At 62.4% G+C, this 55,706-nt stretch carries 56 protein-coding genes and 3 tRNA genes (2 of these 59 cut by a window edge); 24 read left to right on the forward strand and 35 right to left on the reverse strand.

Going from position 1 to position 55,706, the window contains the following annotated elements:
* Both X741_RS163270 and tuf read right to left on the reverse strand, forming a co-directional pair.
* A protein-coding gene (locus X741_RS163270) for a hypothetical protein (RefSeq protein ID WP_023776158.1) crosses the window boundary here: on the reverse strand, positions 1-710 show its 5' portion. 976 nt of this gene lie to the left of the window's left edge; 710 of the gene's 1,686 nt are visible here — the first part of the coding sequence; its start codon is at positions 708-710; its stop codon lies off the left edge, out of view.
* A gap of 162 nt (positions 711-872) precedes the next feature.
* Positions 873-1,952, reverse strand: a complete 1,080-nt coding sequence (gene tuf / locus X741_RS163265; protein WP_023776159.1) for an elongation factor Tu — start codon at positions 1,950-1,952, stop codon at positions 873-875.
* Positions 1,953-2,245: 293 nt separating this feature from the next.
* On the opposite strand from tuf, the gene X741_RS163260 reads away from it, so the two are divergent.
* Positions 2,246-3,133: a DMT family transporter gene (locus X741_RS163260; protein WP_023776160.1), complete on the forward strand. Its 888-nt coding sequence runs from the start codon at positions 2,246-2,248 to the stop codon at positions 3,131-3,133.
* A gap of 85 nt (positions 3,134-3,218) precedes the next feature.
* On the opposite strand, the gene X741_RS163255 is transcribed toward X741_RS163260, so the two are convergent.
* The gene (locus X741_RS163255; RefSeq protein WP_013895719.1) at positions 3,219-3,476 is read right to left on the reverse strand and encodes a GlsB/YeaQ/YmgE family stress response membrane protein; all 258 of its coding nucleotides are present in this window, start codon (positions 3,474-3,476) and stop codon (positions 3,219-3,221) included.
* A 129-nt stretch (positions 3,477-3,605) separates the two neighbouring features.
* On the opposite strand from X741_RS163255, the gene X741_RS163250 reads away from it, so the two are divergent.
* Complete coding sequence (locus X741_RS163250) at positions 3,606-4,070, forward strand: YidB family protein (protein WP_013895720.1); 465 nt, start codon at positions 3,606-3,608, stop codon at positions 4,068-4,070.
* Between the two features lie 79 nt (positions 4,071-4,149).
* On the opposite strand, the gene X741_RS163245 is transcribed toward X741_RS163250, so the two are convergent.
* The 3 genes from X741_RS163245 to X741_RS163235 all read right to left on the reverse strand — a co-directional run bounded on the left by X741_RS163245 (position 4,150) and on the right by X741_RS163235 (position 4,994).
* Positions 4,150-4,662, reverse strand: a complete 513-nt coding sequence (locus X741_RS163245) for a hypothetical protein (RefSeq protein WP_023776161.1) — start codon at positions 4,660-4,662, stop codon at positions 4,150-4,152.
* Between the two features lie 82 nt (positions 4,663-4,744).
* Positions 4,745-4,818, reverse strand: a tRNA-Gly gene (locus tag X741_RS163240).
* A gap of 91 nt (positions 4,819-4,909) precedes the next feature.
* A tRNA-Tyr gene (locus tag X741_RS163235) sits at positions 4,910-4,994 on the reverse strand.
* A gap of 200 nt (positions 4,995-5,194) precedes the next feature.
* On the opposite strand from X741_RS163235, the gene X741_RS163230 reads away from it, so the two are divergent.
* Positions 5,195-6,043 (forward strand): RNA methyltransferase, encoded by an 849-nt coding sequence (locus X741_RS163230; RefSeq protein WP_023776162.1) that lies wholly within the window; start codon positions 5,195-5,197, stop codon positions 6,041-6,043.
* Between the two features lie 125 nt (positions 6,044-6,168).
* Here the strand turns inward: X741_RS163230 and X741_RS163225 are convergent, their stop codons facing one another.
* The 3 genes from X741_RS163225 to gcl form a co-directional block, all read right to left on the reverse strand.
* The gene (locus tag X741_RS163225; protein WP_023776163.1) at positions 6,169-7,086 is read right to left on the reverse strand and encodes a 2-hydroxy-3-oxopropionate reductase; all 918 of its coding nucleotides are present in this window, start codon (positions 7,084-7,086) and stop codon (positions 6,169-6,171) included.
* Positions 7,087-7,306: 220 nt separating this feature from the next.
* Positions 7,307-8,104 carry a 2-oxo-tetronate isomerase gene (otnI, locus tag X741_RS163220; RefSeq protein ID WP_023776164.1) on the reverse strand — a complete coding sequence of 266 codons (798 nt, stop codon included), beginning with the start codon at positions 8,102-8,104 and terminating at the stop codon, positions 7,307-7,309.
* Positions 8,105-8,114: 10 nt separating this feature from the next.
* Entirely contained in the window at positions 8,115-9,905 is a 1,791-nt protein-coding gene (gene gcl / locus X741_RS163215) for a glyoxylate carboligase (RefSeq protein WP_023776165.1), read from the reverse strand.
* A 213-nt stretch (positions 9,906-10,118) separates the two neighbouring features.
* Here gcl and bhcR point away from each other — a divergent pair, with 213 nt between their 5' ends.
* Positions 10,119-10,940 (forward strand): HTH-type transcriptional regulator BhcR, encoded by an 822-nt coding sequence (gene bhcR, locus X741_RS163210; RefSeq protein ID WP_023776166.1) that lies wholly within the window; start codon positions 10,119-10,121, stop codon positions 10,938-10,940.
* On the opposite strand, the gene X741_RS163205 is transcribed toward bhcR, so the two are convergent.
* Complete coding sequence (locus X741_RS163205; protein ID WP_023776167.1) at positions 10,941-11,300, reverse strand: hypothetical protein; 360 nt, start codon at positions 11,298-11,300, stop codon at positions 10,941-10,943.
* 116 nt (positions 11,301-11,416) lie between these two features.
* On the opposite strand from X741_RS163205, the gene X741_RS163200 reads away from it, so the two are divergent.
* Positions 11,417-11,875 carry a hypothetical protein gene (locus tag X741_RS163200; protein WP_023776168.1) on the forward strand — a complete coding sequence of 153 codons (459 nt, stop codon included), beginning with the start codon at positions 11,417-11,419 and terminating at the stop codon, positions 11,873-11,875.
* A 69-nt stretch (positions 11,876-11,944) separates the two neighbouring features.
* On the opposite strand, the gene X741_RS163195 is transcribed toward X741_RS163200, so the two are convergent.
* The 3 genes from X741_RS163195 to X741_RS1000000167885 form a co-directional block, all read right to left on the reverse strand.
* Positions 11,945-12,250, reverse strand: a complete 306-nt coding sequence (locus tag X741_RS163195) for a BA14K family protein (RefSeq protein WP_023776169.1) — start codon at positions 12,248-12,250, stop codon at positions 11,945-11,947.
* A 221-nt stretch (positions 12,251-12,471) separates the two neighbouring features.
* Positions 12,472-12,666 (reverse strand): hypothetical protein, encoded by a 195-nt coding sequence (locus X741_RS163190; protein ID WP_023776170.1) that lies wholly within the window; start codon positions 12,664-12,666, stop codon positions 12,472-12,474.
* A gap of 244 nt (positions 12,667-12,910) precedes the next feature.
* On the reverse strand, positions 12,911-13,078 hold the full coding sequence (locus X741_RS1000000167885) for a hypothetical protein (protein ID WP_023768610.1): 168 nt from the start codon (positions 13,076-13,078) through the stop codon (positions 12,911-12,913).
* 158 nt (positions 13,079-13,236) lie between these two features.
* On the opposite strand from X741_RS1000000167885, the gene X741_RS163185 reads away from it, so the two are divergent.
* Positions 13,237-13,312, forward strand: a tRNA-Thr gene (locus tag X741_RS163185).
* A gap of 63 nt (positions 13,313-13,375) precedes the next feature.
* Here X741_RS163185 and X741_RS163180 read toward each other — a convergent pair.
* Together X741_RS163180 and X741_RS163175 are read right to left on the reverse strand one after the other, a co-directional pair.
* A complete protein-coding gene (locus tag X741_RS163180) occupies positions 13,376-13,945 on the reverse strand; it encodes a DUF2569 family protein (protein ID WP_023776171.1) in 570 nt (189 codons plus the stop codon).
* 116 nt (positions 13,946-14,061) lie between these two features.
* Entirely contained in the window at positions 14,062-14,676 is a 615-nt protein-coding gene (locus X741_RS163175; protein ID WP_023776172.1) for a TetR/AcrR family transcriptional regulator, read from the reverse strand.
* Between the two features lie 90 nt (positions 14,677-14,766).
* On the opposite strand from X741_RS163175, the gene X741_RS163170 reads away from it, so the two are divergent.
* From X741_RS163170 to X741_RS163150, 5 genes are read left to right on the forward strand one after another with little or no spacing between them, the layout of a single operon-like run.
* Positions 14,767-15,858 (forward strand): spermidine/putrescine ABC transporter substrate-binding protein, encoded by a 1,092-nt coding sequence (locus tag X741_RS163170; RefSeq protein WP_023776173.1) that lies wholly within the window; start codon positions 14,767-14,769, stop codon positions 15,856-15,858.
* A 13-nt stretch (positions 15,859-15,871) separates the two neighbouring features.
* The gene (locus X741_RS163165) at positions 15,872-16,759 is read left to right on the forward strand and encodes an ABC transporter permease (protein ID WP_023776174.1); all 888 of its coding nucleotides are present in this window, start codon (positions 15,872-15,874) and stop codon (positions 16,757-16,759) included.
* Positions 16,760-16,761: 2 nt separating this feature from the next.
* Positions 16,762-17,544 carry an ABC transporter permease gene (locus tag X741_RS163160; RefSeq protein ID WP_023776175.1) on the forward strand — a complete coding sequence of 261 codons (783 nt, stop codon included), beginning with the start codon at positions 16,762-16,764 and terminating at the stop codon, positions 17,542-17,544.
* A complete protein-coding gene (locus tag X741_RS163155; RefSeq protein WP_023776176.1) occupies positions 17,541-18,605 on the forward strand; it encodes an ABC transporter ATP-binding protein in 1,065 nt (354 codons plus the stop codon). The genes X741_RS163160 and X741_RS163155 overlap by 4 nt, the downstream gene beginning before the upstream one ends.
* 2 nt (positions 18,606-18,607) lie before the next feature.
* On the forward strand, positions 18,608-19,369 hold the full coding sequence (locus X741_RS163150) for an MBL fold metallo-hydrolase (RefSeq protein WP_023776177.1): 762 nt from the start codon (positions 18,608-18,610) through the stop codon (positions 19,367-19,369).
* An 18-nt stretch (positions 19,370-19,387) separates the two neighbouring features.
* On the opposite strand, the gene X741_RS163145 is transcribed toward X741_RS163150, so the two are convergent.
* The 4 genes from X741_RS163145 to X741_RS163130 all read right to left on the reverse strand — a co-directional run bounded on the left by X741_RS163145 (position 19,388) and on the right by X741_RS163130 (position 24,182).
* Entirely contained in the window at positions 19,388-20,104 is a 717-nt protein-coding gene (locus tag X741_RS163145) for a TetR/AcrR family transcriptional regulator (RefSeq protein ID WP_023776178.1), read from the reverse strand.
* A gap of 46 nt (positions 20,105-20,150) precedes the next feature.
* Positions 20,151-21,578: an amidase gene (locus tag X741_RS163140; RefSeq protein ID WP_023776179.1), complete on the reverse strand. Its 1,428-nt coding sequence runs from the start codon at positions 21,576-21,578 to the stop codon at positions 20,151-20,153.
* 111 nt (positions 21,579-21,689) lie between these two features.
* A complete protein-coding gene (locus X741_RS163135; protein WP_023776180.1) occupies positions 21,690-22,724 on the reverse strand; it encodes an extracellular solute-binding protein in 1,035 nt (344 codons plus the stop codon).
* Between the two features lie 402 nt (positions 22,725-23,126).
* The gene (locus tag X741_RS163130) at positions 23,127-24,182 is read right to left on the reverse strand and encodes a hypothetical protein (protein WP_245272635.1); all 1,056 of its coding nucleotides are present in this window, start codon (positions 24,180-24,182) and stop codon (positions 23,127-23,129) included.
* A 116-nt stretch (positions 24,183-24,298) separates the two neighbouring features.
* Between X741_RS163130 and glf the strand changes: the two genes are divergently transcribed.
* From glf to X741_RS163110, 3 genes are all read left to right on the forward strand, one after another.
* A complete protein-coding gene (gene glf, locus X741_RS163125; protein ID WP_031249697.1) occupies positions 24,299-25,483 on the forward strand; it encodes a UDP-galactopyranose mutase in 1,185 nt (394 codons plus the stop codon).
* A gap of 598 nt (positions 25,484-26,081) precedes the next feature.
* Positions 26,082-26,855: an NAD kinase gene (locus X741_RS163115; RefSeq protein WP_023776185.1), complete on the forward strand. Its 774-nt coding sequence runs from the start codon at positions 26,082-26,084 to the stop codon at positions 26,853-26,855.
* Between the two features lie 192 nt (positions 26,856-27,047).
* The gene (locus tag X741_RS163110; protein ID WP_031249699.1) at positions 27,048-28,658 is read left to right on the forward strand and encodes a DEAD/DEAH box helicase; all 1,611 of its coding nucleotides are present in this window, start codon (positions 27,048-27,050) and stop codon (positions 28,656-28,658) included.
* A gap of 84 nt (positions 28,659-28,742) precedes the next feature.
* Here the strand turns inward: X741_RS163110 and X741_RS163105 are convergent, their stop codons facing one another.
* From X741_RS163105 to X741_RS163090, 4 genes are all read right to left on the reverse strand, one after another.
* Positions 28,743-29,348, reverse strand: a complete 606-nt coding sequence (locus tag X741_RS163105; protein WP_023776187.1) for a hypothetical protein — start codon at positions 29,346-29,348, stop codon at positions 28,743-28,745.
* A gap of 246 nt (positions 29,349-29,594) precedes the next feature.
* Positions 29,595-30,245 (reverse strand): OmpA family protein, encoded by a 651-nt coding sequence (locus X741_RS163100; RefSeq protein ID WP_023764311.1) that lies wholly within the window; start codon positions 30,243-30,245, stop codon positions 29,595-29,597.
* Between the two features lie 152 nt (positions 30,246-30,397).
* A complete protein-coding gene (locus tag X741_RS163095; protein WP_023776188.1) occupies positions 30,398-30,766 on the reverse strand; it encodes a GFA family protein in 369 nt (122 codons plus the stop codon).
* 203 nt (positions 30,767-30,969) lie between these two features.
* Positions 30,970-31,860, reverse strand: a complete 891-nt coding sequence (locus X741_RS163090) for a LysR family transcriptional regulator (protein WP_023776189.1) — start codon at positions 31,858-31,860, stop codon at positions 30,970-30,972.
* Positions 31,861-31,964: 104 nt separating this feature from the next.
* Here X741_RS163090 and X741_RS163085 point away from each other — a divergent pair, with 104 nt between their 5' ends.
* Positions 31,965-32,834 carry an NmrA/HSCARG family protein gene (locus tag X741_RS163085; RefSeq protein WP_023776190.1) on the forward strand — a complete coding sequence of 290 codons (870 nt, stop codon included), beginning with the start codon at positions 31,965-31,967 and terminating at the stop codon, positions 32,832-32,834.
* Between the two features lie 74 nt (positions 32,835-32,908).
* On the opposite strand, the gene X741_RS163080 is transcribed toward X741_RS163085, so the two are convergent.
* From X741_RS163080 to X741_RS163060, 5 genes are all read right to left on the reverse strand, one after another.
* A complete protein-coding gene (locus X741_RS163080) occupies positions 32,909-33,286 on the reverse strand; it encodes a hypothetical protein (RefSeq protein WP_023764307.1) in 378 nt (125 codons plus the stop codon).
* A 311-nt stretch (positions 33,287-33,597) separates the two neighbouring features.
* Complete coding sequence (locus X741_RS163075; RefSeq protein ID WP_023764306.1) at positions 33,598-34,020, reverse strand: GFA family protein; 423 nt, start codon at positions 34,018-34,020, stop codon at positions 33,598-33,600.
* A 34-nt stretch (positions 34,021-34,054) separates the two neighbouring features.
* Positions 34,055-35,186 (reverse strand): peptide chain release factor 2 gene (gene prfB, locus X741_RS163070; RefSeq protein WP_150111225.1). Its coding sequence is split into 2 segments (ribosomal slippage): positions 34,055-35,119 and positions 35,121-35,186, totalling 1,131 coding nucleotides; the frame shifts between segments, so codons are not numbered across the junction.
* 150 nt (positions 35,187-35,336) lie between these two features.
* Positions 35,337-37,781 (reverse strand): penicillin-binding protein 1A, encoded by a 2,445-nt coding sequence (locus X741_RS163065; RefSeq protein ID WP_023776191.1) that lies wholly within the window; start codon positions 37,779-37,781, stop codon positions 35,337-35,339.
* Between the two features lie 213 nt (positions 37,782-37,994).
* Positions 37,995-39,254, reverse strand: coding sequence for an N-acetylmuramoyl-L-alanine amidase (locus X741_RS163060; RefSeq protein ID WP_023776192.1), 1,260 nt, complete (start codon positions 39,252-39,254; stop codon positions 37,995-37,997).
* 652 nt (positions 39,255-39,906) lie between these two features.
* On the opposite strand from X741_RS163060, the gene X741_RS163055 reads away from it, so the two are divergent.
* The gene (locus tag X741_RS163055) at positions 39,907-42,900 is read left to right on the forward strand and encodes a ribonuclease E/G (protein ID WP_023776193.1); all 2,994 of its coding nucleotides are present in this window, start codon (positions 39,907-39,909) and stop codon (positions 42,898-42,900) included.
* A gap of 106 nt (positions 42,901-43,006) precedes the next feature.
* Here the strand turns inward: X741_RS163055 and X741_RS163050 are convergent, their stop codons facing one another.
* Positions 43,007-43,954, reverse strand: coding sequence for a glutaminase (locus X741_RS163050; protein WP_031249702.1), 948 nt, complete (start codon positions 43,952-43,954; stop codon positions 43,007-43,009).
* 1,394 nt (positions 43,955-45,348) lie between these two features.
* Here X741_RS163050 and X741_RS163040 point away from each other — a divergent pair.
* The 6 genes from X741_RS163040 (at position 45,349) to aat (ending at position 50,693) form a co-directional block, all read left to right on the forward strand.
* Entirely contained in the window at positions 45,349-46,740 is a 1,392-nt protein-coding gene (locus tag X741_RS163040) for a M48 family metallopeptidase (RefSeq protein WP_023776196.1), read from the forward strand.
* Positions 46,741-46,804: 64 nt separating this feature from the next.
* Positions 46,805-47,644, forward strand: a complete 840-nt coding sequence (locus tag X741_RS163035; protein ID WP_023776197.1) for a DsbA family protein — start codon at positions 46,805-46,807, stop codon at positions 47,642-47,644.
* A gap of 145 nt (positions 47,645-47,789) precedes the next feature.
* Positions 47,790-48,224, forward strand: a complete 435-nt coding sequence (aroQ, locus tag X741_RS163030; RefSeq protein ID WP_023776198.1) for a type II 3-dehydroquinate dehydratase — start codon at positions 47,790-47,792, stop codon at positions 48,222-48,224.
* Positions 48,225-48,250: 26 nt separating this feature from the next.
* Entirely contained in the window at positions 48,251-48,709 is a 459-nt protein-coding gene (gene accB, locus X741_RS163025) for an acetyl-CoA carboxylase biotin carboxyl carrier protein (protein WP_013895761.1), read from the forward strand.
* A 10-nt stretch (positions 48,710-48,719) separates the two neighbouring features.
* A complete protein-coding gene (gene accC / locus X741_RS163020; protein ID WP_023776199.1) occupies positions 48,720-50,063 on the forward strand; it encodes an acetyl-CoA carboxylase biotin carboxylase subunit in 1,344 nt (447 codons plus the stop codon).
* 12 nt (positions 50,064-50,075) lie between these two features.
* Complete coding sequence (aat, locus tag X741_RS163015; RefSeq protein WP_023776200.1) at positions 50,076-50,693, forward strand: leucyl/phenylalanyl-tRNA--protein transferase; 618 nt, start codon at positions 50,076-50,078, stop codon at positions 50,691-50,693.
* Positions 50,694-50,696: 3 nt separating this feature from the next.
* Here the strand turns inward: aat and X741_RS163010 are convergent, their stop codons facing one another.
* From X741_RS163010 to X741_RS163000, 3 genes are all read right to left on the reverse strand, one after another.
* Entirely contained in the window at positions 50,697-51,086 is a 390-nt protein-coding gene (locus tag X741_RS163010; protein ID WP_023776201.1) for a hypothetical protein, read from the reverse strand.
* A gap of 75 nt (positions 51,087-51,161) precedes the next feature.
* A complete protein-coding gene (locus X741_RS163005; protein ID WP_023776202.1) occupies positions 51,162-51,755 on the reverse strand; it encodes a DUF2155 domain-containing protein in 594 nt (197 codons plus the stop codon).
* 160 nt (positions 51,756-51,915) lie between these two features.
* Positions 51,916-52,314: an NADH:ubiquinone oxidoreductase subunit NDUFA12 gene (locus X741_RS163000; protein WP_023776203.1), complete on the reverse strand. Its 399-nt coding sequence runs from the start codon at positions 52,312-52,314 to the stop codon at positions 51,916-51,918.
* A gap of 231 nt (positions 52,315-52,545) precedes the next feature.
* Here X741_RS163000 and panB point away from each other — a divergent pair, with 231 nt between their 5' ends.
* A complete protein-coding gene (gene panB, locus X741_RS162995) occupies positions 52,546-53,412 on the forward strand; it encodes a 3-methyl-2-oxobutanoate hydroxymethyltransferase (RefSeq protein ID WP_023776204.1) in 867 nt (288 codons plus the stop codon).
* Positions 53,409-54,260, forward strand: a complete 852-nt coding sequence (gene panC, locus X741_RS162990) for a pantoate--beta-alanine ligase (protein WP_023776205.1) — start codon at positions 53,409-53,411, stop codon at positions 54,258-54,260. Before panB ends, panC begins: the two co-directional genes overlap by 4 nt.
* A 13-nt stretch (positions 54,261-54,273) precedes the next feature.
* Here panC and X741_RS162985 read toward each other — a convergent pair whose 3' ends face one another.
* The 3 genes from X741_RS162985 to gatB form a co-directional block, all read right to left on the reverse strand.
* Positions 54,274-54,972 carry an AIM24 family protein gene (locus tag X741_RS162985; protein ID WP_031249704.1) on the reverse strand — a complete coding sequence of 233 codons (699 nt, stop codon included), beginning with the start codon at positions 54,970-54,972 and terminating at the stop codon, positions 54,274-54,276.
* Between the two features lie 156 nt (positions 54,973-55,128).
* Positions 55,129-55,620 (reverse strand): GNAT family N-acetyltransferase, encoded by a 492-nt coding sequence (locus X741_RS162980; protein ID WP_023776207.1) that lies wholly within the window; start codon positions 55,618-55,620, stop codon positions 55,129-55,131.
* 4 nt (positions 55,621-55,624) lie between these two features.
* Positions 55,625-55,706, reverse strand: partial view of an Asp-tRNA(Asn)/Glu-tRNA(Gln) amidotransferase subunit GatB gene (gene gatB, locus X741_RS162975; RefSeq protein WP_023776208.1) — the final stretch only. The gene runs 1,418 nt beyond the window's last position; the window shows 82 of its 1,500 coding nt (coding positions 1,419-1,500); its start codon lies beyond the right edge, outside the window; the stop codon is at positions 55,625-55,627.

Below are 55,706 nucleotides of genomic sequence, written 5' to 3' on the forward strand. Positions count from 1 at the left end.
ATTTCGTAGGTCTTGTAGCTGCCGGCGTTCTTTCGGCTGACGATCCTGGTGCTGATGATCTTCTTCTTGCCGTTCACGATCCGGTAGGTGGTCCGGTAGACCAGCCTCGTCCGCTGGAAGGTGGTTGTGATCTGGTGGACACCGAGATAGGCGAAATCGCCGACCACGCGGCGGACACCGCCGGAAAACATCAGCGGACAGGCCGAATTGCACATGGCACCGCTGTCATAGGCCATGCCGAAATAGCCGGCTGCCTTGCCGTCCTTGTCCTTGCCGTCCTTGTCCTTGCCGTCCTTGCCCGTGCAGTTCTTCATCCGCGGCTCGCAGCCGGTGAAGACGGTCGTGCCGACGGCGGCATCGAGCTTGTTCTTGCGGATCAGCCGGCCAAGCGCCAGCGCCGCGTCGACATTGCCGCCGGGGGAATTGACGACGACCGGCAGTTGCCGGCCGGCGAGCGTCTTGAGTGCGCGCTTGAACAAGGCCGGCGTGCCAGCCTCGATGGTGCCTTCCGCCGATATCCATTCCGGACAGTTGGGCTCGCAGCCCGGCGCACTGCTGCGCACGACGGCGAACCGCATCGGCGGGATGTCCGGCTGCTCCTCCTCGGCCTGGGCCGCACAGACAGGCAGCGCCACGGCAAGCACCAGCACGAGGCGAACCAGCGCCCGCAACCACCATGCCTGTCCATCGAAACGACGCCCTGGAACCACTCTTGGCCAAGCTCCCTCGGTACAATCCATACTAGTTGCGGCGATGGCGCTTGCAACAGCTTTCAGCGGCCGGCAAATGCGCCTCTCACGCGGCCATGATGGAAACAAAAAGGGCGGCCCGAAGACCGCCCTTTCCTGTCGAACCGGCAGCAGCCGGATCGATTATTCCTTGATGGTGACGACGATGCCGGCACCGACGGTGCGGCCGCCTTCACGGATGGCGAAGCGCAGCTTCTCTTCCATGGCGATCGGCACGATCAGCTCGACATCGACCGTGATGTTGTCGCCGGGCNGACGGCCACCTTCGTCCTTGGTCAGGATGTAGGCTTCGGCCACGAACTTCTTGTGCGGCTTCACCGTGCCGGGCTTGGCCAGAACCTGGCCGCGCTCGACACCTTCACGGTCAACGCCGCGCAAGAGCGCGCCGATGTTGTCGCCAGCCTGGCCCTGGTCGAGCAGCTTGCGGAACATTTCGACGCCCGTGCAGGTCGTCTTGGTCGTCGGACGGATGCCGATGATTTCCAGCTCCTCGCCGACCTTGACCACGCCACGCTCGACGCGGCCGGTCACGACCGTGCCACGGCCCGAAATCGAGAACACGTCCTCGATCGGCATCAGGAACGGCTTGTCGAGCGGACGAACCGGGGTCGGGATGTAGGCGTCGACCTGAGCCATCAGCTCGCGGATCGCGTCCTCGCCGATGGTCTTGTTCGAATCTTCAAGCGCGGCCAGTGCCGAACCCTTGACGATCGGAATGTCGTCGCCGGGGAACTCGTTCTTCGACAGAAGCTCGCGAACCTCGAGCTCGACCAGTTCGAGAAGCTCGGCGTCGTCGACCTGGTCGACCTTGTTCAGGAACACCACGATCGACGGCACGCCGACCTGACGGGCCAAGAGGATGTGCTCGCGGGTCTGCGGCATCGGGCCGTCGGCGGCCGACACCACCAGGATCGCGCCGTCCATCTGCGCGGCACCGGTGATCATGTTCTTCACATAGTCGGCGTGGCCGGGGCAGTCGACGTGGGCGTAGTGGCGGTTGGCCGTCTCGTATTCGACGTGCGCCGTCGAGATCGTGATGCCGCGCGCCTTCTCTTCCGGCGCCGCATCGATCTGGTCATAGCGCTTGTATTCGCCAAAATACTTCGTGATCGCCGCCGTCAGCGACGTCTTGCCATGATCGACGTGGCCGATCGTGCCGATGTTCACATGAGGCTTAGTGCGCTCGAATTTACCTTTTGCCATAGTCTCTTTCCTTGGACGGCCTTGACCTTCAGTTCAGTCGAATGCGGGGCGATTAGCGACAAAGGCCAAAAAACACAAGCGTCTTTTGGCCGGGTGCCGTCTCACTCAGTCCGAACCTGGGATCCGATTGCGGGGATGTGGCGCTGATATAGGTAGGCCTTGAACGGAATGGAATGGGTGAAAGCCGGATCGATCGGGCCGCCCCGGCGACCTCTTGCCCGCCAATCCGTGTCCGCTTCACGGCCCGTCGATGGCCCATTGCGGTCGTCATCGAGCTCTGATCTCCTGACCCGATGCATTTCCTTCCGACGACCGTTCGCGGCCCACTGTTCATGATCATCTCGACCGGGTCGTATCTCGTCAACGATACGATGATGAAACTCGCCACCGCCGGGCTGCCGTCCTACGAGGTGCTGTTCCTGCGCGGTGTCGCGGCGGCGTTATGGGGGTTTCCGCTGCTGTTCGCGCTTGGCTACGGCAAACAGATCCCGCTGATCTTCGACAGACGCGTGCTGGGCAGGAACCTGCTCGAGATGGCGGCGATCCTCTGTTATGTCGTAGCGCTCGCCAACATGCAGATCGCGGATTCCACCGCGCTCGGACAGATAACGCCGCTCCTGATGCTGGTCGGCTCGTCGATCCTGTTTGGCGAGCGCATCGGCGGCCTGCGCATGGCGCTGATCGGGCTCGGCTTCATCGGCGCGCTGATGGTGACGCAGCCGACGATGCAAGGCATTTCGGTCTATGCGCTGCTGGCGCTCGGCAATGCGGCGCTGGCGGCGGCGCGCGACCTTGCCGGCAGGCGGGTCTCGGCCGAGGTGCCGGGGATGATCGTGGCGATCTCCGCCGTCGTGGTGGTGCTGATCGGCGCCGGCGCCGCGCATCTGGTTTCCGAGCACTGGGTGATGCCGGAGGCACGTCACCTGCTGCTGATGGCCGGCGCCGGGTTTTTCCTGATCTTCGGCCATTTCTTCATCTTCATGGCCTACCGCATCGGGCCGACCAGCGCGGTAGCGCCGTTCTATTATTGCTTCACCGTCTGGGCCGTCATTTCGGGACTGCTGGTGTTCGGACAATTCCCCAATGTGCTGGCCGTCTGCGGCATCCTGCTGGTGGTGGGCAGCGGGCTGACCATCGTGTCGTTGGACCAACGCAAGCGCCGGCTGGCCGTGGTCGCGTAGCCATTGCACTACGACGCCAGGACGCCGGTCACCGGCCCCGAAACAAGCTGGTGACCGGCAAGCAAAAAAGGCGCGTGCGTTCCGGCTAAAGCGTCCTGCGTCCGCTGAACTGGTGGTAAGCCCACAGCACGACCACGGCGCCAACCACGGCGACGATCAGGCTGGAGATGTTGAGACCGGTGACACCCACGCCAAAGATCTGGCTGCAGATCACGCCGCCGACAATGGCGCCGACAATGCCGAGCACGATATCCATGATCAGGCCCTGGCCGGTCTTGTTGACGATCTTGCTGCCCAGGAAGCCGGCGATAGCGCCGAGAATGATCCAGCTGATGATACCCATTTTTCCTCTCCATCCCTCGCCAGCGCGACATTTTCATATGATTGTCAAAAGCTCAAGCCAGCTTGAAATTCCGCCCGAATGCGCCATTGTGGAAGCTGGGCTGGGCTTGGTTGAGATGGAGGATCCACTATGGGACTTTTTGACAACGCCGTTCCCGGCGGCAACATCACCAAACCGCTGATGATCGCACTCGGCGCGTTGCTGGTCGGAAAAATGCTGAGCGGCAGAAGTGCCGAACAGCCGGACCAACCCGAAGCTGCCGCTCCACCCGCCCCCGTACCGACCGAAGCCACCGCCAGTGACGGCGGCCTGCTCGGTGGCCTCGGCGGCCTGCTCGACAAGCTCAGGGATGCCGGTCACGGCAACACAGCCGACTCCTGGGTCGGTACCGGGCAGAACCAGTCGATCAACGCCAATGATCTCGGCAATGCGATTGGACCCCAAATTATCCGCGAGATCGCGCAACGGACCGGCATGAACGAGCAGGAACTGCTCAAGCAACTGTCCACGGCCCTGCCCGGCATCGTCGACAAGCTGACGCCGAACGGCCAGGTGCCGCAGCAGCACCAGGTGGCGTCCGCGTTCAACAGCTGACGCGGCGCGGAGACAATCGGAGCGCTGCGCGCATCGCGCAGTGTTCCGGCTTACAGGGGGTGCGATCCTTCTGCGCCTCTTACGCTTTGAACCCCTCAATGTCGATTTCTTCGATGAAATTCTCCGGATCAGAGCGGAGAGCTTTGATAACTGCCAACCATATACGGCAGGCCACTTCGTACCATCTACGAGTAGCCTCGAAGTCCAACAGCTCCAGCCTGGCGTGGCCCAAGCCGTCTGGCGACACGCCGAAGTGCCGACAAGCATCATAGATATCGATGAATTTGTCGAATTCGTCCGTGCCGACTTCCGTGATGTGGTGCTGGACCACGAAACGCTTCCAAATGGCCCTTGGACTGGCAACCCTCCCAACTGGCGGCGCCGGATCATTCTGCCCAAGCAACTGAGAGACGCTCAACCCCAAAGTCGCCACGATGAAAACGCATCTCTCAATCAGGTCTGTGGTAGCTTCCCTGTCTTGTAGATAATTTACGGCGAGTTCGTCCCAATAGCGCCGCGCTTGTAGCAGCGCATACAGCTGGAGGTTGGTGCTAGAGGTGCCATCCGTGTTTATCGAATAGTATGGTCGCATCGCTTCCCGCTCCCCCCAAAGACGGCCAATGATCTAAAGCACTGCTTCGAGAGTCACGATCATGGCTTGTCAAAGAGAAATCTGGAGCGGGTAGCGGGAATCGAACCCGCATATTCAGCTTGGAAGGCTGCTGCTCTACCACTGAGCTATACCCGCGCCTTGCACTGAAGTACCGGATTCATCCGAAAAGCGCCATGCGCTTTTCGCCTCCGATGCTCTTCGCGTTTCAGGGCTTCCGGGCCGGCAGTGGTGGAGAGGGTTGGATTCGAACCAACGTAGGCTAAGCCAACGGATTTACAGTCCGTCCCCTTTAACCACTCGGGCACCTCTCCAGTCTGCCGCCGGAGCCATGCAACGAGGCATTCTTGCCGATCCGGACCCGAGATAGATGTCTTCTCCGAAATCAGCGAAGCGCCTTATGGCGGCAAGGCCAGTGGGTGTCAACCGCGCAGCCGGGCTTTTTCGAACTTGTTCGCCGACTGCGGCGACGGGCCGTATCCCTGACCGCCGCAGACGGCTATAGAAGCCGACCATGAGCAACAAGACCAACACTCCGAAAGACACCCATTACGCCAAGCTGCGCCGCGCCTTTCGCGACGAGAAGAGCGGCGGCGCGCCGGCATTCAAGCCACGTCAGCCTGTCCCCCCGGGCGAAAACGCAGGCGATGGCCTGGTGCGGCTCTATGGCCTGCACACGGTGCGGGCGGCGCTCGACAATCCACGGCGCCGGATCAAGAAAATGCTGGTGACGCGCAATGCGGCCGAGCGTCTTGAAATTGCCGATCTCGCCGCCCTGCCGTTCTCGGCCGAACTGGTCGAGCCCAGGGATATCGACAAGATCACCGGATCGGACGCCGTGCATCAGGGTGTGCTGATCGAGGCGGAGCCGCTGAAGCCCAAACGCCTCGACGCGCTGGGCGACACGAAACTGGTGCTGGTGCTCGACCAGGTCACCGATCCGCACAATGTCGGCGCCATCCTGCGCTCGGCGGTCGCCTTCGGCGCCGGCGCGCTGATCACCACGGCACGCCACAGCCCGCAGGAATCGGGCGTGCTGGCAAAATCCGCTTCCGGCGCGCTGGAGCATATCGACCAGATCGAGGTCAAAAACCTCGCCGACGCGCTCGGGCAGCTGCACGAGGCCGGCTTCCAGACCATCGGGCTCGATTCGGATGGGCCGGCGGAACTCGAAACCAGCTTTGCCGGAGACAGGGTCGCGCTGGTGCTCGGCGCCGAAGGCAAGGGCCTGCGCCAGAAGACGCGCGAGACGGTGATGACGCTGGCCCGGCTCGATATGCCCGGCGCAATCAGATCGCTCAACGTATCGAACGCCGCGGCGGTGAGCCTCTACGCGGCACGGGCGTTCCTGAAGCGCGACTGAGCCGGAGGCGACAGTTCCGTCGCCGATCTGAACGAGAAACGGGTCCCGGCGATGGTCGCGAGAACCCGTTCTTCGACAGGAAAGGGAGCTGGCGGCCTGGGAACGTTATACCGCCCTCTCCCGACCTATGCCGCTTTGCCTTTGGCCTCGGCCGCCTCGCCGCCGACCTCGAAATTGGCCATCCGCTCAAGCGCCCTGACCAGCGCCGAGTGATCCTCCTTCGCGCCGCCATTGGCGGCGCAGGAATTGAACAGTTGCTGGGTGGTCGAGGTGTTGGGCAGCGACACGCCAAGCGCCTTGGCGCCTTCCAGCGCCAGGTTGAGGTCCTTCTGGTGCAATTCGATGCGGAACCCCGGCGCGAAGCTGCGCTTGACCATGCGCTCGCCATGCACTTCGAGGATGCGCGAGGCCGCCAGACCGCCCATCAGCGCCTGCCTGACCTTGGCCGGATCGGCGCCGGCTTTTGAAGCAAAAACAAGAGCTTCGGCGACGGCTTCAATGGTCAGCGCGACGACGATCTGGTTGGCGACCTTGGTGGTCTGGCCGACGCCGTTCGGCCCGACCAAAGTGACGTTCTTGCCCATCTTCTCGAACACCGGCCTGGCTCGTTCAAAAGCCTTTTCCTCGCCGCCGACCATGATGGTGAGCGACGCCGCCTTGGCGCCGACCTCACCGCCCGAGACTGGCGCGTCGAGATAGTCGCAACCGAGCGCATTGATCTTCTGGGCGAAGGTCTTGGTCTCGATCGGCGAGATCGAACTCATGTCGATGACCAGCTTGCCCTTCGAAAGGCCGGAGGCGACGCCGTTGTCGCCGAACAGCACTTCGGCCACCTGCGGCGTGTCGGGCACCATCAGGATGACGATGTCGGCAGCCTTGGCCACGGCTGCATGGCCGGTCACGGTCTTCAGGCCCTTGGCGACGAGATCCGCCGGCGGCTTGGAGCGGTGATCGCTGGCGATGACCTTGTAGCCAGAATCCAGCAGATGCCCCGCCATCGGCGCGCCCATGATGCCGAGACCGATGAAGCCTATGGTTTCCATTGTGGTTCTCCTTTGTGAAGGCAGCGTTCTGTCGCGCCCCCCTCTGGCCTGCCGGCCATCTCCCCCACAGGTGGGGAGATTGGCTCTTTCGGCGCCTCGCTCATCCTGCAACGTTGGAGATTGGCGAAAGCCGAGATGACATTCGATCTCCCCCCCTTGTGGGGGAGATGGCCGGCAGGCCAGAGGGGGGCGCGAAGGATCGCGACTTCAATTGCAACAGCTAAGCCGCCGCACTGCCCTGCCCGGTCAGGTCCCGGAACCAGGCCAGCCCGGCTTCCGTGCCGGCCTTCGGCTTGTATTCCGCCCCGATCCAGCCGGAATAGCCGATGCGGTCGATGTGGTCGTAGAGGAAGGGATAGTTGATCTCGCCCGTCCCCGGCTCGTGACGGCCGGGATTGTCCGCAAGCTGGATATGCGCGATGCGGCCGAGGTTTGCCTCGATTTTACGGGCGAGATCCCCCTCCATGATCTGCATGTGATAGATGTCATATTGCAGGAACAGGTTTTTCGAGCCGATACGGTCGATGAGGTCGAGCGCCTGATCCGAGTGGTTGAGGAAGAAGCCTGGGATGTCGCGGGTGTTGATCGGCTCGATCAGCAGCCTGATGCCGGCTTGCTCCAGCTTCTCCGCCGCGAAGGCGAGGTTTTCGGCGAAAACATCCTCGAGCACCTTGCGATCGGCGCCGACGGGCGAGATGCCGGCCAGGCAATTGACCTGCGGGCAACCGAGCGCCTGCGCATAGGTGATCGCCTTAGCGATGCCCTGGCGGAATTCCGGCACGCGGTCCGGCAGCGCCGCAATGCCGCGCTCGCCCCCTCCCCAGTCGCCGGCCGGCAGGTTGAACAGCACCTGTGTCAGGCCGTTCTTCTTCAGCCTCGCGGCCACCACCTCGGGTGCATGATCGTAAGGACCGATATATTCGACGCCCTTGAAGCCGGCGCGGGCGGCTGCATCGAAGCGGTCGAGGAAATCGTGCTCACCAAAGAGCATCGAAAGATTGGCTGAAAAACGCGGCATTCTTTTTCTCCTAATCCAGCATCACGATCGCGGTCGGCGCATCTTCCTGGTGCTCGGCAAGGTCCTCGAATTCGGTGATCTTGTCGATCTCGGTGCCCATGGAGATGTTGGTGACGCGTTCGAGGATGAATTCGAGCACGACCGGCACCTGATGTTCCTTCATCAGCCGCTGCGCCTGCTTGAAGGCGCCGGCGAATTCTTCCGGCTTGCGCACCCTGACCGCCTTGCAGCCCATCGCCTCGGCGACCGCGACATGGTCCACACCATAGCCGGCCTCGGGATCATCTGAACGGTTGATGTTCTCGAAGGCCAGGCTCACCTCGTAATCCATCGAGAAACCGCGCTGCGCCTGGCGGATCAGGCCGAGATAGGCATTGTTCACGACGACGTGAATATAGGGCAGTCTGTGCTGCGCGCCGACCGCCAGTTCCTCGATCATGAACTGGAAATCATAATCGCCCGACAGCGCCACGATGGTGCGGTCCGGATCTGCGGCACGCACGCCAAGGGCTGCCGGCAAGGTCCAGCCCAGCGGGCCGGCCTGGCCGCAATTGATCCAGTTGCGCGGCTTGTAGACATGCAGGAACTGCGCCCCGGCGATCTGCGACAGGCCGATCGTGGTGACGTAGGTGACGTCGCGGCCGAACGCCTTGTTCATCTCCTCGTAGACACGCTGCGGCTTCAGCGGCACCTGGTCGAAATGCGTCTTGCGCTTCATCGTCTTCTTGCGGGCCTGGNGGGCCTGGCATTCCTTCGCCCAGCCCGACCAGTCGCGCAGCTTTCCCGCCGTCTTCCACTCGGTGGCTACGTCGAGCAGCATCTTCAGCGCCGCGCCCGCGTCGGAGACCACGCCGAGATCGGGCGCGAAGACACGGCCGATTTGAGTGGGCTCGATGTCGACATGGACGAATTTTTTCCCCTTGGTGTAGACGTCGACCGAACCGGTGTGGCGGTTGGCCCAGCGGTTGCCTATGCCGAAGACGAAATCGGCTTCCAGCATCGTCGCATTGCCGTAGCGGTGCGAGGTCTGCAGCCCGCACATGCCTGCCATCAGCCGGTGGTCGTCGGGGATCGCGCCCCAGCCCATCAGCGTCGGGATGACCGGCACGCCCGATATTTCGGCGAACTCGATCAGCAGATCGGACGCATCGGCATTGATGATGCCGCCGCCGGCGACGATCAGCGGCTTTTCGGCCGCGTTGAGCATCGCCAGCGCCTTTTCGGCTTGCGCCCGCGTCATCGCCGGCTTGAACGGCGTCATCGGCTCATAGGCATCGATGTCGAACTCGATCTCAGCCAGTTGGACGTCGACCGGCAGGTCGATCAGCACTGGGCCCGGCCGCGACGAGCGCATCAGGTGAAAGGCCTTCTGCAGCGCCATGGGGACGAGATAGGGTTCCATGACCGTGACCGCCCATTTGGCGACGGGCGCCGCGATGGCGGCGATGTCGACGGCCTGGAAATCTTCCTTGTTCAGCCGCGCGCGCGGCGCCTGGCCGGTGATGCACAGGATCGGAATGGAATCGGCGGCGGCCGAATAGAGACCGGTGATCATGTCGGTGCCTGCCGGACCCGACGTGCCGATGCAAAGCCCGATATTGCCAGATTTGGCGCGCGTATAGCCTTCGGCCATATGCGAAGCGCCCTCGACGTGGCGGGCCAGCACGTGGCGGATGGTGCCCCTCGCCTTCAGCGCCGAATAGAGCGGATTGATCGCCGCGCCCGGCACGCCGAAGGCGCAGGCGATGCCTTCCTTTTCGAGAACGAGAACCGCGGCATCGACAGCGCGCATCCTGGCCATTTTCCGGCCCTCCTCAGGGTTGTCATTGTTGGATGACCGAGAATGTCAGCAAGCCGGCTATTTTTCAATTTTTCCAGAATATTTTTTCCTTTCGAGAAAACGGCGGCTTTTTATTGATTTTTTTGGATTTTCCGTTTTCCAGGAATTCTGCCGCCCGTACGAGTGAAAAACTTTTTCATTGCTTGTTTGGCGAAGCGGCGGAGAATGGCGCCCATGGACATGACCGAAAAACGCCAGCGCGGCCGGCCGCGCGCCTTCAACGGGCCATCCGAAGCCAATTCGGTGCAGTCGCTCGACCGGGCCTTGCGCATCCTGGCCATTGTCGCTGAAGGCAGTGGCCTGTCGCTGAGCGAGATATCCGCGCAAAGCGGTCTTGCCGCCTCCACCGCCTACCGCATGCTGACGACACTGCAGAACCACGGCATGGTCGAGTTCGACACCAGCGACCAATTGTGGTCGATCGGCGTCGAGACCTACCGCATGGGCGCGGCATTCCTGCGCCGCCGCAAGCTCGTCGACCGTGCCCGCATCGTCATGCAGGAGCTGATGGAGAAGACCGGCGAGACCGCCAATCTCGGTGTCGCCGAGGATGATTGCGTGGTGTTCGTCAGCCAGGTCGAGACGCATCAGGCGATCCGCGCCTTCTTCCGCCCGGGGACCCGCAGCCCCTTCCATGCCTCCGGCATTGGCAAGGCGGTGTTGGCGCATCTCGAACCGGAGCGCGTCGGCACCATTTTGCGCAAGGCCGGCCTGCAGCGCTTCACCGACAAGACGCTTTCGGAAATCCCGGTGCTTGCGCATGACCTGGCTGTCATCAAGCTGCGCGGCTGGTCGGTCGACGACGAGGAACGGCACCCCGGCATGCGCTGCGTGGCGGCCGCTATCTTCAACGAGTTCGGCGAACCGATCGGCGGTGTCTCCGTCTCAGGGCCGACGGTGCGGGTGACGCCTGAGCGGCTGGCCGAGATCGGGCCGATGGTGCGCAATGCCGCAGCCGAAGTGACCAGGATGATCGGCGGCGTGCAAGCGGGCTGATCAGCCCGCCCCGGGCAACGCGCTCCTGGTCGCGATATCGAAGAAATCGAGCAGGATCGCCATGCCGACACCGCAGGCAGTGAAGACGAGGCCGGCGATGAAGATGCGGTTGGCGCGTTCATAGACGCGCCGCTGCAGCGACTTTGTGTCGAGCAGCAGCGACAGCGCCCGCATCTGCAAGGCGATACCGGCCAGGATCGGCAGGACGGCGACCAGATGGTAGGTTTGCCAGGGAATCGGGTTGGCGGCCCAATGGGTGATGAAACCCAGCGAAAATGCCAGCAGGATGCCGACCGTGGTGACGGTGCCATTGCGGAAAACCGTCTCGATCAGGTCTTCTTCCGGGTCCTGCTCGTCCAAGCCACCCTCCCCCAATTGGCCATCGCAAGAGACTAGACGCTCTGAAAATCGCTGTATAGCGCTCGCTGCATGGGACCGCCTTGCCGTGGCGTTCGAATGCATGCGAAAGGGCGCGGATGAGGAAAACGATCCAGCTTTTGCTTGTCGCTTCACTTTGCGGATGCGTGGCGGCGGCACCTCGACGCGATGCCGGCGATCAACGCGCCAATCCCAATCCGGTCTCGCCCATTCCGATCTCGCCCATTCCGATCTCGCTCGCGTTGGAGGAGATCATTACGGGCGGCATTCGCCAGCATCTGCCGGATCCGGCCTCCGCCAAGTTCGGGACGATGCTGGCCGGCGAGCGGACGTCGGGCGGCCGCCAGGAGATCGAGGCTTGCGGCACCGTCAGCAACAGGACCTCATCCGGGGCTTACGGCGATGACAAAGCCTTTGTCGCCAAGATCTACCCGGATGCAGGAAGCAGCTTCGAACTCGTCGCGATGAGCGATGGGTCGGCGGATTCCCGGCTTCGAGTTCAGGGCCTCTGCCGCGCGGCCGGTTTGCCGGTTCTCGAGGCTGGCGCGAAGCTCTAGACCCGCGACCCTCAAACGAAGAAGAGGGGCTGCCCGCAACCCCTCTTTCCTGTCGTTATTGGCTTCCGCTCAGAGCCGGCAATAATGGCTATAGCCGTCCCGGCCGATGTAGGTGTCGGACTCCGGATCGTAGCTCGAGTAGCGATCGAAACAGCGACGGACGTGCCAGGAACCGCCATCTTCGTCGACATAGACGGTACGCGGCGGCTGCTGGGAGAGCAGGCTGCCGAGGACGAAGCCGCCGACGCCGGCGGCGATGCCAATGCCGAGGTCGTGGTGATGGCTGTGGGCTGCCGAAGGCTGAACGGTGCCGACCAATGCGGTGGCGGCGACAGTGGTGGCGATAAGGCCGGAAATGAGTGTGCGCGTGAACATGATGATCTCCTTGCTTCGTTGACCGAGGCGATCCATCCGCCTCTTGATCATCTGTCGTTGCGGCGAGAAGAAAGGTTCGAATCTTTTTTCGTTTTTTTGGAAATCGGGAAATGACGTCCACCGCGCATGGGCGGACTCGGGTGCCGCGAATTCCGGCGGCTGCCGCGCTCAACGCAAAAAGGGCGGCCGAAGCCGCCCTTTTGAGGAATTGGGTCCCTCCATCAAAGGAAAATGATCACCCTACCGTGCCTGTGGTGATGATGATGATTGTAGTGCTTCCACCAGAGCTCCTTGAAGTGGTGGTGATGATGATGGCCGTGCATGCCATGGGCAGACGACGTACCGACGGTGCCGGCGAGCGCGCCGGTGGCGACGAAGATGGCGATGAGGCCCGAAGTGAGAGTGCACTTGAACATGATGATCTCCTGGATCTTTTGATCGAGGCGACCCATTCGCCTCCGAACATCAGTCGGCGCGGCGCGGGAAAAGGTTCGAAGGGGCGAGGATTTTTTCGGCGAGGCTCGGAGAAGTGAGTAGTGAGTAGTGAGTAGTGAGTAGTGAGTAGTGAGTAGTGAGTAGTGGAAGCGAGCCGCACGGCTCACTACTGACTACTGACTACTGACTACTGACTACTGACTATTCCCTACTCACTCTCTTCGCTCACCCCATGCCCGTGACATGGCGAAGCCAGAAGGCGAGCGCGATGAAGCCGATGATCGTGGTTACGCCGGTCCAGTCGACATTGGCCTTCTTCACATCGCTGATGAGCTTCACCAGCAGCATCCAGGCGATGACGACGATGGGGAGAATGATGACAAGCCTGATCATGCGGCACTCCAGTCCGAAGCGGTTGCACGTTGCCGATATGTAGGGAGAAATCCGGCGATTTTCAGGATCCCGCCTTTGAGCCCTCATCCACCGCTGGGGCGAACGAAAACGGAGTTTTGTCTTTACTGGCGCAACAAATATGCTAACCGGAGCGCCATGCCCTTGTAGCTCAGCTGGTAGAGCAGCGGTTTTGTAAACCGAAGGTCGGCGGTTCGATTCCGTCCGGGGGCACCAGTTCTCATCTGTACGATCGTCGAGAACCGAAAGCCTTCCAAGGGCGATCGCAGCGCCGATATCCTATGAGGCGCTGGCGACTTGCTCAGATGCATTCGTCCTGGTGAACGTGTTCCTCACCCTGACGGACCTGCAGACATAGGCGACCCAGATGCCGGTCCCCACAAAGGAGGCTATCGGCGTCACCAGCGCATCACCTGCGAGCACCTGACTCATCGGAACGCCCAGAAATGAAGAAATCCAGATCGTGTCCAGGACAAAAACGACAGGGATCGCAAGCCACTGGAGCAGAAACAATTGCGGGAACCGGCGGCTTTTCCGCAACATTGAAACGAGCACAACCAACTGAAGAGCCAGAAAGGCCAGATTGAGTGTAACCTCGCCATAGACCGCTAGTGGCCCATTTGAGAGGGTCATGAGTTGCTGGTAGCCGTCGGCCGAGTTGGCCAAGTCGGCGAGTGTGCGCAGTGGTGACAACGCCTGACCGATCGCCAGCAGCATCAGCCAGCCGCCGAATCCGACAAGTGGCTCAGGATTCTGTGACGGCTTCGCGGCTGACCGAACAGCGAAGAAAACAGGTACGCCGATCAACAGCAGTACAATCGCCCAATGCCAGATGGAAAACGTCCCCATTTCACTCCCCCTTTTTTATGCCCTCCTAAGTTGTATCAGATTTCAACCTCAACTCAAGACGTGAAACTGATGCGGAACGACGAAGTGACGGTTTCTCCTGCCTGCTCCTGACTCGCTCACACCCCGATCGCCGACACCAATATCCGGTTCTGCCTCCGTATCGCCGCGCGTAGCTCCGGTATTCTGGCCTCGTCGCGCTTCACGAACTCGATGAACATCATGTTCATGTTGTTGAAGATCAGTTCGCCGAGCGCTGCCCCGTCGATGTCCTGCCGCACCAGCCCAATCTCCTGCAGCCGCGCAATCAGCGCGCGGATCTGCTCTGTCAGCGAGCGGTCCAGCGCCGTATAGGCCTGGCCGAACGGACTGTCGGGCAGTTGCGTCGAGATCGCCATCGCCTGCCGCCACATCTCCTTGCTGAGGTAGTGCAGCGAGTGCTCGATATAGATGCCGATCAGCGTGTCCAGCGCGTCGTCGACATTGGCAGGCGGCCTGGCGACGACGCCGCGGCCGGCGTTGAGCACCTCATTAACCTCCAGCGAGACGATGGCGCCGAGGATGTCGCCCTTATTCTCATAGTAATTGTAGATGGTGCCGACCGACACCTCGGCTTGCATGGCGATCGCCTCGATCTTGGCGCCCTCATAGCCGGCGTCGCGGAAAAGTGCGGCCGCAGCCTCGATGATGCGCCTGTGCCGATCCGCCTTTTGCCTTGCCCGCAATCCGCTCATATCAGCCTCTTGCCACAAAAATAGAATTGACTCAATTTTAAAACTGGTTCAATTTTTTGCAAGAAGCCACAAAGGCAGGGAGAACACTCGATGTCCGCACAGTCAAAAGCCATGAATCCGCTTTCCGTCCTGAAGAACCAACTGCGCGCCGCCTGCGCTGCCACGGCGCTGCTGCTTGGCGCCGGCAGTCTCGCCGAGGCCGCCGATCTTAACGCCCTGATCTGGTGCGATCATTCCGATCCGGCGCTGCTGCAGCCCTTCGAGGAGGCCAACAACGTCAAGGTCAATGTCAAGGAATTCGAGGGCACCGGCGCCGGCCTCGCCATCGTCGAACAGTCGCAGCCCGGTGACTGGGACGTGATGGTGATCGACAGTATCGATGTGCCGCGCGGCGTCGAAAAGGGCCTGTTCGAGCCACTGCCGGAAGACAAGCTGCCGCTGGCCGACCTGTTCCCGCAGGTGAAGATGGACGGCTCGACCGTGGTCGGCGGCAAGCGCTACGGCGTCACCGAGAAGTTTGGCTACAACACGATCGGCTTCAACAAGACCAAGGTCGACCCGGCCGACATGCAGTCCTTGGCGTCGCTGACCAGCGACAAGTATAAGGGCAAGGTCGCCATCTACGACTATTACCTGCCGGTCATCGGCATGGCAGCACTCGCCATCGGCAAGAAGACGGCGGAGCTGACCGAGGCCGACCTCCCAGCTATCAAGGCCGAGCTTCTCAAAATGAAGGCCAACGCCAAGCTGGTCGGCGAGGTCACCGCCAGCCAGACGGCGCTCGCGACCGGCGAGGTCGACATACTGGTCGGCGGCGGCGAATGGGTGACGGCGGGGCTAGCCAAGGAAAACCCGGCGCTCGACTTTTCCATTCCGAAAGAAGGTGCGGTGCTGTGGTCGCAGTCGCTGGCCATGTTCAAGGATTCCAAGAACAAGGACATGGCGCTGAAGTTCATCCAGTACATCATGAGCCCGGAAGGCCAGGCGCGGCTTGCCACCTCGTCCTGCTATTGGGGCATGCCGTCCAACTCCAAGGCGGCACTGACCGACGACCAGAAGAAGATCCTGCGCTTCGACGAGCAGCCCGGCTTCCTTGCCCGCGCCCAAGCCTATCCGGCGCCGAACGCCGATCTCGACAAGAAGATGCAGGATATGTGGACTGAAATGCTGCAGGCGAAGTGAGCGGATACCGCTCGTGAATTCGACTGCAAAAGACGGGCGCGCCCTGCCCCGGGCGGGCAATGCCCTGCCCCGAGCAAACCTGGCCCTGCCCTGGGCGCTGGTCACGCCGGCGCTTGGCTGGACGCTGCTGTTCTTCGTGCTGCCCTTCATCGCCATGGGGCTTTCCAGCCTCACGGCACATGAGGGCGGCGGCTTCACGCTCGCCAATTACAGCCAGTTCTTCACCGACCCGTCGTACTGGCAGGCCATGGTGAACTCGCTCCAGGTGACGGCGATCGTCACCGTGGTCTCGGTGCTGCTCGCCTACCCCTTCGCCTGGATCCTCGCCGAACAGGTGCCGGAACGCTGGCAGCGGCTGGCGCTGATGCTGGCCGTGCTGCCGTTCTGGACCTCCTATGTCGTGCGCTCCTACTCCTGGCTGCTGGTGCTGGCGCAGAACGGCGTCATCAACCGCGCGCTGACCGGCTCCGGCCTCATCACCGAGCCGCTGCAGCTCGCCAACACTCGGCTAGCCACGGTCACCGGCTTCGTACACTTCTTCGTCATGCTGTTGACGCTGACCATCTTCGCCAATCTGAAGCAGCTCAGCCCGAGCTACCGCAAGGCCGCGGCAGATCTCGGCGCCGGGCCGGTGCGCACCTTCCTGCATGTCGTCCTGCCGCTGACGTTGCCCGGTATCATGGTCGGCGCCTTCCTCACCTTCGTGCTGTGCATCGGCGACTACATCACGCCGCAGATCCTCGGCGGTAACAACGAGCTTCTGATGCCGCAGTTGGTGATGATGCAGATCGGCCGGCGCGGCGACTTCCCGCTCGCCTCGGCGCTGTCGATCATCCTAATGGCGGTCGTCACCGTTGCCTATCTCGCCTGCGCCCGCTGGCTGAAGATCGAGCGGGCCTGACCATGCGCCGGATTGTCCGCGTCATTTCCTGGGTCTACGCGCTTGCGGTCTATGGCTTCATCTTCCTGCCGGTGGTCGTGCTGGTGCTTTTCTCGCTGCAGGCGACGTCTTTCCCGATCCCGCCGTTCACCGGCCCGTCGCTGCGCTGGTACGAGGCCGTTCTGTCCGACACGCGACTGACCTCGGCGCTGGTCAATTCGCTGCTGGTCGCATCGATCTCGTCCCTCGCCGCGGTCACGCTGGGTTTCCTCTCGGCCTGGGGTTTCGCGCGCTTCGTGCTGCCCGGCTCGGGCCTGCTGCGCGGGCTGATCACGCTGCCGCTGACGGTCAGCTACCTGATCATCGGCATGGGGCTGCTGGTGCTGTTCAACTGGGCCGGCGTGCCGAAATCGCTGCTTGCCGCCGGCATCGGCCATGTCGTGATCAACCTGCCGCTCTGCTTTGCTATCATCTACAGCCAGATGGGCGACCACCAGATCAACATCGAGCGCGCCGCGCGCGATCTCGGCGCGCCGGAATGGAAGGTGCTGCTGCTGATCACGGTGCCGGTGATGGCGCCGGCGATCTTCGCCGGCTTCTTCCTGTCGATGACCTTCTCCTGGGATGAATTCGTGATCTCCTTCCTGCTGACGCGCTTCGACACCACGCTGCCGGTGGAAATATGGAACCTGCTGCGCTCCGGCCTCAATCCCAAGACCAATGCGGTCGGCTCGCTGGTCTTTGCCGTTTCCATCGTGCTGGTCGTAGCGTTCGAACTGACATTGTTGCGCAGGAGAAAGACATGACTGCGCCCCTGGTCGACATACGCAGCGTCTCTCACCGTTTCGGGCAGTTGGCCGTGCTGAAAAATGTCTCGCTGCAGATCGAGCCCGGCAGCTACACGATCCTGCTCGGACCGTCGGGTTCGGGCAAGACGACGCTGTTGTCCATCCTTGGCGGTTTCGTCACGCCCAGCGAAGGCAAGGTGTTCATCAGCGGCAAGGATTGCACTTCGGTGCCGCCGGCCAGGCGACCGACGACGACGGTGTTCCAGGACTATGCGCTGTTTCCGCATATGAGTGTCGGCGGCAATGTCGGCTTCGGGCTGCGCATGCAGGGCGTCGACGGCGCAACCCGTGCCGCCCGGGCGCGGGAAGCGCTGGCGCTGGTCGGGCTGGCCCCCGCCTTCGACAAGAAGCCGCACCAGCTTTCAGGCGGCCAGCGGCAGCGCGTGGCGCTGGCGCGTGCGCTGGTGATCGAGCCGGCGGTGTTGTTGCTCGACGAGCCGCTCGGCGCGCTCGACCTCAAACTGCGCCGGCAGATGCAGGACGAATTGAAGGCGATCCAGAAGCGCGTCGGCACCGCCTTCATCCATGTCACCCATGACCAGGAAGAAGCGATGGCGCTTGCCGACCACTGCGTGGTGATGAATGACGGCCGCATCGAGGACGAAGGACCGCCCGAGCGCGTCTATGCCCGGCCGGCGACGCGCTTTTCCGCCACCTTCATGGGCGAAAGCACGATCCTCGCCGGCACGGTCACCGAGGCCAAGGACAAGACAAGCACGGTCGCGACGCCTGTCGGGGCGGTTTCGCTGCGCGGTGCGTTGCCGGTGGGCTCGGCCGTTGCGCTGGCTATACGGCCGGAGCATCTGAGCCTGGGCGCCGCCTCAGGCGCCACAAGGCTGGGCACGGCCAAGGTGAGCGACGTCGTCTTCCAGGGCAGCTTCAAGCGTGTGCTCGCGATGTCCGTCGAAGACCCCTCGGTGCAGTTCATCGCCAAACTGCCCGCAGCGGCAACGCTCCAGCCGGGCGACACGGTCGCGGCTTCGTGCGATACCGACCAGATCATCCTGCTGACGGATTGAACATGGGCACGCTTGCGGTCATCGACGCACCCGACTGGTACGAGACCATCCGCATGGCCGACGGCGCGACGCTGATCCATGAGCCATGGATAAAACCGTTCTTCCGCTGCAACATGTGGCATGTGCGCGGCCGCGACCGCGATCTTCTCTTCGATACTGGGCTTGGCCATTTCAGCCTCAGGCGCCAGGTGCCGCTGGTGAGCGAGCGCAAGCTGACCTGCGTGGCCAGCCACACGCATTTCGACCATATCGGCTGCCATCACGAATTTCCCGACCGCTGCGTGCACCGTGCCGAGGCGGAAATCCTCGCCGATCCGCGCAACGAATGGACGGTGGCCGACCGCTATGCGACCGACGAGATGTTCGATGGCATCCCGAAAGGCTGGGACACCGCGCGCTACGGCATTTCAGCCGCGCCGGCCGGTCGGCTGCTCGAACATGGCGACGTTATCGATCTCGGCGACCGCGCCTTCGAGGTAATCCACACGCCGGGCCATTCTCCCGGCGGCATAGCGCTGCATGAGAAGAAAACCGGCATCCTGCTGTCCGGCGACATCGTCTATGACGGTCCGTTGATCGACGATGTCTATCACTCGGATATCCCGGACTATGTCGAGACACTCGCCGCCCTGCGCGACCTCGACGTCTCGGTCGTGCATGGCGGCCATTTCCCGAGCTTCGGCAAGGTCCGCTATCGCCAGTTGATCGATGAATACCTGGCGCGAAAACGGCAGGTCGGCTGCCATCTGCACAAGAGCCCCTGACGACCTTAACGCATCAGTTCAAAAGTGTCGCGGAAATGCCTGATGCAGCAGCAGCAGCATGGTTTTGCGCAGCACATCGGTGTCACGGCTGGAAGGGTTCAAATGGTCCCAGTACCAGGCGCCATGAACCAGATAATTCAGGCTTTCCGACAGGGTGTGTATGTCGACGCCGGTGTAACCACCGCTGCGCGAAATCTCGATCAGCAGTTCGCGTGCTTCGGCGGTGTAGGCGAGATCGCTCGGCAGGCCGATTTCATTGTAGATCTGCATGCTCTTGCGGTCGCTGGAGAACACGACGAAGACCGAAACCCATTTCGGATGCTGCCGGGCAAAGCGCTGCGCGCAGTCGACGGCGCCCAGCAATCTTTCGACCGGCGACAGTCCGGGCGCCCGCACCAAGGTAACCCACAGCTCGTCATATCGATCGCTGAGATACTGCAGGACGGCCCGGAACAGGTTTTCCTTGCTGCGAAAGTGAAAGACGACCAGCGCGTTGGACGAGCCGACATGTTCGGCGATGCGCTGCATGGTGACGCTCGCCAGGCCCTCCTCCGCGATGAGTTCGATCGTGGCGTCGATGATGCGCTGCACGCTCGCTTCGCCGCGCTCGCGCCGACGGTCCTTGGGGGGAGCATCGTTTGCCGCGCCCCTGCCCTTGGCCGTTACAACTCCGCGTTTTTCCGGCTTTGCGGTTGCCTTGCGTTGCGCCATTTTCGTCAGGCCTTTCGGACCCACGGCGGAATATCCCGCCCCTTAGTACTTCGCTCGCTCCAGAGATCACTCAGAGCGAAGGGCGTTTCCCGGCGTCTCCATACCATTGCCCCCGGGCCGTTTCATAGGCCAGCCCAGCCCGGAAGACATCGGCATCGCTATAGGTACGGCCAACGATCTGGATGCCCGTCGGCACGCCGCTGGCCGCATGGCCTGAAGGTATGGTCAGAACCGGGCAGCGACTCATCATGTTGAACGGCGTCGTCATCACCCAGCCGAGCGACGGGTTCACCTCTTTGCCATTGATCTCGACCCTGTCCCTGGTCTGGTCGAACTCCGCCGGCACCGCCGGAAGCGCGTTGGTCGGGCAGATCAGCACGTCATAGGTCTCCAGCAGTGGACCCAGCGTCTGGTACATCCTGGCCGCCACATCGAGCGTTGCGACAAAATCCGTCGCCTTGGATTTTTGTCCATCCTCGGCGAACTGCCGGGCATAGCTGGTCATGTCCTTGCCGTGCTTCCCGAGCAGTTGCGACAGCGATGCGCCGAAAAGATGCTCCAGGTAGGCCATGCCGGCCTTGAGCACATCATCCCCCCAGCGCAGATCGACCTCTTCGACCGTAGCGCCGAGCGAGCGGAACACGTCGCATGCGGCAAGTGTGTTCTTGCGCACGTCAGGGTCGACTTCAAAGGAGCCGAGATCCATGGAAAAGGCTATCCTCCAACCCTTGATCGGCTTGTAGTCGAGCGGCAGACGCAGCTTCGGGCGCAGCGTGGCGATATCGAGCGGGCTCGGTCCGGCCATGACGTTCTGCAGCAGGATCGCATCCCTGACGTTTCGCGCCAGCGGACCGGTGTGGCAATAGAAGTCGAGGTTGAACGGCGGTTCGTCCGGATTGCGCCCGTAAGGCGGCTTGAAGCCGACGAGGCCGCAGGCCGAGGCCGGAATGCGGATCGATCCGGCAATGTCCGAGCCGGTTGCGATCGACGACGTACCGGAGGCAAGCGTGGCCGCCGAACCGCCGGACGAACCGCCCGGCGTGAAGTCGCGGTTCCACGGGTTGCGGGTGACGCCCCAGCGCTTCGACCAGGTGTAGCCTGCACAGCTGAACTCGGGCGTCGCCGTGCGGGCATGGACGATGCCGCCGGCCTTGATGACGCGCTCGTTCATCGTCGAGGTGTGGCCGCCAATGGCGTCCTTCGACAACAGGGAGCCGTGCGAGGTTGGCTTGCCCTTGATGTAGCTCTCGTCCTTGATGCCGATCGGCAGGCCCTCGAGCGCGCCGGTGCGGGCGCCCTTGGCATATTTTGCCTCGGCCTTGGCCGCCAGCCCCATCGCTTCCTCGAAATGCGTGAAGGTGAGGCAGTTGATCGCCGATTTGGTGGCTTCGGCCCGGCGGATGGTGGCCTGCATCAAGTCGACGGGCGACAGTTTCTTCGCCTTGAACAGCCGCAGTGCCTCATGGGCCGGCATATAGCAAAGGTCGAGATCGGACATCGGAAATCTCCCCGCGATCGCGAGACCGCACTTGGCCTCAAGGGTCGGATATGAGGGTGGCCGGACCGCGCGCTGCGGTCCGGTGGCTGTTCGTCGGGTCGGCCGGCGGCGCTACTTCTGCAGGTCGGTCCAGATTTTCGTGTAGAGCGCCTGCACATCCGATGGACAGGCCGGCATGAACTGGCCCTTTGCGGCGAATTCGGCCGGAACGTTGACCTCCGGCGCGTTTTTCATGTCGTCGGGCATGAAGGCTTCCGAACCTTTTATGCCGTTCGCGTAGCGCGCAAAGGCCGAGATCATGGCAGCGTTCTTCGGGTCCATGATGAAATTCTGGAAGAGCTTGGCATTCTCGACATTCTTGGCGTCCTTGAGCACGGCGACATTGTCCATCCAGATCGGAAAGCCTTCCTTGGGATAGCCGTAGACGATCTTGTCGTTCTGCAGTCTCTGCCGCAGCGAAATGCCGTTCCAGTTGACACCGGCGGCGATGTCGCCCCTGCCCAGACCGTCGACGGCCGCGTAGTCGAGCGAAAGCCATTTCGCCTTGGCCTCGACCAGCTTGTCGTGGACCTTCTTCAGCACTTGCATGTCGTTGGTGCAGTACTGGCCGCCTTCATAGGCGATGGCGAGGAACATGATGTCCCCCATTTCGGGGACGACATTGATCTTGCCGACCAGCTCGGGCGGCGGGTCGAGGAAGAGCGCCGAGGTGTTGGGGTCGCCGGCATAGACCGACTTGTTCACCGAAATGCCTGTCGTGCCCCACTGCCACGGAACGGTATATTTGCGGCCCGGATCGAAGGGAACGTCTACCCATCTGGGATCGACGTTCTTGAAATTCTCCATCTTGTCGGGATCGGTTTCGAGCAGCAGACCTTCGCTGATCCAGATCGGCACGACGCTGGCCGAGGGCACGACGATGTCGTAGCCGGAAGCGCCTTGGCGAACCTTGGCCAATGCCGTGTCGTTGGAATCGTAGTCGGTGACGGTGACCTTGACCTTGTAGGTCTCCTCGAATTTCTTGATCAGGTCCGGGTTGGTGTAGTTGCCCCAGTTGTAGATGTTGAGTTCGCCATCGGCGCGGGCGACGCCGGTTACGGCGAGCAGCGACAGCCCGACGGTTGCCGCGGTCACTTTCCAGTTCATGCGAGTGCTCCCATTGTTGGGACCGGCAGCGTATCGCCTCAGGTCCATTTCCTGCTGATGAACAAGCCTGATGACGCCTTCGCCCCGATTGCGGGCTGGATGGCCGTCACGATATTCCCCTTTTCGCGGCCATTCACCGGCGCATGCCGGCTGGCCAACTCTTAACACCAGGAATAATTATAACTAACCATACAGTCAATATGTTTTCACAGCCTTTGCCAGTGCGGCCGGCTTCATCGGCGTGCGCGGCCGCTGCCTTCCCGAGCGATTTCCAAAGGGACGTCAGCGACTGGAGGACGGGCCGGCTTGCCCTGGTGAGACCATGCAAGGCGCCGGCAGGCGCTGCCACGAAGTCCGCGACCCGACAGACCTTGCCTGGACGCCCGACGGCGATGCCAACCTTCAGGTTGTGACGGGTGAAAGCGAGATCGTATAGTGCGGTGGTGTCGACGCCTTCCGGCCTCTCCTCCACTGCTTCAACCGATCTCTCAGGCGGATCGGAGGCTTCTCGTAGATCGGAGGAACAAGGCCAGTGAGATCATAGTAGCCATCGAGGATGTTGGTACGCAGCAATTGGCGTTCCTGCGGATAGAAGCTGAAATGCGCCACGATCAGGTCACCAAATATCTTGCCCGGCCGGTCCAGTCTGGTGGGCAAGGTCGCCGAAAGCCACTCCTCCTCATCACCCGACGGCGGATGGAAACTCTCTCCCAGGCTGACGATATCCGATCCGAAAAAGCCGAGCGCGTTGATCGAAAAGCGCGACAGCCTGATCTCCCTGTCCGGCACGCGGAAGTCATCAAGCCGGTTGGCGCGGACGGCGTCGATGAAGACCGGATGAAGCGCCTGTGGAAAGCTGGCATGAGCCCAGGAGAATTCGCATGACGCCTGGCAAGTCAGCGGCCCGTCCACCAGGACCCTGGAAAGCTGCTTGATCAGTGAATTGCAGATGGCGTTGTTGATGATCAGCGGCGCGTACCAGATGGCCGATCCTCTCTCGGCCATGACCCTCGTCATGAACTTTTGAAAGAAGCCATCCTCGACAAAAACCACATCGTCGTCGAGGCGCAGGTAGAAAGCCTCGGCATCATCGCAGAAGCGATAGAAGTCACCGATGACGTTAAACCCGCCATCGGCGTGTGGAAGTTTCTTGATCCGGCATCGCGGGTCGGAGGCGGCCAGCCGTTGAAGGTAGGCGCGATCGGCTTCGTTGCGGCAATTGTCCCACAGGTGCCATTCGTGCACGTCGGGGCTTTTCAAAACGTGATGGCTGAGCAAGCGAAGATATTTCTCGCGCCCTGCCGGAGTCACAACGATCAGCTTCATGAAACGTACAATCCTGTGATGGCGGTGGTGTAGTCGGCCGATTGACCAACGATGACAAATCAGGTGGTCGAATACTGAAGTTTCTTTCAGGCTACAACAAAGCTGATGTAGCTTGCCAAAAAATATTTCCATCCATTCGGACTGCCACCTCGTGTTCCAAACACTTCAACCCATGTCGTTTTTCGCTTGTGTCGTGACCGGCGGCAGCCAATAAGGCACGGACTTCAAACGCTGGATGGATCGGCCGAATGGACAAGAACCTGCTGAGCAAAGCCGATATCCTCATCGTCGGCGCGGGATTCTACGGCGCGACGCTCGCCGAGCGTATCGCCACCCAACTCGGCCGGCGGGTGTTGGTAATCGACCGGCGCACGCATATCGGCGGCAATGCCTATACCGAGCAGGATCCCGTCACCGGCGTCGAGATCCACCGCTACGGGCCGCATCTGTTCCACACATCCAACGAGGAGGTCTGGACCTATCTGCGGGGTTTCACCGGCTTCACGTCCTATCGCCATCGCGCATTCTCGACCTATCGCGACAAGGTCTATCCGCTGCCGATCAACCTCGCCACGGTCTGCCAGTTCTTCGGCAAGCGGCTGAGCCCGGACGAGGCACGCGGCATGATCGCCGAGCAGGCTGCGGAACTTGGCGATCGCCCGCCGGCCAATCTCGAGGAGAAGGCGATCTCCCTTGTCGGCCGTCCCCTCTATGAAGCCTTCATCAAGGGCTACACCGCCAAGCAATGGCAGACGGACCCGCGCGAACTGCCGGCGCAGATCATCGCGCGCCTGCCGGTCCGCTACACGTTCGAGGACGGCTATTTCAATGACCGTTTCCAGGGCCAGCCCGTGGATGGCTACACCGCGATCTTCGAAAAGATGCTTGCACACGAGCTCATCGAAACACGACTTGGCGTCGACTTCTTCGACATCAAGCCCCTGCTGCCGAAGGACCTGCCGGTCGTCTATACCGGCCCGATCGACCGCTATTTCGACTATTGCGAGGGCGAGCTCGGCTGGCGGACCATCGATATCGATCTGGAGGTGGTGAACACACCGGATCATCAGGGCACGGCGATCATGAACTATGCCGACGAAGCCGTGCCCTACACCCGCGTGGTCGAATTCCGGCATTTCAATCCGGAACGCCAGCACGGAAGCGACAAGACACTCATCGGCCGCGAGTATTCCCGTTTCGCCGGCCGTGCCGACGAACCCTACTATCCAATCGACACACGCAAGGACCAGGCGATCTACCGCCGTTACCTCGAAAGGGCGGCGGCCGAGAAAAACCTGCATCTGGGTGGACGGCTGGGCACCTACCGGTATCTCGACATGCACCAGGCGATCGGCGCGGCCCTCAAGGCCTTCGAAACCGTCTTTGCACCCCATTTCACAGGCAAGCTCGATTCACTTCCGCGATCGGCATGATTTCACGATCGCAACGACTTCACGGTCGGAAATGACTTAATGATCGGAATGAAGGCCGTACGGCTTACAGCTCCGCCCGTTGCGGGCAAGGCATTCCGGCGGCATCGCCACAGCGAGATGCCGTGGGCACTGGTCTGTTGCTCATTTCTTCGGACTGGCGCACCAGCGCGGCGAAGACCAGCGCAAAGCTTCCCAGGATGACAAAAACGATGATCAGGCGTGCTAACGGCAATATGTCGGCCTCGTCTGTTAGCGCGCACATCCCCGAACATCAGGATATTCTCGAGGGATCATGCACACAGATCAAAAGTGCCGCAGCGTCCTTTTGATGTCCCGAGGGATCCGGCAATGCTGCGGGCGCCCCACGCCACCCATGCCGGCTAACATGATCGATCCAGCTTTACGAGAGGTTACGCCCGGCCTTAACCATCACATTCGTTGGTGCCTTGACATCAACCGCGACCGGCCCGCTTCGGCAGGCCGCGGCGCGATCGCTTTGCCGGCCGACACAACGGCTCTCTTTGCAGACCTGCCCGCCCATGCTACCCCGGCGCTGGCGCGGTCGGAACTGCCGCCAATCGGTCGCGATCGGGAAGCCATGAGCACAGCCGCCAACAGCATCGCCTTCGTCTCGTCCGACACAGCAGACGCCAAGGCGGCGCTGGAAAGCCTGTCGGCGCGCTATGGCCAATGTCCAGTCGCGGATGCCGGGGTTGTCGTGGCCTTGGGCGGCGACGGCTTCCTGTTGCAGACCTTGCGCGACACGATGGGGACGGGAAAGAAGGTGTACGGCATGAACCGTGGCACCATCGGGTTCCTGATGAACGAGTACCGTTCCGGTGGGCTCACCGAGCGCATCGTGGCAGCGGTCGCCGAGACGATCCGCCCGCTGGAGATGCTGGCCGTCACCTCGGAGGGAGAAACGGTCTCGGCTCTGGCGATCAACGAAGTGGCGCTGTGGCGCCAATCCTATCAGACGGCCAAGATTCGCATCAGCATCGATGATCAGATACGGCTTGAAGAGCTGAATTGCGATGGCGTCATGATCGCGACGCCGGCCGGATCCACGGCCTACAATCTCTCCGCGCACGGCCCGATCCTGCCGCTCGATGCGCCACTTCTGGCGCTGACCCCGGTCAGCCCGTTCCGTCCGCGCCGCTGGCGCGGTGCATTGCTCTCCAACAAGGCGACCGTGCGCTTCGACATTCTGGAGCCGGAAAAGCGGCCGGTGAACGCCGCCGCCGACCATACGGAAGTCAAGGCGGTGACCTCCGTGACGGTGCGGGAGTCGCCGACGGCGACGGCGACCTTGCTGTTCGATCCCAACCACTCCTGGAACGAGCGCATCTTGGCCGAACAGTTCCGGTATTGAGCCGGCACAGACACAAGCAGCCGGATTAAGCATCGCGATTAAGGTTACGACTTCACAATCGCGCCAATCCCGCCCGTTTCTGTTGACAAATCGCGGGCTTGCGCCTAATCGCAATACCAATCTTGCAGGCGCGTGGCGCTTGCCGCGACGAACAACGTTGCGCTTCCCCGAACCAGCCAAAGACAGCAACACTTGTCCTCAGACACCACGACCGCTCAAGAAGCGTTGACCTTTTCAGACCTCGGCCTGTCGCCGAAGGTGCTTTCCGCAGTTACCGATGCCGGCTACACGCAGCCGACTCCGATCCAGGCCGGCGCCATTCCGCACGCCTTGCTCGGCAAGGACGTGCTGGGCATTGCCCAGACCGGCACCGGTAAGACGGCTTCCTTCGTGCTGCCGATGCTGACCCGGCTGGAAAAGGGCCGCGCGCGTGCCCGCATGCCGCGCACACTGATCCTGGAACCGACGCGTGAGCTTGCCGCGCAGGTCGAGGAAAACTTCATCAAGTACGGCAAGAATCACAAGCTCAACATCGCGCTCCTGATCGGCGGCGTGTCGTTCGACGAACAGGACAAGAAGCTGGAGCGTGGCGCCGACGTGCTGATCGCGACGCCCGGCCGCCTGCTCGACCACCGCGAACGCGGCAAGCTCTTGCTCAACGGCGTCGAAATCCTCGTTATCGACGAGGCCGACCGCATGCTCGACATGGGCTTTATCCCCGATATCGAACGCATCTGCGAGATGATCCCGTTCACCCGGCAGACGCTGTTCTTCTCGGCGACGATGCCGCCGGAAATCACCAAGCTTACCGAAAAATTCCTGCACGCGCCGGTGCGCGTCGAGGTCTCCAAGGCCGCGTCGGCCGCGACCAACATCATCCAGCGGCTGGTCAAGTCGGGCTCGAAACCCTGGGACAAGCGCGAGACGCTGCGCAACCTGATCAAGGCTGAAGATGCCGAGCTGAAGAACGCCATCATCTTCTGCAACCGCAAGGTCGAGGTGTCGGAACTGTTCCGCTCGCTGCTGAAGTATGATTTCGACGCCGGTGCGCTGCATGGCGACATGGACCAGCGTGCCCGCATGCAGATGCTGGCCAATTTCCGCGATGGCAAGCTGCGCTACCTCGTCGCTTCGGATGTTGCCGCGCGCGGCCTCGACATCCCCGATGTCAGCCACGTCTTCAACTATGACGTCCCGATCCATGCCGAGGACTATGTCCACCGCATCGGCCGTACCGGCCGCGCCGGGCGCTCGGGCAAGTCCTTCACCATCGCGACCAAGTCCGACACCAAGTATATCGACGCCATCGAGCGGCTGATCGGCACCGAGATCGAGTGGCATGACGGCGATCTGTCGACGGTGGTCGCCAGCGAAGGCGAGGACGACGCGCCGCGCCGTGGCAAAGGCGCGCCGCGCCGTGCCGGCCGCAAGGATGACGACCGTAAGGACAGGGGCGAGCGTAAGGACGGGGGCGAGCGCAAGAAGGGCGGCGAACGTCGCGCCAGACACAGCGAGGAAGACGCCCCGGCCGTGGCTGCCCAGCAGCACGAGCAGTCCAATGCGGCAGAGACGCCGGTCGCCGACGTTGTCGAACGGCGCGCGCGCAAGGATGCAATCCGTTCGGAAAACACCGAGCGTAAATCCTCCGATCGCAATGAGCGCGCACCGGAGCGCGGTGATACCAGGCCGCAGCGCGGCGACAACAACCGCCCTGGCCGTCAACGCCATCAGGAAGACAACGACGCCACCGTCGGCTTCGGCGACGACATGCCGGCCTTCATGCGAATCGTCGCCAAGGTCTGATTCCCGGGCGGGCAAGCCAGCGATCCGGCTTGCCCTCGGTAGACGCACAGATGGATGTCGACAAGCCTCGGCTTGGCGTGCCTGTTACATCGGGCCCGGCATCATCTTGGTCGGTTTCTCCAGCATCGGAAACTCGGCCTTGTTGCATTTCACCTTCGGGTTCGTCGGACTGAACATGCCGTTGGGATTGTCGTTCAGCCAGGCGTGAAGGTCGTAGTGGACGAATTCCTTCGGGATGAGCGGATAGTGCCCCTCCATCGGGCCCATGAAGGTCTGGCCAAACAGCTTCGGCGGCGCTTTGACGTCCGGCGTCAGCGGCACCAGCCATTCCACACCGACCAACTTCAGGCCTTTCTTGGTCGGCTCGTAGATCAGGACGTTGGGCTTCATCGGGTCGAGTTTCTGTCCGACACTCGGGACATTGACGAAATGGATGCCCATGGCGCCCTTCGGGTAGTCCATCGAGCCCGCTATCTTTTCTCCGCTGTAGTAGACGCAGCCGACCGTCGACAGATAGAGGTCGCGGACGGCGGCGGTGTAGTCCTCATATTTGGCGAGCGATTTTTTCAAGGCATCGATGTCGGCCTTGTTGGCGTCCTCGGCCCTCGCCGCAGCGAGGCCCAGCCATACAGTTGCAATGCCTGTCAAAGCAAGGACGCCGCAGCGCCCAAGGGTGGCTGTTCTTGTCATGCATTCCTCCCAGACTTCTGATCTGGCCGTGCAAGACCGAGGCGGAAAAATGCTGATTGCGCGGCCGATTGTACCGCCTCATCCCCTCCGGAACAGGAATGACAATATTCCTTTCCATGGTCGCGGGAAAGAAATTTATTAGAAATTGCTAAAATATAGAGCGCACCCTCGCTCAAGCAAAACGGCTCCGCGTGGGAGCCGTTTCGTAGTGGCTTGCCGAACAGGTCGGGGCGCTTGCCGGACAGATCAGGTGAGCGGCGAAAGCTGTATCTCGACGCGACGGTTCTGGGCGCGGCCCTCGGACGTCGCATTGGAAGCGACCGGACGCGTCTTGCCGAAGCCGGTGACGGCGAAGCGGCGCTGATCGACGCCCTGGCCAGACAGATAATTGGCGACCGCCAGCGCACGACGCTGGGACAGATCGAAATTGTGCTGGTCGCCACCGGTCGAATCGGTGTGGCCGAAAACGTCGACCGTGGTCTGCTTGAACTTCTTCAGCACCAGCGCAACCGAGTTCAGCACCTGGTAGAAGCCCGGCTTCACCGCATCCTGATCCGAATTGAAGGTGATGTCGGACGGCATGTTGAGGATGATCTGGTCGCCGCTGCGGGTGACGCTGACGCCAGTGCCCTCGAGCTGCCGACGCAACTCCGCTTCGTTCTGATCCATCGTGGCGCCGATGGCGCCGCCGGCCAGCGCGCCGATGCCGGCGCCGATCAGCGCATTGCGACGGTCGTTGCCGCCGGCAAGCAGACCCAGGCTGGCACCCGCCAGCGCACCAAGACCGGCACCCGCGGCCGTGTTGGAAATCTTCTGGTCACCCGTATACGGATCTGTGGTGGTGCAGGCGCTCACGAGCAAAGCCGTCGCCACGACGACGAGCACGGTCTTCTTCATAGATGGTCCCTCTCCAAGTCGCGCCTTTTCGACGGCGCCAAATCAGCCCTTGCCGCGACTTGTACCATGAAATGCGGCGAAAAGCGGAACGGGAAAATCGACCGCAACGGCTTTTCCCCGGAGCCGGTCAGGTAACGAACCGTGTTGGCCGGCTACCAGAGATTCTTGCCGTCAATGACCACCACTTCGACCTTGTCGAGATCGAAATCATCGAACAACCGTGAATTGACGCTGATCTTTGGATTGTCGAAATCCGGCTCGCCGGTGGACCAGTCCGGTGTTTCGGTGAAAGTGCCGCAGCCGCAGATGGCGCAAAACCCATGTTTTACGGTTTTCGATCCCCACTGATAGAAGGAAACCTTGTTCGGCGGCGTGATGAGCTTGAACTGCGACGGGATGTAGTAGGCCCACAGCGAACCGCGCTTCGAACAGAACGAACAGGTGCATTGCGTCACCGTTTGTGGGGCCTGCGAGACCTCGAACATCGTCGCCCTGCAGTGGCAGCTTCCCTTGATGATCATGAAACATCACCTCTCCGTTGTCCGCCGCCCCTGCAAAAGGGCACCATAAAGAAGCGATGCTGACAACTGTCCGTCAGCATCGCTTGTGCCCGATCGAGCCGAGCGGCGCTCGTCTGGGTTCCGTGTCAACGTGCATAGGGGATAGGCTATAGAGCAGAAGCTGGCATATGACGCGGGTCTAAGGCTGAAAGCGGCCTCGGCCTTCACCTGCCGATATAGGCGGCCAGTTCGTCCGGCGTCCCATTTGGGAAAGCCTGTTTCAGGAAGTCCAAGAACGCCGATACGCGCGCACTGAGCAGCCGCCGAGATGGGTAGAGCGCCCATAGCGAGATCTCGGGGCCGTCGATATCCCCCCAATTCACCAGTGTGCCGTCAGCCAAATCGTGGGCCACCAAAGAAATGGGAAGCCGTCCCGCACCGACGCCGGCTCGCACCGCATCCCGGACCATGATGAGCGTTGACAGAGCGAGGAGAGGCTCGACTGTAATCGTCGAGCGGCCAGCTTGCGTCTTCACGTGCCACGTTTGCCGATCGCCCGGGCCGCGAGCAACGCCAGGAGCGGCGAGTCCATCTGTCGTGCGAGGAAGGCCGGGGCTTGCCACCACGACCAGACGGTCGCGCAGAAACGCCCGTCCGACCAGGCTTTCGTCGGGATCTGGATTGACTCGAATTGCCAGGTCATAGCCTTCCTCGATCATGTCCACATACCGATCCTCGGTCGTGATCTCGAGCCTAACCTCCGGATACTTAACGGCAAATCCCGCGGCAATCCTCCCCATTGCGGTCTGAGAAAAATGGAGAGGTGCGCTGATCCGTAATCTGCCCTTGGGTCTCTGACCGCCCGAGGCAATCGCCGCCGCCGTCTCGTCCAGTTCGGCAAGCAACGTCCCCGTTCGGTCGAAGAGGGCCCGTCCTTCCTCGGTCAGCTTCAAGTCACGCGCACCCCGTTCAAACAGGCGCAGATCAAGACTGCTTTCCAACTCTCCAACGCGCCGGGACAGCGTTGCCTTGGGCCGGCCGGTGGCCCTTGCAGCCTTGCCGAAGCCAGCATGACGGGCAACGAGATTGAAATCCGCGAGAGCAAGAAGATCCATGGCGCGTTCCACTAGTGAGACGATGCGTCTAAATTTTCCGCCTGTTGGGCGCTTTGTGAGCCACGCATATGGGAGGCGTCAAGCACCCCAACAGGAGAAATTCCATGACCATTCTCGTTACCGGCGCCACGGGCAACATTGGCCGCCAAGTCGTCGACCACCTCGTCAAGCGCGACGCCGATGTCCGTGCCCTCGTCCGCGATCCATCGAAAGCCAGCTTCCCGGCAGGCGTATCCGTCGTGCAAGGCGACTTTCTCGATGTCGATTCGCTGCGCAAAGCCATGTCCGGAGTTTCCACTCTGTTCCTCTTGAATGCCGTGGTACCGGACGAGTTCACCCAAGCCTTGGTCGCGCTGAACGTCGCCCGATCGGCCGGTATCGAGCGGATCGTCTATCTGTCGGTGATCCACGCTGACGTCTATGTGAACGTGCCACACTTCGCCGGCAAGTTCGGCGTCGAACGGATGATCGAGCAGATGGACTTCAAGGCCACGATCTTGCGCCCGGCCTACTTCATCCAGAACGATCTGATGGTCGAAGACACCATCACCGGCTACGGCACCTACCCAATGCCGATCGGCGCGAAGGGTCTTGCCATGATCGACGCCCGTGATATCGCCGAAATCGCCGCCCTTGAGCTGTTGCGCCGTGAACAGTCCGCGGAGCCGCTTGCGCTGGAGCGGATCAACCTCGTCGGTCCGCAGACACTGACCGGGACGGATATCGCCGCAATCTGGTCAGACGTGCTCGCCCGTCCGATCAACTATAGCGGCGACAACACAGAGGGCTTCGAGCAAAATCTCAAGCAGTTCTTGCCTGCCTGGATGGCCTACGACATGCGTTTGATGGGCGAGCGCTTCTTCACCGACGGGATGCTGCCGGAAGCCGGCGACGTCGAGCGCCTGACCGCGCTTCTGGGCCGCCCACTACGCCCATATCGCGACTTCGCCTCGGCACTCGCGGCTTCCGCCTGAGGCAACAGCGCCACAGGCCAGCCATTACAACCAGGGTGGAACGATGGCCGGTCTTCCGATGCATTTGTCACAACTTAAAAAGAGCGCGGCGGGACGAACAGGCAGATCGTCCTGCCGGCATCGAGACCGCCTTGATGAGCGCACCAGTGAAACTCGCCGTCAGGGCTGTCCTTGATGCGCTTGTCTGTCATGGGAACGACCTCGCCGGTGCCGGCGATCACATAGCCTTCGGGTTTCTCCAGCACTTCCCCGGTGTGTGTGGCACGACAATCATAGTTGGCACAGCAAGCGAATGGATAACTCCAGCCTTGCGGCTTTGCCGCCGTGGGCTCGGCGTCATGGGCAAAGGCAGCTGGCGTAAGTATCGCGAGCGCACCGATGGCGAGCAGGGAAAACATAAGTCGGCCAGCCGGTTGAACGGCTCTGGCCGATCGGAATGTGGCAGCAGACATGGAAACGTTCCTTTCAAACGAGCATCAAGCGTTTCGCTTGCCCGTTCCCGGAACGTGTCTTCCCAGTGGCCGGATCGTCAGGTCGCAGATATGCCGCGTCCGGCCATAAATGCTTTTTCTCTCCCAGCCTTTGGATGCTGGGCTGATTCCTTGGCAGGCGCAAGAAGTTGCTGCTATCGGCGATATCGCCGTGCAGGCGCCAACCCTCTGCCATTGCTGACGAGATTCAGGCCAGGTCCCCCTCCCGGCATACGAGTTTCGAATAACGGGCGAGCATCGAAATAACGGCGATTGCCCGAATCGGTTCCAGCCTATCGAGCGTCGGAGCCGGCGATCACGTGCTCTTGATATTGCGGCAGGTCGTCTGTGATGTCGAACCAGGCCGCCTTGGAGCCGACGAAAATGTGCGCGGTCGGACGAATGGAAGGATCGTCGACAAGGGTTCCCATCGGCACATGGAAAAAGGCTCCTTCGCGTACGAGCGAATAGAGCAATGAGCCGCACAGTCGGCAATGGGCGTCATGAGCGCCGCTTTGATCGCCGAAGATCAGGAGCCTGTCCTTGCCCTCGACCAAGGCAAGCTTGTCTCGCTCGATCCCGGCAAAAGGTTTGAAGGCCGAACCGGTGGTCCGCCGGCAATTCGAGCAGTGGCAGTTGGCCGCGTAGACGAATTCGTCGGCGACGTCGTAGCGCACTGCTCCGCAGAGGCATTTTCCCGAGAGCCTGCGTGCCATCGTCGGTTCAGCTCCGTCGTTCAAGCGGCTGCTTTTAGTCCAGGTCCGCCACCACTTCACCCGCACCGCCCTCGATGCGTTGCGACAGCGAAGCCTCCATGAAATCGTCGAGGTCGCCATCGAGCACACTGGAAGGGCTGGTGCTTTCGACACCGGTACGAAGGTCCTTCACCAGCTGATAGGGCTGCAGCACATAGGAGCGGATCTGGTGGCCCCAGCCAATATCGCTCTTGGACGCTTCGGTCGCGTTGGCAACGGCTTCGCGCTTCTTCAGCTCCTCCTCATAGAGGCGCGAGCGCAGCATCTCCCAAGCCTTGGCCTTGTTCTTGTGCTGCGAACGCTCAGCCTGGCAGGCAACCGCGATACCCGTGGCGATATGGGTGATGCGCACGGCCGAATCGGTGGTGTTGACGTGCTGGCCGCCCGATCCCGACGAGCGATAGGTGTCGATGCGAACGTCGGATTCGGACACGTCGATCTCGATCGTGTCGTCGATGACCGGATAGACCCAGACGCTGGCGAAGGAGGTGTGCCGGCGCGCATTGCTGTCATAGGGCGAAATGCGCACCAGGCGATGGACGCCCGATTCCGTCTTCAGCCAGCCATAGGCATTGTGGCCCTTGATCAGCAAGGTCGCGGACTTGATGCCTGCTTCTTCGCCGTCATGCACTTCCAGCACCTCGACCTTGAAGCGGCGGCGCTCGGCCCAGCGCGTGTACATGCGCAGCAGCATCGAGGCCCAGTCCTGGCTTTCGGTGCCGCCGGCGCCGGCGTGGACTTCGAGATAGGTGTCGTTGGCGTCGGCTTCGCCCGACAGCAGTGTCTCGACCTGGCGGGCTTTCGCCTCGCCCTGCATGGAGCGGAGAGCGGCCTCGGCCTCGGCGATGACGCCTTCGTCGCCCTCTTCCTCGCCGAGCTCGATCAGGCCGATATTGTCCTCCAGCGCCTGCGTCAGGCCCTTGACCGATGCAATGCCTTCCTCGAGGCCCTGGCGCTCGCGCATCAGCTTCTGCGCCTCCAGCGGTTCGTTCCAGAGGCTGGCGTCCTCGGCGCGAACGTTCAGGTATTCAAGCCGCTTGATGGCCTGATCCCAGTCAAAGATGCCTCCTCAGCAGGGTTATCGCCTGCCTGATCTCGTCGACAATATTCTGCGTTTCCGCGCGCATGGCCTGGTATTTTGTCCTGTTGCTGAAGTGACACTTCGGTCGGCGCGATACATAGGGACGGTGCCGCCTTGTGTAAAGCGGACATGTGCAAAGCCAAATGGCCGGCCCCAAGGTCAGCCCCCAAGGCCAGCCGTGCCGACGACCGGACCGTTAGTAGAGTCCGCCGCCGCCGTCCTGGATGGCCTGGTTGGCCTGTGGCGACAAGGTGCCGCCGGAGGCATTGGAGCCGTCGGCGCCCATGCCGATCACCCAATAGCTGTCGGCGGGGCCGGTGCCCGGCTTGAAGGCCTCGACGATGGTGCCCGGATCGCCCGATGCCGCCCGCATGCCGGTCTTGCGGTTGATGGCAACCAGGTTCATGCCATCGGGAACCTTGAAGTCGACATTGGGCGTGCCGTCCAGCGCAACGCGCATGAAATCCTTGAAGATCGGGGCCGCGAGACCGCCGCCGGTGGCGCCATGGCCAAGGCCGCGCGGCGTGTCGTAGCCCATGTAAAGGCCGACCACGAGGTTCGGCGTGTAGCCGATGAACCAGGCGTCCTTTTCGTCGTTGGTGGTGCCGGTCTTGCCAGCGATGTGGCGGCCGAGCTCACCGATGGTGGCGCCGGTGCCGCGCTGGACGACGCCTTCCATCATCGAGGTGATCTGGTAGGCGGTCATCGGATCGAGAACCTGCTCGGAATTGTCGACCAGTTCCGGCTCCGGCTGGTTCTTCCATTCAGGCGCGTTGCAGCTTTCACAGCCACGTTCGTCCTGCTTGAACACCGTCTTGCCGTAGCGATCCTGGATGCGGTCGATCAGCGACGGTTTGATCGACTTGCCGCCATTGGCCATGATCGAATAGGCCGAAACCATGCGCATGACGGTGGTCTCGCCAGAGCCAAGCGCCATCGGCAGATACGGTGCCAGATGATCGTAGACGCCGAAGCGCTCGGCATATTCGACGACGAGCTTCATGCCCATGTCGTTGGCAAGCCGCACGGTCATCAGGTTGCGCGACTTCTCGATGCCGGAGCGCAGCGTCGCCGGACCGGCGACGGTGCCGTCATAATTCTTCGGCGTCCAGGTCGTATTGCCGCTCTGGATGGTGATCGGCCCGTCCATGATCACCGAGGCCGGCGTGTAGCCATTGTCGAGCGCGGCCGAATAGACGATCGGCTTGAATGAGGAGCCCGGCTGACGCATCGCCTGGGTGGCGCGGTTGAATTCCGACTGCGAATAAGAGAAGCCGCCGACCATGGCCAGTACGCGGCCGGTGTGCGGATCCATGGCGATCAGGCCACCCTCCACCTCGGGAACCTGGCGCAGGCTGTAGGTGTTGTCGGAGCCTTCGTTCTTCTGCACGAAGATGACGTCGCCTGGCTTCAGCACGTCGGACGGTGACTTGGCCCTGACTGTCTTGCCATCGACCAAATGGCGCATGGCGAAACCCATGTCGTCCTTGCTGACGGTGCCTTCGACGCGTTCCTTGACGATCTCGCCCGACGCCTGGCGTGCGGGCTGCAGGCCGATCGACAACCCAGTCGCCGAACTGTCGAGCACGACGGCAAGCGACCATTCGGGAACGTCCTCCAGCCCCTTGACGGCGCCCAACGAGACGCCCCAGTCGCCGGACACGTCGATCGTCTTCACCGGCCCGCGATAGCCGCGCAGCGTGTCGTATTTCATCAAACCGTTCTGCATCGCCTTGCGGGCAATGAGCTGGACCTTCGGGTCGAGGGTGGTGCGAATGGACAGGCCGCCCTCATAGAGCGCGTTCTCGCCGTAACGGGCGATGATCTGCCGGCGAACCTCTTCCGTGAAATACTCGCCGGCGAAAAGATAGGAACCGGTGCGGCGCGGGGCAACGCCAAGCGGTTCGGCCTTCGCTTTCGCACCCTCTTCGGGAGTCACGTAACCGTTCTCGACCATCTGGCCGATGACCCAGTTTCGCCGCTCAAGCGCCCGATCGGCATGTTTGAAGGGATTGTAGTTGGCTGGGCCTTTCGGCAGCGATGCCAGATATGCGGCCTCGGCCACGGTCAATTCGTTCACCGACTTGTCGAAATAGGTCAGCGCGGCGCCGGCGACACCGTAGGCGTTGAAGCCAAAGAAAATCTCATTGAGATAGAGTTCAAGGATGCGATCCTTGGAATAGGCCTGTTCGATGCGAAACGAAAGGATGGCCTCCTTGACCTTGCGTTCCAGGGAGCGCTCGTTGGTGAGGAGGAAGTTCTTGGCAACCTGTTGGGTGATCGTCGAACCGCCCTGCATCGGTCCACCCGAAACGTAAGTGAGCGCCGCCCGGCCCAATCCCGTTATGTCCACGCCAGGGTGGTTGTAGAAATTCTTATCCTCGGCGGACAGGAAGGCAGCCTTGACGCGATCCGGGATCGCCTGGATCGGCAAATACAGGCGCCGTTCGCGCGCATATTCCGCCATCAGAGAGCCATCCGAGGCATGGATGCGGGTGGTCACCGGCGGTTCATATTTGGCCAGCACTTCGTAGTCGGGCAGATCCTTTGCCACATGGCCGATGTAAATCGCAACGCCCGCCGCGACCAAAAGGGCCAGCGTCGTGCCGATGCCGAAGAAATAGCCAATGAGACGAATCATACCCGCTCCAGTCCTTGGTTCGGGAATTTCCTAAACGAAGCCGCCTTCCGCGCAAGCTTTCGTGCCGGGCCCAAACCGTAATCGAAAACCCATGTCGCCGCCATGTGGACAAAATACGGCAAGGCCTTGTTTCGTGGCCGCGTGCTGGAAATAAAGGCACCGGGTGTTGTCATACAGCAACGCCGCCTTTGGTTGTAGGCGTGGCCAGGCATGTCAGCCTCCGGTTCCGGCTCCGGCACGGGCGGAAGCAAAAAGCGCGACGGCGTTGGTGATGCTTTGCGCGGCTTTGTCGCGCCAATCGGCGTTGAGCAGCTGCGCCTCGTCCTTGGCGTTCGAGAGATAGCCGAGTTCGACCAGCACCGATGGCACGTCTGGCGCCTTCAGCACCTTGAACCCAGCCGAACGCTGCGGATTGTTGATAAGACCGACGCTGGTCGAAAGCTGGCCGACCAATGTGTGGGCGAAACTCATCGAAAAGGTGTGCGTCTCGCGGCGGATCAGGTCGATCAGGATGTCCGTCACCTCCTTCTTATCGTCCTTGATCACCATGCCGGCGAACTGGTCGGAGAGATTTTCACGGTCGGCCAGCGCCTGCGCCTCGGGATCCGACGCCTTGTCGGAAACCGTATAGACGGTGGCGCCGCGGATGCCCTTGACGCTGATGGTGTCGGCGTGGATCGAAATCAGCAGATCGGCCTCATGCTGCCGCGCAATGCGGACTCGGTCGTCCAGGCGCAAATATTCATCGGTGTCGCGGGTCATGAAGACATCGTATTTGCCGGCCGCGGCGAGCTTGTCGCGCAATTCCGTGGCGAAGGCGAGCGTGACGTTCTTCTCGACGGTACCGTTCAAGCCCTCGGCACCGCCGTCGACGCCGCCGTGGCCGGGATCGATGACGATCGTGAAGCGGTGCCCGGGATTGGAGACCGGCCCGGTGCCGACCCGGCCGCCCTTGTCGGTCGAAACCGTGGAGCCGGTGGTCAGCGCCTGGTTGGCAAGGGCTGCATCGAACTCGCGCGCGGAGGCCGCCGACATATCGATGGCCACGCGGTAGCCGGTGCCGTCCTCGTCCTTGAGCACATCGAGCTTATCGACGGCGAACGGCCCCTTGCCGGTGAGGATCAGCCGCGAAACGCGGTCGCCGAGTTCGCCCAGGCGCACGCCCCTGACCAGGCCGCGCGGCTTCAGATCCTTGGCGTCGATGGCCAGCTTGGTGTTCGCCAGGTCGATGACCAGACGATTGGGGCCACGCAGCAGGAACCATTTGATGTCAGGCTCGCGATCGAATTCCATGACGATGCGCATCTTGGTGGCATCGCCCGCCATTTTGTAGCCTTTCGCCACCAGCGGTGCGTCGGCGGCATTGGCGAGGGAGGAAAACGTGGAACAAACCACCAGCAGCACGAGACAGAAGGCGCCGAGTATCCGGCCGCCGACACGACATCCCTTGTCTGCGAGGTCTGCCAGTCCCATCTCTCTTCCAGTCGCTCCCGGTTTGGCGCCCGGCGCCCGCTCGTTTCGTCGAAGTGCCGGTTAGGCCGCGAAGTCGATTAACGATTGGTATCCAGAGAAGGTTAACCAAGCCTTTTCATGCAGGGCTGGAGCCTAGGTTTACGCTACGGAACTGCTTTTTGCCGGCATCGGAAATCGGGGTTGCCTTCCACCCCGCCAAATCATAAAAGCGATAGTGGATCACTGCAATCCTGGAACCGCCCTCCTCCGCAGCTTCCTGCTACAGGGTCAGATGAAAGGCGGCTCCTTTCGCTTCACGCGAAAAGGCTTCAGGTGATCGCGACGAATTTCGCAGGTGTGCGCCCGTGGCGGGGGAATCGCCTGCGTGAGGAAAACGGCCGGGTTTGTTCCCGCGCCGGCTCTGTACGAGCAAATAAGCTGGTCCGGTTTCCGGGCTTTGGTTCAAAGGTTCTGCTGGTGACGATGGCTTCAAGCGCAATCATGGAAAGGTCCGCATCAAACCGCGCCAATATGGCAGCGGGCGGCACCGCCATGACACGCAGGCAGCGTCCGGCGGACGTTCAATTATCCGGCACCCATATTCATCCAGACACACAGCAGCGGGCTTTGCCCCGCCAGCTGCGGCTGACGGCTGCCGGGGGGAAACGAAATAATGCCCAACAAAATGCTGATAGACGCCTCCCACCCGGAGGAAACACGAGTTGTCGTCGTACGCGGTAACCGCATCGAAGAATTCGACTTTGAATCCCAGGACAAGAAGCAGCTCAAAGGAAACATCTACCTCGCCCGCGTAACGCGCGTCGAACCTTCCCTTCAGGCAGCCTTTGTCGAATATGGCGGCAACCGTCACGGTTTTCTCGCCTTCAGTGAAATACATCCCGACTACTACCAGATCCCGGTCGCCGACCGTCAGGCACTGCTGCGCGCCGAAGCGCAGGAAGCCGAAGACGAGGAGAACGAGGATAGCGAAGGCGAGGATCGCCAGAGCCGCGATCGCGGCCGGCGCGGACGCCGGCGCGGCGGCAAGAGCCGCGACCGCGGCGAGCACCCGCGCGACGCAGGCGGAGCCGAATCCGGCGACGCAAACGAAGCCGCTGGCGAGGCAAGTGAAAATGGCGACAATGGCGCCGATGCCGTCGCCGAGGACACCTCCAACGTTTCCGAGACCGTCGAACACGCGGCGGATACGTCGGCGGATGCCGATGCATCCTCGCATGACGAGGCTTCTGCAGAGCAGGAGGAAAGCGAAACCCGCGAAGGTGGCCCCACCTCGATCGCCGCCTCCGTCGAAGCCGATGTGATTTCCGAGCCCGTCTCGCAGGCGGACCAAGGCAGCGACGCCACCTCCGCCGACAATGATCGCGGCATGCTCGAAGAGGTGTCGTCCTCGCATCCGGACGATCATGAGATCGAATCGGTCGGTGCCGAGGATGCGCTGGAAGAAGTGCGCAACCGCCGCAAGCCGGTGCGCCGCCAGTACAAGATCCAGGAAGTGATCAAGCGCCGGCAGATCCTTTTGGTGCAGGTCGTCAAGGAAGAGCGCGGCAACAAGGGCGCCGCACTCACCACCTATCTGTCGCTTGCCGGTCGCTATTCCGTGCTGATGCCGAACACGGCGCGCGGCGGCGGCATTTCCCGCAAGATCACCAGCGCGGTCGACCGCAAGCGCCTCAAGGAGGTCGTTGCCGATCTCGAAGTGCCGCAAGGCATGGGCGTCATCCTGCGCACCGCCGGCGAAAGCCGCACCAAGGCCGAGATCAAGCGCGATTACGAATATCTGATGCGGCTTTGGGAGAACGTGCGCAACCTCACGCTCCAGTCCACCGCCCCTGCCCTCGTCTATGAGGAAGGCAGCCTGATCAAGCGCTCGGTGCGCGACCTCTACAACAAGGATATCGACGAGATTCTCGTCTCCGGTGACGAAGGCTACCGTGAGGCCAAGGACTTCATGCGCATGCTGATGCCGAGCCACGCCAAGGTGGTTCAGCCGTTCCGCGACACGACGCCTATCTTCGTGCGCAACGGCATCGAGGCGCAGCTCGACCGCATGCTGCAGCCGCAGGTGACGCTGAAGAGCGGCGGCTACATCATCATCAACCAGACCGAAGCGCTGGTCGCCATCGACGTCAATTCGGGCCGCTCCACCAAGGAGCACTCGATCGAGGACACCGCGCTCCACACCAATCTGGAAGCGGCCGAGGAAGTCGCGCGTCAGCTCCGGCTGCGCGACCTTGCCGGCCTGATCGTGATCGACTTCATCGACATGGAGGAGAACCGCAACAACCGCTCCGTCGAAAAGCGGTTGAAGGATCACCTCAAGAACGACCGTGCGCGCATCCAGGTCGGCCGCATCTCGCATTTCGGCCTGATGGAAATGTCGCGCCAGCGCATCCGCGCCAGCGTGCTGGAATCGACCATGAAGCCCTGCCCGCATTGCGGCGGCACGGGCCATGTGCGCTCCGATTCGTCGGTCGCGCTGATGGTGGTGAGGGCGATCGAGGAATTCCTGCTCAAGGATTCGCGCAGCCACATCACGGTGCGCACGCCGTCGGCTACCGCACTCTACGTGCTCAACCACAAGCGCGGCACGCTGGTGGAACTCGAAAGCCGCTTCGGCCTGACCATCACGATCGAGGCCGACGATGCGGTTGGCGCCCAGCACTACGCGATCTTCCGCGGCGCGCTGGCCGAAAAGCCGGAAGGCTTTGTCGAGGCGCGCAGCCTGCCGGCCTATGTCGAGCCGGAAGAACCCGAGGACGAGATCGTCATCGAGGAAGATGAGGAAGCACCTGCCCAGGCCGAGCAGCCAAGGCACGCCCAGCCATCGCAGCACCAGCAGCCCAGGTCGGGTGAGCCAAGGTCGGGTGAGCCAAGGTCTGGCGAACCCAGGACGGGCGAGCCGAGGTCGGGCGAGGACGGCGAAGGCCGCGACCGCAAGCGCCGCAAACGCCGCAGACGGCGCGGCGGCAAGGATCGCGACCGCGAACATGGCGCCCCGACGGACGGCTCGTCCATCTCCGCACCGGCCGGCGATTTCGCCGAATCGGCACATGAGGCGGACAATGACGACACCGAAACGGACGATGCCGCAGCGATCTCTGCCAGCGCGTCCGACGAGGCGATACAGGCTTCTGATGACAGCCAGGGCAAGAAGCGCCGACGCGGCAAGCGCGGCGGCAAGCGCAACCGCCGCGAGGACGGTGAAGGCGAGACCGAGGCCGAGGCCGGCGAAGCAGCCGATGCCTCGGTGGTCGATGCCGCTGAAGCTGAGACGGTCGCTAGCGAAGCCGTAGCAGTTGAAGAAGCTGCTACTTCTGCGCCGGCGAACGACGACGCCCCAGCCGAAAAGCCGAAGAAGAAGCGCGCTTCAAGGGCAAAGAAGGCCCCGGCCGAAGTCCCCGCCGAGGCGGTGACTGAGGCAGCTCCCGAAGCTGCCGTCGAGCCCGCTCCTGTGGACGATGCGACCGTCGTTGCCGAGCCGTCCGTTGCCGAAGAGGAGCCGGCGAAGGCCCGCCCGTCGCGGCGCAAGGCGGTGGCTGCGGATACTCCGGTCGTGCCGGTAGTCTCTTCGAGCGTCGCCGATGAGGCCAAGACCGAAGAAAAGCCGAAGCGTGCCGGATGGTGGCAGCGGAAGGGCTTTTTCTAAGCTTTTCAGTTAGTTGAGCTGATTTTCTGACAAGCAGGAAATCCCGCGCGATCGAAAAGATGGCGCGGGATTTTTCATATCCGGCGTTCCGATAGGGCGGGAAACGCTAAGGCGCGAAGATCGACCAGTTCATCATCCTGGCCAGCTTTTCCAGTGCGATCGAACCGAGCTTGGAGTTGCCGTTGGCATTGAGGCCGGGCGACCAGACGGCAAGCGAGGCGACACCCGGCACGATGCCCAATATGCCGCCGCCGACGCCGCTCTTGCCGGGAATGCCGACGCGGAAGGCAAAATCGCCGGAGCCGTCATAATGGCCACAGGTCAGCATCATGGCGCCGATGCGCCGTGCTCGCTCGGCCGACACCACGGAATGCCCCGTCGCCGGGTTCTTGCCGCCATTGGCGAGGAAGCGGCCGGCCATCGCCAGTTGCCGGCAGCTCATGGCGATGGCGCAGTGATGGAAATAAACGCCTAGCGCAAGCTCCGGTGCATGATGGAGGTTGCCGAAGGATTTCATATAGTTGGCGAGCGCAAAGTTGCGGTAGCCGGTGGCGCGCTCGGAGGCCGCCACCTCGCGGTCGATGATGATGGTCTCGTCGTCGGCCAGGAACTGTATGAAACGCAGGATCTCGCCAATCGCCTCGCGCGGCTGGTGGCCGGCAAGCAGAATGTCGGAAATGACGATGGCGCCGGCATTGATGAACGGATTGCGCGGAATGCCGTTCTCATGCTCGAGCTGCACGATGGAGTTGAATGGATTGCCGGACGGCTCGCGCCCCACCCGCTTCCACAGCGCATCGCCGACATTGCCGAGCGCCAGGGTCAAGGTGAAGACCTTCGAGATGCTCTGGATCGAGAACGGCTGGTCAGCATCGCCCGCCACCAGCACGCGGCCGTCATTGGTCACGGCAGCGATGCCGAATTTCCTCGGATCGACCTTGCCCAGTTGGGGAATGTAGGTCGCGACGTCGCCGCGATCGGTACGCTCGGCCATTTCCGCGGCGACCTCGGCCAATGCCTGATCAAGTTTGGGGGCCTGTTCGAGTTCCGGCATGGCGCTACCTCAACCAGCGTTCGATGCGCGCCATGGCCTCGACCATGTCGTCATGGCTGCCGGCATAGGAAAAACGCATCGTACGGTGCCCCGCCTGGGTGTCGAAGTCGCGGCCGGGCGTCGCCGCCACATGGGCTTCCGCCAGCATCTTGCGCGCGAATGCCATGCTGTCGTTGCTGTGCCGGGTGACATCGCAAAAAGCATAGAAGGCACCATCCATGGGCGCGGCCAGCGGAAAGCCGAGCTCGGGCAGGCGCTTCATCAGCAGCTCGCGATTCCAGGCATAGCGGCCCTTGACCGCCTCCAGTTCCTCCGTCGCGGCAAAGGCCTCGATCGCGGCGATCTGCGACAGCTCCGGTGGCGAGATGTAGAGGCTCTGGGCGATGCGCTCGACCGGCCGCACCAGCTCCTCGGGCAGCACCATCCAGCCGATGCGCCAGCCGGTCATGCAATAATATTTCGAGAATGAGTTGATCACCGTCACGCTGTCCCCGAAGCCGAGCGCCGTGGTGTCGGGGGCGCCGTAGGCCAGCCGGTGGTAGATCTCGTCGGAAATGACGGCGATGCCGAGCGCTTCCGCCGTGCTGACCAGCGCCGACAGTTCGTCGGCCGGAATGACGGCGCCGGTCGGATTGGCCGGACTTGCAAACAGGACGCCCTTCAGCGGCTTCTGGCGATGCGCCGCCTCCAGATGGCCGGCATGCAGGTAGGCCGCCTCGCCGAGCTCGATCTCGACGACATCGATGCCGAGCGCCGCCATGATGTTACGATAGGCGGGGTAACCAGGTGCTGCGATAGCAACGCGGTCGCCCGGATCGAACATCGCCAGGAAGGCGAGATTGAAGGCGGCCGACGATCCGGTGGTTACCGCGATCCGCCCCGGCTCGACATCGAGCCCGTAGTGATCGGCGTAATGCCCGGCGATCAGATCGGAAGAGCGTCGTGTAGGGAANCCGGTGGTTACCGCGATCCGCCCCGGCTCGACATCGAGCCCGTAGTGATCGGCGTAATGCCCGGCGATCGCCTTGCGCAAACCAGCCAGACCCAGCGCGTCGGTGTAGCCGATGCGGCCTTCCTGCAGGGCCTTGGCCGCCGCGGCGCGAACCTTTGCGGGCGCCGGATCGGATGGCTGGCCGACCGCCATGGAGATCACCGGCACGCCCTGGGCCTTCAGCCGGTTGGCTTCAGCCAGCACATCCATGGCGTGGAACGGCTCGACATTGCCACGGCGTGAGAGCGAAACGACCATTTTATCTATCCCGACGGTTGAGCACGGCATGCCCTGGACGCATGCGCCGCACAAATGCCCGATTGGTGTGAGGATCACAAGTTGAGGAAGTTTTTCCGGTGCCGACTTTTCATCTTTCGCCCGCTCGTCTACCAGTGGACACGTCATGTTGAGCCGACCCAGATCGACAATTGCAGAGGTAGCGCGTGTTTTCGCGACACTTTCGCTCGGCCTCGCCGTCGCGGTGGCGAGTTCGGTCACCGCCTTTGCCCAGTCCGTGCCGGTGGTGCGCGACGCCGAGATCGAGGCTTTGGTCCGCGACTATGCGCGGCCGATCTTCAGGGCGGCCGGGCTGGCGAATGACGGCATCGACATCGTCCTGGTCAACGATTCCAGCTTCAACGCCTTCGTTACCGGACGCCGGCTGTTCATCAACACCGGCGCGCTGATGATGGCTGAAACGCCGAACGAGATCATTGGCGTCATCGCCCACGAGGCCGGCCACATCGCCGGCGGCCACCAGCAGAAACTGCGCGACCAGCTCGAACGCGCCAAGACGATGGCCATCATCGCCACCTTGCTCGGTGCCGGCGCCATGGTTGCGGGCGCCACCACCAACAGCCGCGGCCTTGCCGGCGCCGGCATGGGCGTGGCGGCTGGCGGCGGCGAGATGGCGCAGCGCAGCATCCTCGCCTATCAGCGCACCGAAGAAACGACCGCCGACCGCTCGGCAATCACCTATCTCAACGCCACCGGCCAGTCCGGCATGGGCATGCTGAAGACATTCGCCCGCTTCCAGAGCGCGCTGTCCTTATCCGGCACGCAGGTCGATCCCTATCGTATCAGCCACCCGATGCCGCAGGAACGCATCGCCAATCTCGAAGTGCTGGTCAAACAGAGCCCCAATGTCGGCAAGGTCGATCCGCCCGCGCTGCAGCAGCGCCATGACATGATGCGGGTCAAGATTGCCGTCTACATGGAAGGCCAGGCGGCTGGGTCACGGCTGATGCGAAAGATGCAAGGGACGCTGGCCGGGCTATATGGCGACGCCCAGTCGACTTACCTTTACGGCAATATCGCCGCAGCGCTCGCCAAGACCAACGCCCTGATCAAGGCGCAGCCCAGGAATGCCTACTTCCAGGAGTTGCGCGGCGACATACTGATGAAGGCGAACAACCCCAAGGATGCGGCGGAAGCCTACGCCAAGGCGGTCAGCCTCGACCCGGCACGCTCCGGCTTGCTGCCGGTCTCGCTTGGACAGGCGCTGATGGCCATCGGCACACCCGATTCGCTCAAGAAAGCTGTCGCGCAGATCAACAATGGTCTGGGGCGCGACAAGGAAAATTCCATCGGATATCGCTATCTGGCGCAGGCCTATGGCGAGTTGGGGGACATACCGGGCGCCGAGCTCGCCACTGCCGAAGGTCATTTCTATTCCGGTAACTACAAGGATGCGAAGATATTCGCCATGCGGGCGCAGCAGCAGATGAAGCGCGGCGAGCCGCGCTGGATTCGCGCCCAGGACATCATAAACTACAAATCATCAGGCAAGATCTAGTGAACCCTCCGGCCATGCGCTGCGACATAGCCAGACCGGGAAACAGGCAAAAGGAACGAGAACAATGAAAAAGGCACTGCTGCTGGGCACCACGGGAATCGCTGTAGCCCTTGCGATGCTGGCTTTCGGTTTCGTCGCCGGCAACCCGCAGATCGCCAAGGCCGGCACGGCCCAGCCTGTCCAGGCGGCCGAGCCTGTCCAGACGGCTGAGCCTGTCCAGATAGCGGGCGCCGACACCAAGATCGACCGAGCCGAGGTCGAAGGCATCATCCGCGACTACCTCTTGAAGAACCCCGAGGTGCTGCTCGAAGTGCAGGACGCGCTCGAGGCCAAGCAGAAGGAAGAGCAGCGCATCGCCCATCTCGGCGTCATCAAGAACGCCAAGGACCAGATCTTCAACTCCGCCTTCGACGGCGTCGTCGGCAATCCGAACGGCAAGGTGACGATCGTCGAGTTCTACGACTACAATTGCGGCTTCTGCAAACGCGCCATCGAAGACATGCGGGCGCTGACCAAGACCGATCCGGACCTGCGCTTCGTGCTCAAGGAATTCCCGATCCTCGGCCCGGATTCGCAGAAGGCGAGCGTCGTCTCGATGGCGTTCCACCTGATGATGCCGGAAAAATACGGCGAGTTCCACAATGCGCTGCTTGGTGGCCAGGGACGCGCCACCGAGGCGGCCGCGATCAAGATCGCGCTTTCGCTCGGCGCCGACGAGGCGACGTTGCGCGAGAAGATGAAGGATCCGTCGATCCCCGAAGCCTTCTCCAAGACCTACGATCTCGCCAACAAGCTGTCGATCACCGGAACGCCGTCCTACGTCGTCGGCAACGAGGTCGTGTTCGGGGCTCTCGGACAGGATGTGCTGGCGGAGAAGATCGAGGCGGCGAAAGCCGGGCTTTGATCCGCCGCCGATTTTCATCACGGGTGCATTTCGGCCTGTTGTGGACAGTGAAAGAACGCACTTGCGCTCTTTCCGCAGGCGACTATGCCCGGTATAGAGGCCCAGCGCGCCGGCTTGATGCCGGCGCCGAAAAAGGTCGGCTTTTTTGAAAACGGTTTTCGTCCTGAACGGTCCCAATCTCAACGCGCTCGGCAAGCGCGAGCCGGGCATCTATGGCGGCAAGACCCTTGCCGCGATCGCCGACGACTGCAAGCAGGCGGGCGCGTCGCTTGGGATCGAGATCGATTTCCGCCAGTCGAACCATGAGGGCGACCTCGTCGACTGGATCCAGGAAGCCGGCGACAAGGCTGCAGGCATCATCATCAATCCAGGCGCCTACAGCCACACCTCGATCGCGATCCACGACGCCATCCGCTCGGTCGCGCCGCTGCCGGTCGCCGAAGTTCATCTTTCCAACATCCACGCGCGGGAACCATTCCGCCATGTCTCCATGGTCGCGCCGGTCGCCGTCGGCATGATCTGTGGCTTTGGGCCGCTCGGCTACACGCTGGCGCTGCAGGCGCTGGCCGCGCGCTTATGACCGGCCCACAAACAGAAGGCTCGAAAATGTCGATAAAGAAGACCGGTGTTGACCAGCAGCTGATCCGCGATCTGGCGGGCATACTGAACGACACCAACCTGACCGAGATCGAGGTTGAACTGGGCGACCTGAAGGTGCGCGTGTCGCGGCAGGCGCCCGCCGTCCACGCGATTGCGGCCCCCCAACCCGCCTATGCCCCAGCGGCAGCCGCTCTTCCCGTGGCCTCGGCCCCGGCGGCCGCGGACGTGTCGAAGAACGCGGTGGCTTCACCGATGGTCGGCACCGCCTATCTGGCGCCCTCACCGGACGCCAAGCCGTTCATCGAGATCGGCCAGAAGGTCAAGGAAGGCCAGACGCTGCTGATCATAGAAGCGATGAAGACGATGAACCAGATCCCCTCGCCGCGCGCCGGCACGGTAACGGCGATCCTGTTCGAGGACGCGACGCCGGTCGAATACGGCATGCCGCTTGTCGTGATCGAGTAGAGCGGGCCGGATGTTCCAAAAGATCCTCATCGCCAATCGCGGCGAAATCGCGCTTCGGGTGCTGCGTGCCTGCAAGGAACTCGGCATCCAGACCGTTGTGGTGCATTCGACCGCCGACGCCGACGCCATGCATGTCAGGCTTGCCGACGAGAGCGTGTGCATCGGCCCGCCGCCGTCGCGCGACAGCTATCTCAACATCCACCAGATCGTCGCGGCCTGCGAGATCACCGGCGCCGACGCCGTGCATCCGGGCTACGGCTTCCTGTCGGAGAACGCCAAGTTCGCCGATATTTTGGCAGCCCACAACATCACCTTCATCGGCCCGTCCGGCGACCATATCCGCATCATGGGCGACAAGATCGAGGCCAAACGCACCGCCAAGCGCCTCGGCATTCCGGTGGTGCCGGGTTCCGACGGCGCGGTGACCGAGGAAAAGGAAGCCAAGCGCATCGCCTCCGAGATCGGCTATCCGGTGATCATCAAGGCATCGGCCGGCGGCGGCGGACGCGGCATGAAGGTTGCCCATACCGAGGCAGACCTCGAGGTCGCCTTGCAGACGGCGCGCTCGGAAGCGGGCGCCGCCTTCGGCGACGACGCCGTCTACATCGAGAAATACCTGCAGAAGCCGCGTCACATCGAGGTGCAGGTGTTCGGCGACGGCTTTGGCCGCGGCGTGCATTTCGGCGAGCGCGACTGCTCGCTGCAACGGCGCCACCAGAAGGTCTGGGAAGAGGCCAATTCGCCGGCTCTCAACGCCGAGGAGCGGTCCCGTATCGGCAGCATCTGCGCCACGGCCATTGCCGATCTCGGCTATTCGGGCGCCGGAACGATCGAATTTCTGTACGAGAACGGCGAGTTCTATTTCATCGAGATGAACACGCGCCTGCAGGTGGAGCATCCGGTGACGGAAGCGATCACCGGCATCGATCTCGTCCACGAGCAGATCCGGGTCGCCTCCGGCGGCGGACTTTCGGTCAAGCAGGAAGACATCAAGTTCAACGGCCACGCCATCGAGTGCCGCATCAATGCCGAGGATCCGCGCACCTTTACGCCCTCGCCCGGCACCATCACGCATTTCCACACGCCTGGCGGCCTCGGCATCCGCGTCGATTCCGGCGTGTATTCCGGCTACAGGATCCCGCCCTACTACGACAGCCTGATCGGCAAGCTGATCGTGCACGGCCGCAATCGCGTCGAGTGCATGATGCGGCTGCGCCGCGCGCTCGACGAATTCGTCGTCGACGGCATCAAGACAACCTTGCCGCTGTTTCGCGATCTCGTCGGCAATGCCGACATCGCCAATGGCGACTATGACATCCACTGGCTGGAAAAATACCTGGCCAAGGAAGAGTAGTCCGGGGACGCGATGACCCGCCCTTACGCGCCTGGCTATCGCATCCCCACGGACCTCCTGCTCAAGGCATACGCCTCGGGCGTCTTTCCCATGGCCGAAAGCGCTTCCGACCCGGAGGTGTTCTGGGTGCGGCCGGAGACGCGCGGCATCATTCCGCTGCACGGGTTCCACACGCCGAAGAGCCTGAGGAAGACAGTCCGCAAAAACCTGTTCGACATCCGCTTCGACTTCGACTTCGAGGCAACGATCGACGGCTGTGCCGAAAAGCGCGAGGAGCGCCGCTCGACCTGGATCAACGCGCCGATCCGCGAAGCCTATGTGCAACTGCACCGCATAGGTCATTGCCATTCGGTCGAGGCCTGGCGCGAGGAGCGGCTGGTCGGCGGCCTCTATGGCGTGTCGCTTGGGCGGGTGTTTTTCGGCGAAAGCATGTTTTCCAAGGAGACGGACGCGTCGAAGACCTGCCTCGTCCATCTCGTCGAACGCTTGAAGGCGCGCGGGTTCGCGCTACTCGATACGCAGTTCACCACCGAGCACCTCAAGCGCTTTGGTGCTGTCGACGTGCCGCGCGGCAAATACGAGAAGATGTTGGCCGAGGCCCTGAAGGGCGAAGCGGTCTTCTTTCCGTAAAGATCAAGCCTTATCGGCCGCGGCCTCGATCGGGGTCTGCGAATGGAACATCATCTTCCAGCCGTTGACGCGGTGGACGTAGCCGGTGCTGACCAGCGCGGCATAGGGTTCGCCATTCTCCCGCGTCGCATGCGCCTCGTAGGTCAGCATGATGACGTCACTGCCCGGTTCGATTATGCCCCTGAGCTCGATATCGAGGTCGCGCCATCGGTTGGGATTGGTCGCCGTCTTGGCCAGATCGGCATTGTCCATCGCTCGTGCCATCCGCGGAAATGCCACCAGGCACTCCGTGTCGACATTGGCCGCATAATAAGCGGCATCGCCTGTCCAGAACCCTTTTTCGAGTTCGAGCAACTCTGTCTTGTTGGCCGTGATCCGCTTGCTGTCCGACATCGGAATGTCCTCCGGGCGCATCGATGCGCCGTCGCCCGTGGCCCAACGCATGATGACCACGACGGTTCCCGGGGATCAGTTGGTGTCGGTGGTGTCCGGCTCCGTGGGATCGGGCTGTTCCACATCCGGGCTGACCTCAGCGTTCGGCTTGGCGGCAGCCGGCTTGGCGACCGCCGGCTTCGAAGCGTCGGCCTTGGTGGCGTCCGGTTTGGTGGCATCCGGCGCCGGTACATCGGACTTCTGCTTGCACGCCTTCAGCCAGACGTCATAGACGGCATGTTCGACGGCGTTAAGACCCGGGCTTTCGGCAAACATCCAGCCGGTGAATATGCGGCGAATCTTGCGGTCCAGTGTGATCTCGTCGACCTCGACGAAGGAGTCCGTCTTCGGCTCCTCGTTCTGCGGCCGGGAATAGCAGACACGCGGCGTCACCTGCAAAGCGCCGAATTGCACCGTCTCGTCGATATAGACATCGAAGGTGATGATGCGGCCAGTGATCTTGTCGATGCCGGCGAACTCGGCAACCGGGTTGGTGATGCGATCCGATCCCGCGGGCGGAGCCGGCGCAGGTGCCGCAGGTGCGGGCGACGCGGCAAAGGCGGCGGTGCTGACGGCGAGGCTGGCAGCTACCATCAGACCGCCTGTCGAGATTCGGTTGAAAAAGCTCATGCAAGGGTACCGGTGGTTCGCGCCCAGGTGATTCCGTCGATCGCCAAGGCTAGTCGGCGTTTTCTGATGAGCAAGCAGCTAAACACCAATTGTGGCGATAAAGGACCAGCCCTGCAATTCGTGCTGTGACAAGTCGGGGCGCCGTTGCAAGCCGGGGCTGTTACGAGCCGGGCGTCCAGGCGTCGTAGTCGCCGGTAACCTGCGGACGGTGCTGGTTGGTCAGCACCGAGCCCTTCGGGCGATAGGCCGCCGGTGTTCCGGTCAGATTGGGCTGATGCGATTTCTGCCAATCGCGCGGCTTGTAGTCGTCGCTCGGTGGCGCGACATCGACCCGGTGGTGAATCCAGCCGTGCCACCCTGGCGGAATGGCGGAGGCTTCCGAATAATTGCGGTAGATCACCCAGCGGCGTGGGCGGCCTTCCGAATCGACACCGCCTTCGTAATAGACGTTGCCTGTCTCGTCCTGGCCGACCTTCTTGCCGTACCGCCAGGTGTGCAGGCGCGTTCCCAGCGTCTGGCTGTTCCACCAGGTGAAAAACTGCGTCAGGAAAGTCTTCATCTCAGAACCCTCGCGCTGGCGGCGCCTGTTTCCTGCTTATGGCGTCAGGCCTTCGGGAAGGCAAGGGTTTTGCCACGCAGAGCGCGCAAATGGCGCGCCCGGGATCGACACCGATTTGTGACTTTCCACATAACGGGATGCGCGCTTGCCAAGTCTTCCCGGTGTTTCTAAAGCTCGGCGCGGTCCGCGCGGCAATATCAAAACTGACCGCGAGCCCAACGGAGGTGACGATTGGCCACGGAATTGCCGACCACCGACAGCCGCATCAGCCCGAGCCTGATTCGCCAGCGCAAGGGAGGCACGCCTCTCGTTTGTCTCACTGCCTACACCTATCCCGTCGCCCGCCTGCTTGATCCCCATGTCGACCTGCTTCTGGTCGGTGACAGCGTCGCCATGGTCCTGCATGGCCATCAGACGACGCTGGGCGCCTCGATCGAGATGATGGTCGCGCATGGGCAGGCCGTGATGCGCGGTTCCGCCAGGGCCTGCGTGGTCGTCGACATGCCGGCCGGCACCTATGAGGATTCAGCCGCACAGGCCGTTGGCTCGGCGCGGCGCATCGTCGACGAAACCGGCTGCCAGGCGGTCAAACTGGAAGGCGGCGTCGACATGGCCGGCCGGATCGCCGCGATCGTGGCCAACGGCATTCCAGTCATGGGCCATATCGGCCTGCTGCCGCAATCGGTCGAGAAGGAAGGTGGCTACAAGATCAAGGGCCGCACGGACGAGAATGTCGCGGCGCTGGTGGCGGACGCGCTGGCCGTCGAAAAGGCCGGTGCGTTCTCCGTGGTCATCGAAGGCACCATCGAGGCGGCCGCCGCCGACATCACGCGTCGCATCGCCATTCCAACCATCGGCATCGGCGCCAGCGCCGACTGCGACGGCCAGATCCTGGTTATCGACGACATGGTCGGACTGACCGTCGATCGCGTGCCGAAATTCGTCAAGGAATATGCCGATCTGCGCGGCGTGATCGCGCATGCCGCCGAGCGCTACGCATCGGAGGTGCGAAGCCGCACATTTCCCGGCCCTGCCCACGTCTTTTCGAGTCCAAAACTCTTTTCCCGCACGGACACAAGTGGCGGAGATGACGCATGAGCCGGCCTGCCGTCGTCGACAGCGTTGCCGCCCTTCGCGCGCGGATCCGTGACTGGCGGCGCGATGGGCTTCGCGTCGCCATGGTGCCGACCATGGGCGCGCTGCATGAGGGGCATCTCTCCCTGATCAGGATCGCCCGCGAAAGAGCCGAGCGCTGCGTGGTGTCGATCTTCGTCAACCCGACGCAGTTCGCGCCAAGCGAGGATCTCGACAAGTACCCGCGCCAGCTCGCCCGCGATCTCGATATGCTGGCGACGGCAAGGGCCGATCTTGCCTTCACACCGACGGTCGATGCGATGTATCCCGCCGGCTTTGCCACCAGGATTTCGGTCGGCGGCCCTTCCGCCGGACTCGAATCGGATTTTCGCCCCACCTTTTTCGATGGCGTCGCCACCGTGGTGGCCAAGCTTTTTCTCCAGGCAACGCCCGACTATGCGGTCTTTGGCGAGAAAGACTATCAGCAGCTTTGCGTCGTCAGGCAGCTCTGCCGCGACATTGACCTGCCCGTCGAGATCATCGGCGCGCCGACCATACGCGATGCGCATGGCCTGGCCATGTCATCTCGCAACGCCTATCTCGGCGAGGCCGAACTCCAGATCGCTCGCCAGCTCAACGTGGTCCTGCGCAAGACAGTAGCCGCGCTGGCGGCGGGCGCCGACCAGAAAGACACAATCGCCGAAGCCCGCCGCACCTTGATCGCCGCCGGCTTCCACACGGTCGACTATGTCGAGGCCCGTGAGAGCCTGACGCTTGGGCCATGGCGGCACGACCGCGCGGGCCGCGTTCTCGCCGCCGCCTGGCTTGGCAAGACGCGACTGATCGACAATGTGGAAGTTCCCACTGCTTAAGTCGGAAGTGGAGCTATTCCTCGGTCGGCATATGCAGATACATCGACTGGATGCCGACCCGGCCCGGGCCGGTGAAGCGGTTGACGATGAAATTCATGTTGGCGCCGAAGAAGCCGCTCGACAGGCGGTCGATCTTGGTTTCCATCTTGACCGAGGTGTCCTTGAACAGCCAGCCGCCCGGCTCGATGTCGATGGTCTCGCCTGGTGCAAGCGTCTTTTCGAAGACATTGCCGTAGCCGTGCAGCCAGACGATGCCGTCGCCGGCATCGCCGCGAAAACGGTCGATGAAAAAACCGCTCTGGCCAAACAGCATCGTCGCCAGGCCGCGCACCCGCTCGAACGTGTAGTCGACATTGCCGGTAGCGGCGAGAAACTGGTGTTCGCGCACCTGGATCTCCTCGCCGCGCCTGAGATGGATCGGCACGATGTGGCCAGGTCCGTCGCGGCTGAAGGCGATGATGCCCGCCCCCGACGCCTCGGTGACAAAGATCTGCATGCCGGCCATCATGCGTTTCAGCGCGCCCCTCAGCGATTTCAGCCCGATGGTGATGGTGGAGTTCTTCCACAAAAGGATGTGGTGCTCGAAATAGACCGGCATCCGCGTCACATCGACGGAAAGCACGGGCACCAGCTCGCCCGCTATATGATAGGTGACGCCACCAAAAGTTTCGTCCGACACTTGTGTCGGCATCAGTTCCGGCAAGCTTGGCATGATCCCCCCAGCGCCGCCTTGCGTGCCGGTTCATTCCGGCTTCCGCACGGTCAGCTGAGGCAGCTTTGGGGCCGGAGCCAAGGGGCGTCAAACGAAAACAGCCCCTCCACAACGCCGCTCGCGCGAAGGTGATCCAGACCTGTCCGCCGGAAGGAATCAGTCGGCGAGCGGCCGGTGATAGACGAGCGTTGCCTCACCAGTGGCGCGTGCGCGCTCGCCGGCATCGCCGGACCGCACGAAGCCGTTCGCCTCGTAGAAGGCGATGGCGTGCGTATTCCGCTTCTCCACCTCCAGACGGACGGCCCGGGCTTCGGGGAAGCATTCGATGACCTCGTCGAGGAGCATGCCGCCAATGCCCCTGCCCTGCAGGGTTGGAAGCACGTAGAGCTGTTTCAGGACAACCAGTTCTCCGCCATCGACGCTTTCGGCAAAAGCCACGCCGCCAATGCGCTTTCCGTCATCGGCGACGAGGAATTCGCTGTTCGGCTTGGTCAGCCGCGCCTTCAGCGCGGCGATCGAATGCCATTCCTCGGTTATCGCGGTGACCCGCGCGGGGCCGTAGATGGCGTCATAGGTCGCGTGCCAGGTTTCGACCAGCAACGCCCGGATGGCAGCAAGGTCACGATCCCCTGCGGTGCGAACGAACATAGCCCTACTCGATGCCGAGCTTGGCCTTGACCAGGTCGTTGACCGCCTGCGGGTTGGCCTTGCCGCCCGTTGCCTTCATCACCTGG

Origin of the sequence: Mesorhizobium sp. LNHC221B00 (genome assembly GCF_000502935.1) — a bacterium.
Classification (GTDB): Bacteria; Pseudomonadota; Alphaproteobacteria; order Rhizobiales; family Rhizobiaceae; genus Mesorhizobium; species Mesorhizobium opportunistum.

What these genes read in the sequence shown, in the direction of transcription:
- X741_RS163195 (WP_023776169.1), bottom strand. Translation starts at nt 12,250, where the DNA reads ATGTTCACGCGCACACTCATTTCCGGCCTTATCGCCACCACTGTCGCC.
- X741_RS163040 (WP_023776196.1), top strand. Translation starts at nt 45,349, where the DNA reads ATGTTGAGCCGACCCAGATCGACAATTGCAGAGGTAGCGCGTGTTTTC.
- X741_RS163255 (WP_013895719.1), bottom strand. Translation starts at nt 3,476, where the DNA reads ATGGGTATCATCAGCTGGATCATTCTCGGCGCTATCGCCGGCTTCCTG.
- X741_RS163095 (WP_023776188.1), bottom strand. Translation starts at nt 30,766, where the DNA reads ATGATCATCAAGGGAAGCTGCCACTGCAGGGCGACGATGTTCGAGGTC.
- X741_RS163245 (WP_023776161.1), bottom strand. Translation starts at nt 4,662, where the DNA reads ATGCGACCATACTATTCGATAAACACGGATGGCACCTCTAGCACCAAC.
- accC (WP_023776199.1), top strand. Translation starts at nt 48,720, where the DNA reads ATGTTCCAAAAGATCCTCATCGCCAATCGCGGCGAAATCGCGCTTCGG.
- X741_RS163060 (WP_023776192.1), bottom strand. Translation starts at nt 39,254, where the DNA reads ATGGGACTGGCAGACCTCGCAGACAAGGGATGTCGTGTCGGCGGCCGG.
- X741_RS163050 (WP_031249702.1), bottom strand. Translation starts at nt 43,954, where the DNA reads ATGCCGGAACTCGAACAGGCCCCCAAACTTGATCAGGCATTGGCCGAG.
- X741_RS163035 (WP_023776197.1), top strand. Translation starts at nt 46,805, where the DNA reads ATGAAAAAGGCACTGCTGCTGGGCACCACGGGAATCGCTGTAGCCCTT.
- panC (WP_023776205.1), top strand. Translation starts at nt 53,409, where the DNA reads ATGAGCCGGCCTGCCGTCGTCGACAGCGTTGCCGCCCTTCGCGCGCGG.
- X741_RS162980 (WP_023776207.1), bottom strand. Translation starts at nt 55,620, where the DNA reads ATGTTCGTTCGCACCGCAGGGGATCGTGACCTTGCTGCCATCCGGGCG.
- X741_RS163085 (WP_023776190.1), top strand. Translation starts at nt 31,965, where the DNA reads ATGACCATTCTCGTTACCGGCGCCACGGGCAACATTGGCCGCCAAGTC.
- X741_RS163055 (WP_023776193.1), top strand. Translation starts at nt 39,907, where the DNA reads ATGCCCAACAAAATGCTGATAGACGCCTCCCACCCGGAGGAAACACGA.
- X741_RS163150 (WP_023776177.1), top strand. Translation starts at nt 18,608, where the DNA reads ATGGGCACGCTTGCGGTCATCGACGCACCCGACTGGTACGAGACCATC.
- X741_RS163100 (WP_023764311.1), bottom strand. Translation starts at nt 30,245, where the DNA reads ATGAAGAAGACCGTGCTCGTCGTCGTGGCGACGGCTTTGCTCGTGAGC.
- X741_RS163200 (WP_023776168.1), top strand. Translation starts at nt 11,417, where the DNA reads ATGAGGAAAACGATCCAGCTTTTGCTTGTCGCTTCACTTTGCGGATGC.
- X741_RS163260 (WP_023776160.1), top strand. Translation starts at nt 2,246, where the DNA reads ATGCATTTCCTTCCGACGACCGTTCGCGGCCCACTGTTCATGATCATC.
- otnI (WP_023776164.1), bottom strand. Translation starts at nt 8,104, where the DNA reads ATGCCGCGTTTTTCAGCCAATCTTTCGATGCTCTTTGGTGAGCACGAT.
- X741_RS163010 (WP_023776201.1), bottom strand. Translation starts at nt 51,086, where the DNA reads ATGTCGGACAGCAAGCGGATCACGGCCAACAAGACAGAGTTGCTCGAA.
- accB (WP_013895761.1), top strand. Translation starts at nt 48,251, where the DNA reads ATGTCGATAAAGAAGACCGGTGTTGACCAGCAGCTGATCCGCGATCTG.
- bhcR (WP_023776166.1), top strand. Translation starts at nt 10,119, where the DNA reads ATGGACATGACCGAAAAACGCCAGCGCGGCCGGCCGCGCGCCTTCAAC.
- X741_RS163225 (WP_023776163.1), bottom strand. Translation starts at nt 7,086, where the DNA reads ATGGAAACCATAGGCTTCATCGGTCTCGGCATCATGGGCGCGCCGATG.
- X741_RS1000000167885 (WP_023768610.1), bottom strand. Translation starts at nt 13,078, where the DNA reads ATGATCAGGCTTGTCATCATTCTCCCCATCGTCGTCATCGCCTGGATG.
- X741_RS163175 (WP_023776172.1), bottom strand. Translation starts at nt 14,676, where the DNA reads ATGAGCGGATTGCGGGCAAGGCAAAAGGCGGATCGGCACAGGCGCATC.
- X741_RS163115 (WP_023776185.1), top strand. Translation starts at nt 26,082, where the DNA reads ATGAGCACAGCCGCCAACAGCATCGCCTTCGTCTCGTCCGACACAGCA.
- X741_RS163080 (WP_023764307.1), bottom strand. Translation starts at nt 33,286, where the DNA reads ATGTCTGCTGCCACATTCCGATCGGCCAGAGCCGTTCAACCGGCTGGC.
- X741_RS163005 (WP_023776202.1), bottom strand. Translation starts at nt 51,755, where the DNA reads ATGAGCTTTTTCAACCGAATCTCGACAGGCGGTCTGATGGTAGCTGCC.
- X741_RS163090 (WP_023776189.1), bottom strand. Translation starts at nt 31,860, where the DNA reads ATGGATCTTCTTGCTCTCGCGGATTTCAATCTCGTTGCCCGTCATGCT.
- X741_RS163180 (WP_023776171.1), bottom strand. Translation starts at nt 13,945, where the DNA reads ATGGGGACGTTTTCCATCTGGCATTGGGCGATTGTACTGCTGTTGATC.
- X741_RS163190 (WP_023776170.1), bottom strand. Translation starts at nt 12,666, where the DNA reads ATGTTCAAGTGCACTCTCACTTCGGGCCTCATCGCCATCTTCGTCGCC.
- X741_RS163160 (WP_023776175.1), top strand. Translation starts at nt 16,762, where the DNA reads ATGCGCCGGATTGTCCGCGTCATTTCCTGGGTCTACGCGCTTGCGGTC.
- glf (WP_031249697.1), top strand. Translation starts at nt 24,299, where the DNA reads ATGGACAAGAACCTGCTGAGCAAAGCCGATATCCTCATCGTCGGCGCG.
- X741_RS163135 (WP_023776180.1), bottom strand. Translation starts at nt 22,724, where the DNA reads ATGAACTGGAAAGTGACCGCGGCAACCGTCGGGCTGTCGCTGCTCGCC.
- aat (WP_023776200.1), top strand. Translation starts at nt 50,076, where the DNA reads ATGACCCGCCCTTACGCGCCTGGCTATCGCATCCCCACGGACCTCCTG.
- X741_RS163105 (WP_023776187.1), bottom strand. Translation starts at nt 29,348, where the DNA reads ATGACAAGAACAGCCACCCTTGGGCGCTGCGGCGTCCTTGCTTTGACA.
- X741_RS163000 (WP_023776203.1), bottom strand. Translation starts at nt 52,314, where the DNA reads ATGAAGACTTTCCTGACGCAGTTTTTCACCTGGTGGAACAGCCAGACG.
- X741_RS163170 (WP_023776173.1), top strand. Translation starts at nt 14,767, where the DNA reads ATGTCCGCACAGTCAAAAGCCATGAATCCGCTTTCCGTCCTGAAGAAC.
- X741_RS163140 (WP_023776179.1), bottom strand. Translation starts at nt 21,578, where the DNA reads ATGTCCGATCTCGACCTTTGCTATATGCCGGCCCATGAGGCACTGCGG.
- X741_RS163065 (WP_023776191.1), bottom strand. Translation starts at nt 37,781, where the DNA reads ATGATTCGTCTCATTGGCTATTTCTTCGGCATCGGCACGACGCTGGCC.
- X741_RS163155 (WP_023776176.1), top strand. Translation starts at nt 17,541, where the DNA reads ATGACTGCGCCCCTGGTCGACATACGCAGCGTCTCTCACCGTTTCGGG.
- X741_RS163130 (WP_245272635.1), bottom strand. Translation starts at nt 24,182, where the DNA reads ATGGAAATATTTTTTGGCAAGCTACATCAGCTTTGTTGTAGCCTGAAA.
- X741_RS163250 (WP_013895720.1), top strand. Translation starts at nt 3,606, where the DNA reads ATGGGACTTTTTGACAACGCCGTTCCCGGCGGCAACATCACCAAACCG.
- X741_RS163230 (WP_023776162.1), top strand. Translation starts at nt 5,195, where the DNA reads ATGAGCAACAAGACCAACACTCCGAAAGACACCCATTACGCCAAGCTG.
- X741_RS163075 (WP_023764306.1), bottom strand. Translation starts at nt 34,020, where the DNA reads ATGGCACGCAGGCTCTCGGGAAAATGCCTCTGCGGAGCAGTGCGCTAC.
- X741_RS162985 (WP_031249704.1), bottom strand. Translation starts at nt 54,972, where the DNA reads ATGCCAAGCTTGCCGGAACTGATGCCGACACAAGTGTCGGACGAAACT.